The 54,315-nt window shown below is 60.7% G+C and carries 61 protein-coding genes, 2 tRNA genes and 1 pseudogene (2 of these 64 only partly in view); 29 read left to right on the forward strand and 35 right to left on the reverse strand.

Going from position 1 to position 54,315, the window contains the following annotated elements; all coding sequences use genetic code 11:
• On the forward strand, nt 1-561 hold the 3' end of the coding sequence (locus RS9916_RS08375; RefSeq protein ID WP_007098922.1) for an ABC transporter ATP-binding protein. The gene continues 669 nt to the left of window position 1, outside the view; 561 of the gene's 1,230 nt are visible here — the last part of the coding sequence; its start codon lies beyond the left edge, outside the window; its stop codon occupies nt 559-561.
• 19 nt (nt 562-580) lie between these two features.
• On the opposite strand, the gene RS9916_RS08380 is transcribed toward RS9916_RS08375, so the two are convergent.
• The 4 genes from RS9916_RS08380 to RS9916_RS08395 form a co-directional block, all read right to left on the reverse strand.
• Nucleotides 581-2,995 (reverse strand): endonuclease MutS2, encoded by a 2,415-nt coding sequence (locus RS9916_RS08380; protein ID WP_007098923.1) that lies wholly within the window; start codon nt 2,993-2,995, stop codon nt 581-583.
• Nucleotides 2,995-3,396: a VOC family protein gene (locus tag RS9916_RS08385; RefSeq protein ID WP_038024390.1), complete on the reverse strand. Its 402-nt coding sequence runs from the start codon at nt 3,394-3,396 to the stop codon at nt 2,995-2,997. Before RS9916_RS08385 ends, RS9916_RS08380 begins: the two co-directional genes overlap by 1 nt.
• A 108-nt stretch (nt 3,397-3,504) precedes the next feature.
• On the reverse strand, nt 3,505-4,506 hold the full coding sequence (hemB, locus tag RS9916_RS08390; RefSeq protein ID WP_007098925.1) for a porphobilinogen synthase: 1,002 nt from the start codon (nt 4,504-4,506) through the stop codon (nt 3,505-3,507).
• Between the two features lie 40 nt (nt 4,507-4,546).
• Nucleotides 4,547-5,569: a DnaJ C-terminal domain-containing protein gene (locus RS9916_RS08395; protein WP_007098926.1), complete on the reverse strand. Its 1,023-nt coding sequence runs from the start codon at nt 5,567-5,569 to the stop codon at nt 4,547-4,549.
• 129 nt (nt 5,570-5,698) lie between these two features.
• On the opposite strand from RS9916_RS08395, the gene RS9916_RS08400 reads away from it, so the two are divergent.
• The 4 genes from RS9916_RS08400 to RS9916_RS08410 all read left to right on the forward strand — a co-directional run bounded on the left by RS9916_RS08400 (nt 5,699) and on the right by RS9916_RS08410 (nt 9,573).
• Nucleotides 5,699-6,091, forward strand: a complete 393-nt coding sequence (locus RS9916_RS08400) for a hypothetical protein (protein ID WP_198003416.1) — start codon at nt 5,699-5,701, stop codon at nt 6,089-6,091.
• A gap of 92 nt (nt 6,092-6,183) precedes the next feature.
• Nucleotides 6,184-7,863: a SulP family inorganic anion transporter gene (locus RS9916_RS08405; protein WP_007098928.1), complete on the forward strand. Its 1,680-nt coding sequence runs from the start codon at nt 6,184-6,186 to the stop codon at nt 7,861-7,863.
• A 101-nt stretch (nt 7,864-7,964) separates the two neighbouring features.
• Nucleotides 7,965-8,117, forward strand: a complete 153-nt coding sequence (locus tag RS9916_RS14520) for a hypothetical protein (protein WP_007098929.1) — start codon at nt 7,965-7,967, stop codon at nt 8,115-8,117.
• Between the two features lie 67 nt (nt 8,118-8,184).
• Entirely contained in the window at nt 8,185-9,573 is a 1,389-nt protein-coding gene (locus tag RS9916_RS08410; protein WP_038024393.1) for a PhoH family protein, read from the forward strand.
• Here the strand turns inward: RS9916_RS08410 and RS9916_RS15400 are convergent.
• A complete protein-coding gene (locus RS9916_RS15400; RefSeq protein ID WP_038023516.1) occupies nt 9,570-9,845 on the reverse strand; it encodes a hypothetical protein in 276 nt (91 codons plus the stop codon). The two genes, RS9916_RS08410 and RS9916_RS15400, sit on opposite strands and share 4 nt — an antisense overlap.
• 25 nt (nt 9,846-9,870) lie before the next feature.
• Between RS9916_RS15400 and RS9916_RS08420 the strand changes: the two genes are divergently transcribed.
• The 4 genes from RS9916_RS08420 (at nt 9,871) to RS9916_RS08435 (ending at nt 11,220) form a co-directional block, all read left to right on the forward strand.
• Nucleotides 9,871-10,527 (forward strand): LOG family protein, encoded by a 657-nt coding sequence (locus RS9916_RS08420; RefSeq protein ID WP_007098932.1) that lies wholly within the window; start codon nt 9,871-9,873, stop codon nt 10,525-10,527.
• 61 nt (nt 10,528-10,588) lie between these two features.
• Nucleotides 10,589-10,735 carry a hypothetical protein gene (locus tag RS9916_RS14525; protein WP_156777512.1) on the forward strand — a complete coding sequence of 49 codons (147 nt, stop codon included), beginning with the start codon at nt 10,589-10,591 and terminating at the stop codon, nt 10,733-10,735.
• Nucleotides 10,736-10,769: 34 nt separating this feature from the next.
• Nucleotides 10,770-10,988 (forward strand): hypothetical protein, encoded by a 219-nt coding sequence (locus RS9916_RS08430; RefSeq protein ID WP_038024394.1) that lies wholly within the window; start codon nt 10,770-10,772, stop codon nt 10,986-10,988.
• Nucleotides 10,989-11,052: 64 nt separating this feature from the next.
• On the forward strand, nt 11,053-11,220 hold the full coding sequence (locus tag RS9916_RS08435; protein ID WP_232199558.1) for a hypothetical protein: 168 nt from the start codon (nt 11,053-11,055) through the stop codon (nt 11,218-11,220).
• A gap of 195 nt (nt 11,221-11,415) precedes the next feature.
• Here the strand turns inward: RS9916_RS08435 and RS9916_RS08440 are convergent, their stop codons facing one another.
• Entirely contained in the window at nt 11,416-11,619 is a 204-nt protein-coding gene (locus tag RS9916_RS08440; protein WP_038023520.1) for a hypothetical protein, read from the reverse strand.
• Nucleotides 11,620-11,791: 172 nt separating this feature from the next.
• Here RS9916_RS08440 and RS9916_RS08445 point away from each other — a divergent pair, with 172 nt between their 5' ends.
• A complete protein-coding gene (locus RS9916_RS08445) occupies nt 11,792-12,010 on the forward strand; it encodes a hypothetical protein (RefSeq protein ID WP_038023523.1) in 219 nt (72 codons plus the stop codon).
• A gap of 65 nt (nt 12,011-12,075) precedes the next feature.
• Here RS9916_RS08445 and RS9916_RS14530 read toward each other — a convergent pair whose 3' ends face one another.
• From RS9916_RS14530 to RS9916_RS13890, 4 genes are all read right to left on the reverse strand, one after another.
• Nucleotides 12,076-12,231 (reverse strand): hypothetical protein, encoded by a 156-nt coding sequence (locus RS9916_RS14530; protein WP_007098939.1) that lies wholly within the window; start codon nt 12,229-12,231, stop codon nt 12,076-12,078.
• 235 nt (nt 12,232-12,466) lie between these two features.
• On the reverse strand, nt 12,467-12,940 hold the full coding sequence (locus RS9916_RS08450; RefSeq protein ID WP_156777514.1) for a cupin domain-containing protein: 474 nt from the start codon (nt 12,938-12,940) through the stop codon (nt 12,467-12,469).
• Nucleotides 12,941-13,692: 752 nt separating this feature from the next.
• A complete protein-coding gene (locus RS9916_RS08455; protein WP_007098942.1) occupies nt 13,693-14,457 on the reverse strand; it encodes a sulfite exporter TauE/SafE family protein in 765 nt (254 codons plus the stop codon).
• Between the two features lie 217 nt (nt 14,458-14,674).
• The gene (locus RS9916_RS13890; RefSeq protein WP_007098943.1) at nt 14,675-15,772 is read right to left on the reverse strand and encodes a phosphotransferase; all 1,098 of its coding nucleotides are present in this window, start codon (nt 15,770-15,772) and stop codon (nt 14,675-14,677) included.
• Nucleotides 15,773-16,002: 230 nt separating this feature from the next.
• Between RS9916_RS13890 and RS9916_RS08465 the strand changes: the two genes are divergently transcribed.
• From RS9916_RS08465 to RS9916_RS08475, 3 genes are all read left to right on the forward strand, one after another.
• On the forward strand, nt 16,003-16,455 hold the full coding sequence (locus RS9916_RS08465) for a hypothetical protein (RefSeq protein WP_007098944.1): 453 nt from the start codon (nt 16,003-16,005) through the stop codon (nt 16,453-16,455).
• Nucleotides 16,456-16,669: 214 nt separating this feature from the next.
• On the forward strand, nt 16,670-17,791 hold the full coding sequence (locus RS9916_RS08470) for a hypothetical protein (protein WP_007098946.1): 1,122 nt from the start codon (nt 16,670-16,672) through the stop codon (nt 17,789-17,791).
• A gap of 270 nt (nt 17,792-18,061) precedes the next feature.
• Nucleotides 18,062-18,343, forward strand: a complete 282-nt coding sequence (locus tag RS9916_RS08475; RefSeq protein WP_232199559.1) for a PqqD family protein — start codon at nt 18,062-18,064, stop codon at nt 18,341-18,343.
• Here the strand turns inward: RS9916_RS08475 and RS9916_RS13895 are convergent.
• The 5 genes and pseudogenes from RS9916_RS13895 to RS9916_RS15350 all read right to left on the reverse strand — a co-directional run bounded on the left by RS9916_RS13895 (nt 18,340) and on the right by RS9916_RS15350 (nt 21,303).
• Nucleotides 18,340-18,861: a hypothetical protein gene (locus tag RS9916_RS13895; protein ID WP_232199560.1), complete on the reverse strand. Its 522-nt coding sequence runs from the start codon at nt 18,859-18,861 to the stop codon at nt 18,340-18,342. The two genes, RS9916_RS08475 and RS9916_RS13895, sit on opposite strands and share 4 nt — an antisense overlap.
• Nucleotides 18,862-18,877: 16 nt before the next feature.
• Complete coding sequence (locus RS9916_RS08480; RefSeq protein WP_071961565.1) at nt 18,878-19,759, reverse strand: sulfotransferase domain-containing protein; 882 nt, start codon at nt 19,757-19,759, stop codon at nt 18,878-18,880.
• Nucleotides 19,752-20,732: a hypothetical protein gene (locus RS9916_RS08485; RefSeq protein ID WP_232199561.1), complete on the reverse strand. Its 981-nt coding sequence runs from the start codon at nt 20,730-20,732 to the stop codon at nt 19,752-19,754. The genes RS9916_RS08480 and RS9916_RS08485 overlap by 8 nt, the downstream gene beginning before the upstream one ends.
• 56 nt (nt 20,733-20,788) lie before the next feature.
• Nucleotides 20,789-20,896 (reverse strand): annotated as a pseudogene (locus tag RS9916_RS15405) (asparaginase); the annotation flags it as partial.
• A 320-nt stretch (nt 20,897-21,216) separates the two neighbouring features.
• Nucleotides 21,217-21,303 (reverse strand) — tRNA-OTHER (locus RS9916_RS15350).
• 24 nt (nt 21,304-21,327) lie between these two features.
• On the opposite strand from RS9916_RS15350, the gene RS9916_RS08490 reads away from it, so the two are divergent.
• Nucleotides 21,328-22,485 carry a class I SAM-dependent RNA methyltransferase gene (locus tag RS9916_RS08490; RefSeq protein ID WP_038023526.1) on the forward strand — a complete coding sequence of 386 codons (1,158 nt, stop codon included), beginning with the start codon at nt 21,328-21,330 and terminating at the stop codon, nt 22,483-22,485.
• Between the two features lie 3 nt (nt 22,486-22,488).
• Here RS9916_RS08490 and RS9916_RS08495 read toward each other — a convergent pair whose 3' ends face one another.
• On the reverse strand, nt 22,489-22,917 hold the full coding sequence (locus tag RS9916_RS08495; RefSeq protein WP_007098952.1) for a phage holin family protein: 429 nt from the start codon (nt 22,915-22,917) through the stop codon (nt 22,489-22,491).
• Nucleotides 22,917-23,381 (reverse strand): hypothetical protein, encoded by a 465-nt coding sequence (locus RS9916_RS08500; protein WP_007098953.1) that lies wholly within the window; start codon nt 23,379-23,381, stop codon nt 22,917-22,919. The genes RS9916_RS08495 and RS9916_RS08500 overlap by 1 nt, the downstream gene beginning before the upstream one ends.
• A 56-nt stretch (nt 23,382-23,437) precedes the next feature.
• Between RS9916_RS08500 and RS9916_RS08505 the strand changes: the two genes are divergently transcribed.
• The 3 genes from RS9916_RS08505 to RS9916_RS08515 all read left to right on the forward strand — a co-directional run bounded on the left by RS9916_RS08505 (nt 23,438) and on the right by RS9916_RS08515 (nt 28,700).
• Nucleotides 23,438-23,815 (forward strand): hypothetical protein, encoded by a 378-nt coding sequence (locus RS9916_RS08505; protein WP_007098954.1) that lies wholly within the window; start codon nt 23,438-23,440, stop codon nt 23,813-23,815.
• Nucleotides 23,816-23,895: 80 nt separating this feature from the next.
• Nucleotides 23,896-27,504 (forward strand): chromosome segregation protein SMC, encoded by a 3,609-nt coding sequence (smc, locus tag RS9916_RS08510; protein ID WP_007098955.1) that lies wholly within the window; start codon nt 23,896-23,898, stop codon nt 27,502-27,504.
• 107 nt (nt 27,505-27,611) lie between these two features.
• Nucleotides 27,612-28,700, forward strand: a complete 1,089-nt coding sequence (locus RS9916_RS08515) for a PRC-barrel domain-containing protein (RefSeq protein ID WP_007098956.1) — start codon at nt 27,612-27,614, stop codon at nt 28,698-28,700.
• A 23-nt stretch (nt 28,701-28,723) separates the two neighbouring features.
• Here RS9916_RS08515 and msrB read toward each other — a convergent pair whose 3' ends face one another.
• From msrB to RS9916_RS08530, 3 genes are all read right to left on the reverse strand, one after another.
• Nucleotides 28,724-29,152: a peptide-methionine (R)-S-oxide reductase MsrB gene (msrB, locus tag RS9916_RS08520; protein WP_007098957.1), complete on the reverse strand. Its 429-nt coding sequence runs from the start codon at nt 29,150-29,152 to the stop codon at nt 28,724-28,726.
• 25 nt (nt 29,153-29,177) lie between these two features.
• Nucleotides 29,178-30,482 (reverse strand): hypothetical protein, encoded by a 1,305-nt coding sequence (locus RS9916_RS08525; RefSeq protein ID WP_007098958.1) that lies wholly within the window; start codon nt 30,480-30,482, stop codon nt 29,178-29,180.
• A gap of 76 nt (nt 30,483-30,558) precedes the next feature.
• A tRNA-Leu gene (locus RS9916_RS08530) sits at nt 30,559-30,640 on the reverse strand.
• A gap of 170 nt (nt 30,641-30,810) precedes the next feature.
• Here RS9916_RS08530 and accC point away from each other — a divergent pair.
• Nucleotides 30,811-32,154, forward strand: coding sequence for an acetyl-CoA carboxylase biotin carboxylase subunit (gene accC / locus RS9916_RS08535; protein WP_007098959.1), 1,344 nt, complete (start codon nt 30,811-30,813; stop codon nt 32,152-32,154).
• Nucleotides 32,155-32,199: 45 nt separating this feature from the next.
• Here the strand turns inward: accC and RS9916_RS08540 are convergent, their stop codons facing one another.
• The gene (locus RS9916_RS08540) at nt 32,200-32,538 is read right to left on the reverse strand and encodes a YggT family protein (RefSeq protein WP_038024404.1); all 339 of its coding nucleotides are present in this window, start codon (nt 32,536-32,538) and stop codon (nt 32,200-32,202) included.
• Between the two features lie 78 nt (nt 32,539-32,616).
• Here RS9916_RS08540 and psbX point away from each other — a divergent pair, with 78 nt between their 5' ends.
• The 4 genes from psbX to RS9916_RS08560 all read left to right on the forward strand — a co-directional run bounded on the left by psbX (nt 32,617) and on the right by RS9916_RS08560 (nt 34,891).
• Entirely contained in the window at nt 32,617-32,739 is a 123-nt protein-coding gene (psbX, locus tag RS9916_RS08545; protein WP_007098961.1) for a photosystem II reaction center X protein, read from the forward strand.
• An 80-nt stretch (nt 32,740-32,819) separates the two neighbouring features.
• Nucleotides 32,820-33,815, forward strand: coding sequence for a Ycf66 family protein (locus RS9916_RS08550; protein WP_007098962.1), 996 nt, complete (start codon nt 32,820-32,822; stop codon nt 33,813-33,815).
• Between the two features lie 21 nt (nt 33,816-33,836).
• Entirely contained in the window at nt 33,837-34,391 is a 555-nt protein-coding gene (locus RS9916_RS08555; RefSeq protein WP_007098963.1) for an LpqB family beta-propeller domain-containing protein, read from the forward strand.
• The gene (locus RS9916_RS08560; protein WP_007098964.1) at nt 34,388-34,891 is read left to right on the forward strand and encodes a hypothetical protein; all 504 of its coding nucleotides are present in this window, start codon (nt 34,388-34,390) and stop codon (nt 34,889-34,891) included. Before RS9916_RS08555 ends, RS9916_RS08560 begins: the two co-directional genes overlap by 4 nt.
• A gap of 3 nt (nt 34,892-34,894) precedes the next feature.
• Here the strand turns inward: RS9916_RS08560 and RS9916_RS08565 are convergent, their stop codons facing one another.
• The 3 genes from RS9916_RS08565 to RS9916_RS08575 are packed head-to-tail and all read right to left on the reverse strand — an operon-like array spanning nt 34,895 to nt 37,805.
• Complete coding sequence (locus RS9916_RS08565; protein ID WP_007098965.1) at nt 34,895-35,110, reverse strand: chlorophyll a/b-binding protein; 216 nt, start codon at nt 35,108-35,110, stop codon at nt 34,895-34,897.
• Between the two features lie 9 nt (nt 35,111-35,119).
• Nucleotides 35,120-37,411, reverse strand: a complete 2,292-nt coding sequence (locus tag RS9916_RS08570) for an ABC transporter ATP-binding protein/permease (protein WP_083773093.1) — start codon at nt 37,409-37,411, stop codon at nt 35,120-35,122.
• A gap of 52 nt (nt 37,412-37,463) precedes the next feature.
• Nucleotides 37,464-37,805 carry a histidine triad nucleotide-binding protein gene (locus tag RS9916_RS08575; protein WP_007098967.1) on the reverse strand — a complete coding sequence of 114 codons (342 nt, stop codon included), beginning with the start codon at nt 37,803-37,805 and terminating at the stop codon, nt 37,464-37,466.
• A gap of 81 nt (nt 37,806-37,886) precedes the next feature.
• Here RS9916_RS08575 and RS9916_RS08580 point away from each other — a divergent pair, with 81 nt between their 5' ends.
• The gene (locus RS9916_RS08580) at nt 37,887-39,458 is read left to right on the forward strand and encodes a YifB family Mg chelatase-like AAA ATPase (protein WP_007098968.1); all 1,572 of its coding nucleotides are present in this window, start codon (nt 37,887-37,889) and stop codon (nt 39,456-39,458) included.
• A gap of 268 nt (nt 39,459-39,726) precedes the next feature.
• On the opposite strand, the gene rpsU is transcribed toward RS9916_RS08580, so the two are convergent.
• The 4 genes from rpsU to def are packed head-to-tail and all read right to left on the reverse strand — an operon-like array spanning nt 39,727 to nt 41,474.
• The gene (gene rpsU, locus RS9916_RS08590; protein ID WP_006043142.1) at nt 39,727-39,897 is read right to left on the reverse strand and encodes a 30S ribosomal protein S21; all 171 of its coding nucleotides are present in this window, start codon (nt 39,895-39,897) and stop codon (nt 39,727-39,729) included.
• Nucleotides 39,898-39,944: 47 nt separating this feature from the next.
• The gene (locus RS9916_RS08595; protein ID WP_007098969.1) at nt 39,945-40,592 is read right to left on the reverse strand and encodes a DUF3747 domain-containing protein; all 648 of its coding nucleotides are present in this window, start codon (nt 40,590-40,592) and stop codon (nt 39,945-39,947) included.
• 58 nt (nt 40,593-40,650) lie between these two features.
• Nucleotides 40,651-40,848 carry a hypothetical protein gene (locus RS9916_RS08600; protein ID WP_038023532.1) on the reverse strand — a complete coding sequence of 66 codons (198 nt, stop codon included), beginning with the start codon at nt 40,846-40,848 and terminating at the stop codon, nt 40,651-40,653.
• A 20-nt stretch (nt 40,849-40,868) separates the two neighbouring features.
• Nucleotides 40,869-41,474 carry a peptide deformylase gene (gene def / locus RS9916_RS08605; RefSeq protein WP_007098972.1) on the reverse strand — a complete coding sequence of 202 codons (606 nt, stop codon included), beginning with the start codon at nt 41,472-41,474 and terminating at the stop codon, nt 40,869-40,871.
• 89 nt (nt 41,475-41,563) lie between these two features.
• Here def and RS9916_RS08610 point away from each other — a divergent pair, with 89 nt between their 5' ends.
• Complete coding sequence (locus RS9916_RS08610) at nt 41,564-43,513, forward strand: prolyl oligopeptidase family serine peptidase (protein ID WP_232199562.1); 1,950 nt, start codon at nt 41,564-41,566, stop codon at nt 43,511-43,513.
• Here RS9916_RS08610 and RS9916_RS08615 read toward each other — a convergent pair.
• Entirely contained in the window at nt 43,498-44,160 is a 663-nt protein-coding gene (locus RS9916_RS08615; protein ID WP_007098974.1) for a class II aldolase/adducin family protein, read from the reverse strand. The two genes, RS9916_RS08610 and RS9916_RS08615, sit on opposite strands and share 16 nt — an antisense overlap.
• The gene (gene mtnA / locus RS9916_RS08620; protein WP_007098975.1) at nt 44,153-45,253 is read right to left on the reverse strand and encodes an S-methyl-5-thioribose-1-phosphate isomerase; all 1,101 of its coding nucleotides are present in this window, start codon (nt 45,251-45,253) and stop codon (nt 44,153-44,155) included. The genes RS9916_RS08615 and mtnA overlap by 8 nt, the downstream gene beginning before the upstream one ends.
• An 81-nt stretch (nt 45,254-45,334) precedes the next feature.
• On the opposite strand from mtnA, the gene RS9916_RS08625 reads away from it, so the two are divergent.
• On the forward strand, nt 45,335-46,363 hold the full coding sequence (locus tag RS9916_RS08625; protein ID WP_007098976.1) for a metallophosphoesterase: 1,029 nt from the start codon (nt 45,335-45,337) through the stop codon (nt 46,361-46,363).
• A gap of 42 nt (nt 46,364-46,405) precedes the next feature.
• Here the strand turns inward: RS9916_RS08625 and RS9916_RS08630 are convergent, their stop codons facing one another.
• From RS9916_RS08630 to RS9916_RS08650, 5 genes are all read right to left on the reverse strand, one after another.
• On the reverse strand, nt 46,406-47,677 hold the full coding sequence (locus RS9916_RS08630; protein ID WP_038023535.1) for a SufS family cysteine desulfurase: 1,272 nt from the start codon (nt 47,675-47,677) through the stop codon (nt 46,406-46,408).
• Nucleotides 47,674-48,903, reverse strand: coding sequence for a Fe-S cluster assembly protein SufD (gene sufD / locus RS9916_RS08635; RefSeq protein ID WP_050752316.1), 1,230 nt, complete (start codon nt 48,901-48,903; stop codon nt 47,674-47,676). Before sufD ends, RS9916_RS08630 begins: the two co-directional genes overlap by 4 nt.
• 35 nt (nt 48,904-48,938) lie before the next feature.
• Nucleotides 48,939-49,733, reverse strand: coding sequence for a Fe-S cluster assembly ATPase SufC (gene sufC / locus RS9916_RS08640; protein WP_007098979.1), 795 nt, complete (start codon nt 49,731-49,733; stop codon nt 48,939-48,941).
• A 64-nt stretch (nt 49,734-49,797) separates the two neighbouring features.
• Nucleotides 49,798-51,237: a Fe-S cluster assembly protein SufB gene (gene sufB / locus RS9916_RS08645; RefSeq protein ID WP_007098981.1), complete on the reverse strand. Its 1,440-nt coding sequence runs from the start codon at nt 51,235-51,237 to the stop codon at nt 49,798-49,800.
• Nucleotides 51,238-51,242: 5 nt separating this feature from the next.
• Nucleotides 51,243-51,602, reverse strand: a complete 360-nt coding sequence (locus RS9916_RS08650; protein ID WP_156777516.1) for a ferredoxin-thioredoxin reductase catalytic domain-containing protein — start codon at nt 51,600-51,602, stop codon at nt 51,243-51,245.
• A gap of 250 nt (nt 51,603-51,852) precedes the next feature.
• Between RS9916_RS08650 and RS9916_RS08655 the strand changes: the two genes are divergently transcribed.
• The 4 genes in view from RS9916_RS08655 to RS9916_RS08670 are tightly spaced (at most 55 nt apart) and all read left to right on the forward strand, a layout consistent with a single transcriptional unit that may run on beyond the window.
• Complete coding sequence (locus RS9916_RS08655) at nt 51,853-52,947, forward strand: class I fructose-bisphosphate aldolase (protein WP_038024411.1); 1,095 nt, start codon at nt 51,853-51,855, stop codon at nt 52,945-52,947.
• A gap of 53 nt (nt 52,948-53,000) precedes the next feature.
• Entirely contained in the window at nt 53,001-53,642 is a 642-nt protein-coding gene (gene sufR, locus RS9916_RS08660; protein ID WP_007098984.1) for an iron-sulfur cluster biosynthesis transcriptional regulator SufR, read from the forward strand.
• Complete coding sequence (locus RS9916_RS08665; protein WP_007098985.1) at nt 53,635-53,994, forward strand: hypothetical protein; 360 nt, start codon at nt 53,635-53,637, stop codon at nt 53,992-53,994. The genes sufR and RS9916_RS08665 overlap by 8 nt, the downstream gene beginning before the upstream one ends.
• Before the next feature lie 55 nt (nt 53,995-54,049).
• A protein-coding gene (locus RS9916_RS08670) for a phycobiliprotein lyase (protein WP_038023538.1) crosses the window boundary here: on the forward strand, nt 54,050-54,315 show its beginning. It continues 343 nt past the right edge of the window; the window shows 266 of its 609 coding nt (coding positions 1-266); it begins with the start codon at nt 54,050-54,052; its stop codon lies off the right edge, out of view.

Consider the following 54,315-nt stretch of genomic DNA (forward strand, 5'->3'; position numbering starts at 1 on the left):
ACCCATGACCAGGTGGAAGCGATGACGATGGGTCATCGCATTGCCGTTCTCAATCAGGGGCGCCTGCAGCAACTGGGCACACCGATGGAGCTCTACCGCTGGCCCTCCAACCTGTTTGTGGCCCAGTTCATCGGCAGCCCGCCCATGAATGTGTTGCCGGTGACCGTGGGCGCGGGCGCCACCTTGAAGCTCGGGGAGCACAAACTCAGCACCGAGGGACCCATCGCCACGGCCCTGCCGGCGCTCGAAGGGCGAGTGCTCACAGCAGGGATCCGTCCGGAACATCTGCAAATCGCCCCAGCCACCAACCGCAACCTGCCGGCCGAGGTTTGCCACAGCGAAGTTTTGGGCAACGAACAATTGGTGACCTGCCGACTGCTCGACGGCGATCACCTCGTGCAGGTGCGCGCCGATCCCAACCTCCAGCTCTCTGCCGGCAGTGCTCTGCACCTGGCCGCTGATCCCCATGCGTGGCGGCTGTTCGACGGCGATGGAGAGGCAATTGCCCTGCCCGAACCACCCCCCAGCAGCGGACCGGAGCCAACGCTGCCGGCGTTTTAAACGGTGCAGCGCCGAGGCGCTAGCGGGGGTAAATCACGCTGCATCCGGGGCCTCCATCGCCCTGGTCTGCATCGCTGACCCGCTCGACGTAAGGCACGGTCTCCAGCCACTGACGCAGACCACGCTTGAGCTTGCCGGTGCCGATTCCGTGAATCACCCACAGCGGCCCGGTGGCAGTCCGTAGACGTTCTTCCACCGCCGACTCCGCTTCGTGCACGCGCATCCCGCGCACATCCACGGTGTTGCTCGAGGTCCGGACATCAGCCCCCCGACCACCGACACCACGGGCCTTGACCTGCACCGTGGCCTGTGGAGGTGTGGGTTTACGGCCATCGAGGCTTTCCACAGCCGAGAGTTCAACGGTGCTGCGCATCACACCGCAGCGCACCGTGAGCTGCAAACCGTCGTCGGAGATCGACAACACTTCCGCCGCCTTGCCCAGGGCCAGAAGACGGATGCGATCCCCCACCTGAGGACGCCAATCCGGATGCCGCCGCCGTTCCGGAGCCGGACGGTGATCCGCCTCAAGACGCCGCAAGCGTTGCCCAGCCTTCCGAGCCGTTTCTCCGTCAGCCTTTTGATCGCGCAGACGGCGGATCAGGCGACGCACCTCTTTCTGACCATCCCGAATCGAGGTCTCAAGGCGTTGCCGTCCCTGCTCCTGCTGAAGGGACGACTGCTGACGCTGCCGTTCCCAACGCCCGAGCAACTCCTCATGCAGCAGTTCCGTGCGGGCCAACAAAGCTGCTGCGTCCTCTGCCGCCGCTTGCTGCCGCTGACGCTGCTCTTCTAAGCCGCGGATCACGGCATTCACATCCCCATCGGCCTGCGGACTGAGCAGCCCGCGCGCCTGCTCAATCACCTGGGGATCGAGACCGAGGCGGGTGGCGATTGCCAAAGCGTTACTGCGCCCCGGGATCCCCCACAACAACTGATAGGTGGGCGAGAGCGTTTCGCTGTCGAAGGCGACCGAAGCATTCTCAAACCGACTGTCGCTGTATTTGAGCGCTTTGAGCTCGCCGAAGTGGGTCGTGGCAATCGTGAGCCGGGCCCGATCCGCCAGCGAACGCAAGAGTGCCGTGGCGAGCGCTGTTCCCTCGCTGGGATCCGTACCGGCACCCACCTCATCGAGCAACACCAGAGCTGGGGTCGCCCCCTGGTCGAGCGCAGCCAGGATGCGGCCAATCCGCTTCACATGGCCGCTGAAGGTGGAGAGGCTCTGCTGCAGCGACTGTTCATCGCCGATATCGGCAAGAACAAGGGCACACCAGGGAAGCGACGGCGTGCCCTGGCAAGGAAGCCAGAGACCTGCGCGGGCCATCAGGGCCGCCAGACCAATGCTCTTGAGCGTGACGGTCTTGCCACCCGTGTTCGGACCGGTGATCGCCACCACCCGCAGATCGCCGGCCACGGTGATGCTGATCGGCACCACGTCGGCGCCGTACTCGCGCTTCTGCTGCCAAACCAGCAGGGGGTGCCGCAGCTGCTCCAAAGCAAATGGCGCGTCTGGATCAGCCTCCAAACGGGGCGGAACGCCACCAAGCCACTGGCCATAACGGGCCCTCGCCAAGGTGAGATCCAACAGCAGCAGCACCTCACCAAGCTTGGTCAGAGGGTCGTGCTGTTCACCCACTGCGGTACTGAGCTCGGCCAGAACCCGCTGCTCCTCCTCTCGGATCCGGCCTTCCTGAGCGGCCAGACGATTCCCCAGCTCAATCACCGCCTGGGGCTCGACGAACACGGTGTTCCCTGAGGCGGAGCTGTCGTGGACCATGCCTTTGCAATGGCCGACTGCGCCAGCCTTCACCGCCAGCACCGGCCGGCCATGGCGTTCGGCAATCACAGTGTCCTGCAGCTGGGCCGACCAGCGCCTCATGACATCCTGCAAACGATCGCGCCGTTGCTGGCGCAGGCTTTGCCATTGCAAACGCAGGCCCGCCAAGGCCGCGCTGGCGCGGTCAGCCACCCTGCCGCCCTCCTCAAGGGAGAACTTGAGACGCTGCTCCAACTCCGGGAAAGTGGCCACGGCGTTGAACAGCTCAGTGCACAGCGGTCGCAGATCCGGGTCAACGATCTGACGGCGCAGCCGGCGTGCAGCAGCCAAGGTGTCGGCCACCTCCAACAGCTCCTCTCCATCGGCAACGCCCCCCTTGCTGCAGCGTTTCAACACCGCATCCAGGTCGTGAACCCCCTGGAAACTGAGCCCACCCTCGGTAACCCCATCGAGGCCCGCCAGCTCAATCGAGCGGGCTAACCACTGGCGGCTGGCTTCGAGGTCATCAGGGAGCGCCGTGGCCTTCGCCGCCCGCCGTCCCGGCTGGGTGCTGGCAAAGCTGGCGAGATGAGCACAAAGCCGAGGCCACTCCAGAAGCTCCAGCGTTTCAAGGAGCACAGGAGCAGGCGAGAGGGCTGCAAAGCGGCTGAGGGTCGGCATCAAGCGTTGGATGCCACAGGCTCCTGCTGATTGGAGGGAATACCTCCAGGAGGCTCATAAAGCATTTCCAGCCAGTTGCCTTCTGGATCGCGCAGATAAAACGACGCCGTGCCATCGCGGTGGTCATGCACCGCACCGACATGCACCCCCTGATCCTTCAATTGCTGATGCACCACATCCACGTGGGCACGATCGCGGAAGTGGAAGGCGAAGTGGGGGCCAGCCGCCTTGTAGTTCGGCCCCAAAAGGGCAAGGCCGTCCCGGCCTTCTCCGGCTTCCAGATAACACCAGTCATCGGCTTCCCACACCATGCGCATCCCCAGACCGGTGTAGAAGGCCACGGCCCGAGCCATGTCCTGCACGCGGATGGCGACATGACCAAGACGCTGAACGGAAACCATGGGGCGCAGACCGGGGAGAACGGCGTCAGACAGCTGTGCCATGAACCTACTGGCGAGGCTTCATCACTGGGGGCATGATCACGCCCCCAGTCGCTCGTCGAGGGCCGATCAGCCCTGCTTCAACCACTCCGCCGCATCACAGGCGTGGTACGTGAGGATCAGATCTGCGCCGGAACGCTTGAAGCTGAGCAGGGTCTCCAGCACCACAGCCCGCTCATCAATCCAGCCCCGCTCTGCGGCTGCCTTGACCATCGAATACTCACCGCTGACGTTGTAAGCAGCAATCGGCAGTTCCGACTCCTCACGCAGGCGGAGAATGATGTCGAGATAGGCCAGGCCTGGCTTGACCATCATGATGTCGGCCCCCTCCTGCTCATCGAGCTGGGCCTCGGTGATCGCTTCCCGGGCATTAGCCGGGTCCATCTGATAGGTGTCCTTATTGGTGGGGATGGGCTTGCTCCCGGCCGGACGGGGTGCGGAATCAAGGGCCTCCCGAAAGGGGCCGTAATAGGCCGAGGAATATTTGGCGGTGTAGCTGATGATGCCCACGTGCTCGTAGCCGGCATCGTCCAGGGCTTCACGAATCGCCCCCACACGGCCGTCCATCATGTCGCTGGGGCCAATCAGATCAGCGCCGGCTTCGGCCTGCATCACGGCCTGGCGGCACAGCAGCTCAATGGTTTCGTCGTTGAGCACCACACCCTCCGAGCTGACGATGCCGTCATGGCCATCACAGGAGTAGGGATCCAGAGCGACATCGGTCATGATCGCCATCTCGGGCAGCTCCGTCTTGAGCTGGCGGATGGCACGGGGAATCAAACCGTTCTCGTTGAAGCACTCCACACCGTCTTCGGTTTTGAGCCCTTCCGACACCTTCGGGAACAGCACCACGCAGCGGATGCCCAGATCCCAGGCCCGCTTCACCTCAGCCGTCAGTTTGTCGAGACTCCAGCGATACGCGCCTGGCATCGCACCGATGGGCTCCACGTCAGCGCCCTCGTGTACGAACAGGGGGTAGATGAAGTCGGAAGGCTGAAGGATGTTTTCACGCACCATGGCCCGCAGTGCAGGTGTCCGGCGCAGGCGGCGAGGGCGGTAGGTGAGCTCCATCAAGGGGCACTGGCGTGAGCCAGCGATCGTAAGCGGTGCGTCAGAGACGGGCCGACTGAAGCCAGCTGCGACGGGGATCGCTGGATCGGTTGTGTTGCAACTGGGTCAACAGGTCTTTCTCACGCTCACTCCACGACTCAGGCCACTGAAGGCTGAGGGTGAGAAGAAGGTCACCACGGCCATTGCGCCCCGGCCAGCCCTTGCCCTTCAAACGCAGGCTGCGCCCTGGCGGAGTACCGGCGGGGATGGAGACATCGGCTTCTCCATCGGGAGTCATCACGGTGACGGTGCCCCCCAGGGCTAACTCGTCCACCGACACCGGTAAATCGGCACGCAGTTGATCACCATCCAGGCGCCAAACCTCATGGGGCTGAACCTCAAGGTTGAGATACAAATCGCCACGACGTCCGGTGCCTGGCTGAAGGTTGCCCTTGCCCTTGAGGCGCAAACGGGACCCGTTCTTCACCCCAGCAGGAATTCGCACTTGCACCCGTTCGTCGTTCACCGACAGGGTGCGTTCCCCGCCGCGGAAGGCCTCCGGGAACGACACTTTGACGGTCGCTTCAGCATCAAGGTTGGCCGGTTGACGCGGGGCGGCACCAGCACGACCCGGGCCTCCGAAACCACCACCGGGAAAGGGACCGCCAGCAAAGCCACCGCCTGGGAACCCAGAGGCACCGGCAAAACCACCCGGAAAGCCACCGCCAAATCCGGCGGAACCACCACCCGGTCCCCCGAAACGTCCGAGCAGGTCGTTGATGAAATCGTCGAAATTGCCGTAGCGCCCGAAATCAACATCGACTCCAGCCCCCGGCCCAGCGCCGCCGGCCTGATTCCAGTACTGACCGAACTGCTCGTAGCGGCGCCGCTTTTCGGGGTCGGAGAGCACCTCGTAGGCCTCACTCACCTCCTTGAACTTGGCCTCAGCTGCGGCGTTCCCCGGATTCACGTCGGGGTGATATTTCCGCGCCAGTTTGCGAAATGCGCGCTTGATGGTGTCGGCATCGGCCCCGCGCTCCACTCCGAGCACCTTGAAGTAGTCGCGGTAACCCGTGCCGGCCATGGCGATTCACTGGCCCGCAGGCCTTGCATGATTTCAGTGTCCCAGGTTCTTCTTGGACTTGGAATCGCAACAATGGAGGGAAGCCCGAACGTCGGCGATAAGGTCGGTGCGACAGCGCAAAGGTCTTGGATGCGTCATTGGTCGATTGCCACCTTGGCCGCAGCTCTGGCCCTCGGAGGCCATGGCGCCATGGCGGGTAACAGCGGCACCGCGCCAGCCGCCGCACCCGCTTCCACCCCGGCCCAGGAGGCACTCGCGGATCAACTGAGCCAAGCCGGCGTCAAGTACTACGGCTCCTGGCGGTGCCCGGCTTGCCACTACCAGGGACGCCTGTTCGGCCAGAGCGCGATGGAACGCCTGCCCTACGTCGAGTGCGCCAAACCCAACGCCTTGCCCCAACAAGCCCAGGCCTGCAGAGCCGCTGAGATTGAGGCCTTTCCCACCTGGATTCACCCGTCCGGTGAACGGCGCATCGGCGTGCAATCGCTGAACGAATTGCAGCGCTGGATTCAGCAGCCCTGAGCCTCCACGAACCAAGTCGCGTTAGCAGGGGATGACGCTGGGCAGCCAAGTGGTTGCTCAACCGAAAGAATGGGTGGTCTGCTCAGCACTCGATGGGCACCAGGGAACGACCACAGCTGATCCACGGTTGGGACCTGCGCCATTGGCGTGGAGACCTGCTCGGTGGTCTCACAGCAGCGGTGGTCGCACTACCCCTGGCACTGGCCTTTGGTAACGCAGCCCTCGGTCCAGGGGGAGCGATCTACGGGCTTTACGGCGCCATCGTCACCGGCTTTCTCGCCGCACTGCTGGGAGGAACGCCAGCGCAGGTGAGCGGACCGACCGGGCCGATGAGCGTGACGGTGGCGGGTGTGGTGAGCAGCCTGATGGCGGTGGGCGTCGCCAGCCGCCTGAGTGGCGGCGAGCTGCTACCCCTGGTGATGGCCGCCGTGGTGCTGGGGGGACTGTTTCAGATCCTGTTTGGCCTGCTGAAGCTGGGCCGCTACATCACCCTGGTGCCCTACTCCGTGGTTTCGGGGTTCATGTCGGGCATCGGCATCATCATCCTGCTGATCCAAGCCGGGCCCCTCTTGGGAATCCCCGCGTCGGGGGGCGTGATCAACTCCCTGGCCATGGTGTTTCAGCAGTTCCGCCCCAACCCAGGCGCACTGGCTGTTGGGCTGATGACTCTTGCGGTGGTGTTCCTCACCCCCAAGCGCATCAGCCAAGTGCTGCCAGCACCGCTGTTGGCGCTACTGCTGATCACCCCGTTATCGGTGCTGCTGTTCAACGACCAACGGCTGGAAGCGCTGGGCTGGGAGGCGCTGCCGCGCATCGGCAGCATTCCTGAGGGTGGGTTGCAATTGATCCAGCCCAATTGGGGACAGCATCTGCCGCTGTTGCTGCGTGCCGGGGTCGTTCTGGCCCTCCTGGGGTCCATTGACTCTCTGCTCACCTCCCTGGTCGCAGACAACATCAGTCAGAGCCGCCACGACTCCAACCGAGAGCTGATGGGCCAGGGCGCGGCCAACGCGGTCGCCGGTCTGATGGGAGGACTGCCGGGCGCTGGGGCCACGATGCGCACGGTGATCAACATCAAATCGGGCGGGCGCACACCCCTCGCTGGCATGACCCATTCGCTGGTTCTGCTGCTGCTGTTGCTCGGAGCCGCCCCTCTGGCGGAAAGCATCCCCACCGCCCTGCTGGCAGGGATCTTGATCAAGGTGGGGCTCGACATCATCGACTGGGGCTTTCTGCACCGCGCCCACCGCCTTTCGCTCAAAACCGCCCTAGTGATGTGGGGTGTGTTGCTGCTCACGGTGTTTTGGGACCTGATTGGTGCGGTGCTGATTGGCATGTTCGTGGCCAACTTGCTCACGATCGAATCACTCACCACCCACCAGCTGGCCGGCATGGGACGGCCGGAACGCGACGCCTTCACTGCGCACGAACAACAGCTGCTCGATCAATGCGGCGACGACGTGATGCTGTTCAGCCTGCAGGGCCCCCTCAGCTTCGGTGCCGCGACGGGCATCAGCGAACGGATGACGCTGGTGCGCCAATACCGGGTGCTGATTCTCGATATCAGCCAGGTGCCCCACCTTGGGGTGACCGCCACGCTGGCGATCGAGCGAATCATGCAAGACGCCCGCAGCAAGCAGCGCCAGGTGCTGGTGGCAGGAGCACAGGGGAAGGTGCGCAGCCGCCTCGAGCAATTCGGCATTGGTGGCTTATGTGGCAGTCGCCAGGACGCGATTACCAAGGCCTACAACTGGCTCCACCAGACGGATTAAGGGCTGAGCCCCTCCCCCAGACAATTCTCAGTCGTCCCTCCAATCCCCCCCAGGAGAGCAACGGCAAAGGTCGCGATCGTGATTGCAGCAACCCAATCGCAATGACCAAGCTGCGCGAAGGTCTCGTGGCCATGGTGGTGGGAGCCGCCCTGTCCTTCCCGGTGCTGCTGGTGACCGAACTTCTGCCGGAGCCGTTGACCCCGGGCAGAACCCAGGCCGTTGCATGTGAATGGCGAAAGAACTGCCGCGTCTGAATCACAGCGTCCTCGTCAACGACGCAGACCAGGGCTAGCGTTCAGTCAGCTGGTGAAGGAGCCGGCCATGGTGAGCAAAGTCGTCGTTCTCGACACGAACGTTCTGCTGCACGACCCCGACGCACCCACCCGTTTTGGGGATCTGCGCGTGGTGCTGCCGATGCAGGTGGTCGAGGAGATTGACCGCTTCAAGCGAGACTCCTCCGAAAAGGGCCGCAATGCGCGTCGCATCTCCAGGCTGCTGGATGCCCACCGCGACAAAGGCAGCCTGGCTGATGGTGTTCCCATTGACGGCACTCAGGGAGGCACTCTTCAGGTGGCCTTCTGCAGAGCCGAGACGCTCAAACAGCTTCCGGCCGAACTTCAGGGCGGTGGCGGCGACAACAACATCCTGGCGGTGGCGCTGGAGCAAATGCGCTGCAGTGGCCTCCAGGATGCACCGGAAGTGCTGCTAGTCACCAAAGACCTCAACCTCCGCATCAAGGCGGACGCCGTTGGCCTCCAGGCTGAGGACTACGTCAACGACAAGGTCGCCATCGACGACCTATACCCCGGGCTGCGGGAGGTGACCACCAGCGCCGCCACGATGGACCTGCTGCGCAGTGACGACCACCTGCCTGTTGGAGCCCTCAAGGAGCTCGAGCAGCATCCGTTGCATCCCAATGAAGGGGTGATGCTGGTGGATGAACAGAACAGCCACCACACCCTGCTGCTGCGCCAGAAGGGCGACAGCGGCAACTTGCACCCCTTGCACTGGCTCGAGCGTGCCCGCCTCGGACGCATCAAGGCGCGCAATCGCGAACAGAGCTTCTCGCTCGATCTTCTGCTCGCCCCCGACATCGCCCTGGTGACCCTGGTGGGGAAAGCTGGCACCGGCAAAACACTGCTGGCTCTGGCCGCAGGTCTACATCAAGTGGCTGACACCCAGCAATACGCCCGCCTGCTGGTGACCCGACCACCGATCTCCCTGGGTCGAGATCTGGGCTACCTGCCCGGAACGCTGGAGGAAAAGCTCGGCCCGTGGATGAAGCCAATCATTGACAACATCGACTTCCTGATCGGTACCTCACCGGGGCAGGAGGCCGGTGGAAAAGGCAAGCAACATCAGCGGGAACCACGCAATTCATGGGCCGACCTGCAGGGCATGGGGCTTCTGGAGGTGGAGGCGATCAACACCATCCGAGGGCGCTCGATCCCCAATCAGTTCATGGTGGTGGATGAAGCCCAGAACCTAACTCCACTGGAGGTGAAGACGATCGTGACCCGGGTGGGTGAGGGCACAAAAATCGTGTTCACCGGGGATCCGTATCAAATCGACAATCCCTACGTGGATGCCGAAAGCAACGGTCTCACCTGGCTGGTGGAGAAGCTCAAAGGGCAAGCCCTCGTCGGTCACATGACGCTGGTGCGTGGCGAACGCAGTGCCCTGGCCGAACTCGCCGCCAACCTGCTTTAAGCCTTCGGAGGCTGACCATGAGCAACTCCCAGCCCTTCCAAAACGACCCACTCCCCAGTGCAACAAGCGAGGCCTGCGCCGCAGAGCGACAAAGCGACGATGTAGCCCTTGTCGCCAACAATCTGAACACCGTCCTGCAGTCGAACACCTACCGACTGGCGCACGAGGATCAGGAACTGCTGAACAGCAATGAAATGCGCGGGGTGCGCATGCTGCTGGAAATCAGCAAACCGGAGATGGTGCTGGAGGCTGAACAGATTCTCCTCCACCATCCTGGTATTTGGCGGCGCCTGCCTTGTGGAGCGGGTAGCCGCCCAACGCCAGCTCAGCCAGGCCCAGCAAAGGCTGGCCGAACAACCCGACAACCAAGCTCTACAACGGAAAGTCAAACGCGGTCAGCGTCTGGTGGAGCTTTCTCCCTTTTATGAGGCCGCCAGGGAGTTTGCCCATCTGGTCTCCTGCGCACAGCGAAGCGAACAGGGCTGCAACCTTGTGATTGCCACCGGGGGCGGTCCAGGAATCATGGAAGCCGCCAATCGTGGTGCCTTCGATGCAGGCTTCAAATCGATCGGCTTCAACATCAGCTTGCCCCACGAACAAAGGCCCAATCCATTCGTGACACCGGAACTGTGCTTTCGGTTCAACTATTTCGCTCTGCGCAAATTCCATTTCGTGATGCGCGCCGTGGGGAGCGTGTTCTTTCCTGGCGGCTTCGGCACCCTGGACGAACTCTTTGAGGTCCTCACCCTGCGGCAGACAGGCATCAAAGGCCCCATACCGGTGGTGTTGTTCGGAAGGGACTACTGGCAGGAGGTGATCAACTTCAATGCCCTTGCGGATTCAGGCCTGATCGGTGACGACCACCTCGACCTGATCCAGTTCGCCGACACCCCAAGTGAAGCCTGGGAACTCATTCGCAGCTCCGAGCGCTATGCCCAATGCCGGCCAAGGTGATCTGAAGCACTGCCGCATCGGGCAAAACCCGGTGGAATCACACCTCTATTGCTCTGATCGGATGCCGACCCTTCTTTGGCAACGCCGGATCGACGTGGCGATCTGCCTCCTGCTGCAAACGTCTCTGATCACTAGCTTGCAAGTGCTGCAAAGCATCGGAGACGAGTCCGCAGAGACGACGGCAATCCAGATGCCCCGCAACTTCTGATCCACTTAGCCTGCCCTTAGCGATGGAGCCGGCGATGAATCCCAAGCAGGTGGGCGCGTTGCGGCGTGCAGGCATTTATTTCGTGGTGGGCTACGCGGGCTTGGCGGTCATCAACAACAGCGGTCTGGCACCAGACAACATTTGGATCGCCTATCTGCCTCTGTTCATCGGGGTCTACTTCTTTGCGCGCTGGGCCGACGCCAAGATCGCCAGCCTGGGATCAGCGAAAGATCAGTCTAACAGCAACCCCTGAACAGACCTGCTACCAAGCAGATAGACGCTGATCAGCAATGGATGGATGGACAGCGACAGTTGAGTTGCTGCGCTGGCCGGTTGCCGTCATCATCAGCAGCCTTGTGCTGAGTCGCGGACTCGTTGCCATCGCAAAAATGGGGCTTCGCGTGGAAATCACCACCCGACGCCCCATTCTGATCAGCACTGGCCTGCAACCACTGCAAGCGGCTGTCGAGAAAGTACGGATCTAAGTCGTCAAACCAAAGCGTTCAAAGAAAATCGAACTCATCGTCGGATTCCTTCGACAACGCCTGCATCACCAAGGTGGAGAAGGGAATAGCGATTGCCGCGAGCACAAGCAGTTCCATTGGGCCCCAATCGTTTCAGTTGGGCTATCACACCAGACCTGAACAGAAACGACTGTCGTGAACGCGACGGAATTTGGCTCAGCTTGTCGCCGACGCCTGATGGGCTTCGACCTGGGTGCGCCGCTCGTCATGCAGCAACTCCAATTGCTGATGCACCTCACGCAGCTGTTGAAGGATTGCGTCCGTTCCGTTCAGGCGGCTGAGATTCAGCAGCATCGTTTCGATGGCCTCCTTGCTGTTGATCAGCACGCGGCACTCTGTGGTTCCAGGTTCGTACGACATCACGCTCTTCGTCGACCTCAATATCAAAGGGCTGCTGGCGAAGACGAGCATGGTTCGTCTGCTAATCGGCACTTGTTGCAACATGGCGAGCCAAGGGCGAGCGATGTCGCCTCACCGACGGCCGGATCGTTCAGCTGTGGCTAGTTGTGAACTGAATCCCTCGGCACAAGTGATGGCGCCCCACTGGCAAGTGTTCTGGTCGGATCCCAACGGGGCCGCAGGCGTCGTGCCTGTCACCGCGAGCAGTGCTGAGGAGGCCTACACCCATGTGCTGAACACGCACCCCAAAGCCAAGGTCAGCGCCATCGACTCCGAAGAGTTAGATCCCAAGTGGATGCCAAGCCTGATGGGCGATTGGCTGAAAGACTGGGAAGACGACTTCACTCCATAAGAGCAATCAAAAACCCCGCTCATGGCGGGGCTTTTGCCTCTTCTCTTCAATCAGAAGGTGACTCGTCATTCAACGAGATCAATCACATCAATCATCAATTTACGAATAGGGTTCGGGACAGAGTCGAAAGGGTTGGGGAAGTAGGTGGTGCCACAGCCGCCTTGCACGGCCTCCAGATCGTCTTCTTTGATGGTTTGAGCGTCGAAAGTTTGAGTGGTCATGACTTGAAGTGAGCGAGTAAATGATGTGTGGGGAGTTGCCCCCTCGACTCCTTCAAGGTCACAGCCCCTCTGGTGAACCCCCATGGATGGTTGTGGTGTGGAACAGGCCAGGTTCCGGTGAAGTGCTGGTGAACAGCTCAGAGGCCAGTTACAGCCTTGTTTACAGATCCCTCACTTCTGCGAGCAGGCAACAAAAAAGCCCCCGCCGAAGCAGGGGCCCGGCACACAGTCATTTTCAACCGTCGCGGCGATCCTCTTCTCCATAGCGCAGTGCTACTGCCAGGTAGTCCTCAGCAGGGGAACCATCGGGAACATCGGCAAGGCCTTTGAACATGGCAAAAGCGCGATGTCCTCCTGTGACAACGACTGTTTCACCAGGCTGGTCAAATCGGAACCAGTGACGTTCTCCAGCAGGGACGTGAACCAAGGCTCCTTGGGTAAAGGCCTGCTCATCCCGACCAACTCCAAAAACGACTTCACCACGCAAGACGAAATAGGTTTCATCCCAAGGATGTGAATGCGGTGGTGGTCCATGACCCTCCTGACCAGAGATGACCCCGAACTCATAGTCAGCAGATTGGTCAGTTGAAACCAATGGAGTGATGTCAACTCCGGCTAAGTGCAAAGCCTCAGATCGCTCTTCAGGACGGATCAGGCGAGCTGCCCGCTTAGTGAGCTTTAAATGAGCCATGGTTCCTCCCGCGAACAACTACGTCCTAGCTCTGGTAATCGTCAGGTTTCAGTAGGGCATGCACTAGTGAGGAGTACGGGTCTGCGAACCACAAACTTTCGGTCGAGTGTTGAGTAGGGATAGTGCGACATCAAAAAGCCCCCACCGAAGCAGGGGCCGTGGATTGATCCGTGCTTGGTGCTGACTGCTTCAGCGGTCCAGCAACGCCTCGATTTGCGCTTCAAAAACTCGGGTTTGATAGGTAGTGCGCGATAGGTCAGGATGCGGGGCTTGTCGTCGAATCGCTTTTTGCCGTCGTGGTTAACGGCGCGGTATTGGAGTTCGTCTGCAATGAGAGGTGAGCGCAGGCGCGCCTTTGTATCGGTGGAGCAGTTCTTGATCTCGCTTCGGCCTGATGGCATCAAAATCCCTTACCATTCTTAAAAATGCTAAGTGGAAGTTCAGTGGTTAGGCCAGCAGCAAATCACCAGCGAATGGCATCCATCAGAGCTTCTCTCTTGGCTTAATAGTCGACGAACTGCGAGGGCGAAAGCCGCATCGACTGCAATACACCCCAGGGAATTTTGCCCCTGAAGTAACCGTGACGCGACAGGGTGATTTATTGCAGAAACAGTTCTTCCTTGAAGCTGACTCACCTTTGCCAGCTGTACCGCTCCCCTAAAGCGAGTGGGGATGGACAAGCCAATAAGCCCCAGCCCAGGCCAAAACAAGAGCCTTGAAATACCATTCCAGAAGATTGATGAGGAAGGCAGCGACTTGCATGCGATGAGTCACAGGAATAGCCGCACGCTCTCAATCAGCACGACGACGATCAAGCAGCGGTAAACCCATTGATTGGCGTACTGGCTCATTACTACCTTTGCACCGATTAATGATCCGAAGATGCTGCCAATCACCATCGGAATGCCTATTTGCCATTCCACCTTTCCGCTTCGCGCAAAGATCAAGAAAGTAGAAATGCTGAACAAAAAAACCAAGCCTGTTTTTACTGGCACTGCCTGCCTCAGGCTTACGCCTCCAACCAGCACCAAGCTTAAGAGAAGAAATATGGCAGCATCAACGATAATCAGCCCTGCCCAAAAGCCGCAAAAAGCAGTTAATAGCCAGAGAGACAGACGTATTTGAATATAGGCTTTATCGCCATTATCTGGTCGGCGTTTCAACAACTGCTGCGGACGTATTAGAAGAAACACAAGCGCCATCAATATGGAAATACGAATCAGAAGAAGACTGATCGAAGTATTCATTACTGTGGCAATCTCTGCTCCCAGCAGACTGAATGGCAGAAAGACGATCGAAAGCCGCAAGACTGATTGCCAGGGGATGAGCTTGGCTCTCTCGAATGACCACAGCGCTGTGGTGCTACCGAGCAGAATCGGCAGCCTCGAGGTGGCATTGGCGATGTCCGCGGGTATGCCAATGGCAAGCAAGGCAGGAAACATCACTGCAGAGCCTCCAGAGGCAACGGCATTGAAGAACCCGCATACCGCTCCCAACGCCAGGCCCAAGCCAATTAATGGGATGTCAAGGCTCATATTGGATTAGATCCTCCTTGAAGCACTTATCGCATGAGCCGACTATGGCCCAGCGGCTCTGTTTAATGCTCAACTCACGCAATACAAGGCTCCAAGAACCAGGAGAGAGAGAGAGAGAGAGAGAGAGAGAGAGAGAGGGGGGGGGGGGCCTTGATGAAGCTCAATAAGCTCAATGCTGCCCTCGTGTTGGAGGGCAATAGATTTCCTTGAGTCTTGGCTAAAAATCCCAACTCTCTAAAAGCTCACCTACATTGAGATCCAAAGCAGCCTGTACATATCTGAAAATCATCAACTCAGCAAGCTGAACCTCGCGAACATTTCGGAAGTTGGGGCCGCCAAGTTCTTCAAATGCCTTGATGGGAACGGCAAGACACAGGAGGAGTGCAGCGCGAACATCCAGATAAGCCTCATCGTATGAGTAACTTTTTACGCCGTTCTCCACAAGAGCTGTGTGCCATGTCCTTACAAGTGAATGAATCCGACCATGGCGCTCTGCTGTGGGCTCGCTTCCTGCAATTAAAAAGGCGATGTCAATAGCACCCATGCTTTGTGTGGCAGTCTGCCAATCCAAAATAATGACATCATCACGACTTTTTGGATTGCTATCCATCAACAGATTGTCCGCCCTGAGATCTCCATGGATAAGGGTTCTTGGACGTGATGAAAGACGCCCAAACAAATCGCCATGACAAGCAACAAACGAATCAATCAATTCGCAGCCTTCACTTCCAATCCTCAAGCAATAAGATTGTTTTAGGGTGCGCCAAGAACGTTCAATCTCTGTTCGAAACCAGAAATCATCAATTGGAAGCCACTTGGCACGATTCAATTCTTCTGACTGCCAGCACAAGGCATGTATGGCTGCAATATTCTCAATTGTCTTGGCAACCTGTAGATTTGAAAGCCCTGCCACTTGATCCCCAGGTGGAATTGAACTCAGATCTTCCAGCAATAGCCAACCTCGGCCCGCCTGAGAATAACCTCCGTAAAACTTTGGCAGTCGCGAGCATACCTTTTGACGAAACTCTTGGTAGAAACCAAGCTCTCGGTCAAAAGCTTTTAATTCCTCCGCGACTCCTAAGAAGTTGGGAATAACTGTATGGGCTTTTAGGATAAAGCTATCTGGAAGCCCATCAGCATTGCCTTGGTATTCAGGCGAGAGTCTGACCACCCTCGACAAGAATCCGATTGAATTTCCTAGAGGAGTCTTGGTTACTGCAATAACCTTCCCAGACTGGAGATGCCCTTCATGCTGCAAAACATAAGTCAACCACTCTGCATCTACACATAAAGGATCGTCAATAAGCTCTCGCATCGATCAAGTCTCTCTGGCTCTTGCCTAGCTCTAGGGCTCCTCCTACATTTGGTACAGGTGGTCACACGGAAGGGTAATCAGCTGTAACCCAGTTTAAAAATCTCGTTTCAATCTGCTGGTATTAAAAAGCCCCCACCACAGCAGGGGTAGTGGATTGTTTTGTCGGGACGTCGCCAACTTTATTTGACGTTCTGGCGGTTTCGAATAATTAATCAAGTCACAACTAAGCAATGAATGCCTTCGAGCTGCTGCTGCTCCATCGAGACTTTGGTCCCAGTCGCCAGTTCAGTCAGACAGCGGATGTCGTGGGCTGCTCTGAATCGACCCTGCGCCGGCGGGCAGAACAGTGGAACTGGGTCGAGCGTCTGGCTGACTACGACTCGGGGATGCTCCAGCAAGCATCAGAGGCACGAACGAAGAAAGATCTTCAGCGCTACAAACACCAGCTTGAGACGTTCAGACAAGAGCAGCTCGCACGAGCTCGCACCGTTGGAGATCGAGCCGAAGATCTACTAGCAATGGTCGAGCGCAGCGTGAGGCATCACCTGGAAGCCGGCACCGTCCTCCAAGGGCGTGAGCTTCCTTCAGTGATGGCCGCGGCCTGCAAAGCCTTGGAGGGTGCCATGAACATCGAGGCGACCGCTCTTGGAGTGGCTCAGCTCTTGGAGGAGTTTCGGGGCTGATTCAGAAATGGCGTCATGCCCCAACTGATGCAGAGAGGGGAACACTCAGGTAGTCACGCCTGACCAATGACCCGCGACACACGCATGCATCTTTCACGGTTGTGGGCTGCAACCTCAGGCAGAAGCAAGTGGGTTGGGCGCTTGAAGATGCGTACCAGCCCTGCCTGACAACCCACAACATCGACAGCATCATCTGCGGACTGAAGGTTGTTTGATGCAGCGTTCCATCAGCTTGTCCCTCTCCCTGGGTAGTGCCGCTGCACTGTCATTCTCTAACGGTGCCCTGCTGCCTGCCATTGCTCAAGAGTCAGGTGACGCAGAAGACCTGGGGGTGATGAGCATCAGCCTCCAAGATGCCATCAAACCAACGGTTGGTTTCCAGGGCGCACTGCAAGGGGCAGGAACACCGAACCAGGCAGGCATTGGCGGCTTCCTGCCGCTGTCGGTTGGCGAGAACAGCGTCTTGTTTGTTGACGCCCTCGCCAACGTCAACTTCGCTGACTACAACAACGACTCCAGCATCATCAACACCACGGTGGCTGGTACCACTATCTCCACCTCATCGCGCTTGGGATACCGCTGGCTCAATGGTGACCGCAGTTGGATGTACGGGGTGAATGCGGGCTATGACACCAGGCCGATGGCAACGGCTTATGCCGATACAGGCGTCTCGGTCGATAGCAGCAGCACCGTCTTCTTCCAGCAGGTTGCAGCAGGTTTAGAAGCGGTATCGGATAGCTGGAACTTCAATGCCTATGGCTTGTTTCCTGTTGGTACGACCGAGTACAAGATCAATAGCCGTTACCTCGGCGGTGCCTTGAGCACCTACGGCTTAGATGTTGGGTATGCAATCACTCCAGAGTGGGACGCCTCAATTGGTTACTACTACCAGCATGGTGATGACCTCACAGCAGATGATGGCAATGGTGTTTTGGCAGCCCTGGCTTATGAAATCACCGATGGCTTAACGCTTGGCGTCAACGTTTCCTATGACGAAGCCTTTGAAACCCGCGTTTCTGGAAACATTGAATATCGCTTTGGCAGCGGTAATGCAACAGAGGTTGAAAAGAAAACCTGGCAAACACCCGTCATTCAAGCTCTCACTGAATCAGTCAAACATCGTGACGTGAGAGTTCATGATGCCAAAAAGATTGCCAACCAGTCCTGCAACACTGCCAGTGCAAACAAACGGACAAACGGTTCCAAGTATCATTGTAGTGTAGTACAAGTCTTTAGTTACACTAGCGTAAAAAAATGGATCAAAGGACAGTCCTGCAACCCACCCAAATACAAAGGAGATACCACTAGGACCTGCCAACACCAAAATGCAGAGTAACCACTACATTCGGCAATACTTCACTGGTTGCTGAACAAACCTCTCACACGCAGCCTTAACGGAGGCCTTTAATACTGCCTGATTCGTTATCCGATACCTAGCACGACCATTACCTTCAAGATGTTTGCATTCAAGAAGGGGCGGCTATTGCCTCGAAGTGTGATGCAAAAGGAGAAGCCGGCTCGCTAATAGCGAGGTTGACGTGCCATGGCCTAAGCATTTATCTATGCCATGATTGACTTGATACCCTTAGCGCGTTTTTACAACCTGATGGCAAGCAGCAACAAACGTTTTAAGCAGCATTCCCAAGCTGTTTGCACCGAACTCGATGGCGATGTAGCTTTATTTCAAAGCGACACCTGCGACTATCTAGTTCTCAACGAAACAGGCTCAGCCATTTGGAATGCACTAAAATCTCAACCTACGTTGGTTGAACTCTGCAAGCATTTACAGGGCGAGTATGAAGTCACCCCAGACGAATGCAAGACCTCTGTTGAAGCATGGCTGGAAGCCGCCTTGGAGAAGAAAGTGATTGCCGTAGTTGATGATTAAAATGAGAAGTGTGTTTTGAGCTTTCTAGCCCAAATTTCACCGCCAAGTTGATTTCCTCCAAGCATTTGGAACCCAAGGCGTGCAAAATAACGTCGCATGGATGCTTTTTGCAAGCCAGGATTAATGTTTTCAGCCAGCAATGCATTTGCTCGATGATCACGTTTCTCCGCTGCACGATCAAACCCTTGCAGGAATACCCTAAAGAGTCGATTCGTTAAGCCAAAACGTCTGGATTCTGGAATTATGTACATACGCTGAAAGTAGGCATGGCTTCCGAGCCCTATTGAATTATCTAGCTCTTGCAATACGACAAACACGACACCATCAATCAATCCTGATTGATCACGCGAAATTGCAGCTGGCTGACGCGATATGGTCTTTTTAGGTGGACCCATGCTCTTCCGATTTTTGGCAAATTCGGAGCGAAATGATTTCAACTCGTCTTGATAGCTCTTGTTATTCTGATCCCAGAAAGCTTTCAATTCGCTCCTCAGCTGGTTATTTACCTGTCCAAACACGAATTCAATGCACGGTTCAGTCAAGTTCTGGGCCCTCATAGAGGAAGCGCGTCATCGCTCCAGACAATCCTTTAGCGAGTCGTTTTCGCTGCTCGATCGTCAGTCGCTCTGCGCCCTCTCCCGTTCGCCCTGAGCGAAAAAAACGCTCGCAACCAGCTGGCTTTTCAGCAAAGCCATCCACATCCTCCTCGAGCTTTTTAAGTCGATCGATGGAAGTGTTGTCTAAAGCCTTCTGTATGAGCTTCGGCTCATTAGGAAGACCTAAGAATTTGACTAATTTTGTAAACGTCTCCAAGCCCTGTGCCAACATGTCTTCATAGCGCATGATCAAGATTGGCAGTTGAGTTTGATCAGCCCAGGAGCGCACATGCTGGTCCCAACGGCCCATATGTTGCCGCACCTGGTGGCCACCAAAGCGATTGCCTGGAACAAGAGCTGCATTGGGATCTAGTAGATGATCAACACAACGCTCTAACGGCCATGAAAAGAAATGGCTAAGTGATACGGCCACATCTTCTGGGTGGCGCAGGATATAAACAACACCGGAGCAACCGTCAGTACTCACCACCGGGCGACCACGGGAATCAGGCGAATGGAATGCATCATGCACTTTGTGAAAACGCTCGCCTTCTGCAAAAAGCCATGCACTGGCACCAGCACGGCCGCGCAAGGGGTCAAGCTCACTAAAACTGAGATCACAACTGTTAATTCCTAATTGGTCGTCCAACCAAAGCCTGGATGAGGCAATTGCTCCCGTTTCAATATCTTGGTTGAGGTTGAGTTCTTCCTCGGGATCATCTCCGGCCAATCGCAATAATTCAGTGATAAATACCCGGCACCAGGTGTTTCCTGATTTGGGGTAAGAAGCGAGATACCAGTAACTATAGTGGTCAGTCATTGCTGGCAGCCTCTTCTATATTCTCTTTGCGCTGCTGCATCGATGCAGGTTGCAAAAAGTCTACCTCTTTGAGGCTTTTAGCCATTGCTTTGATTCCATCTGGAACCACTAAGCTATGCACCGGCACCATGCGAGCTAGTGCAGCTGCCTGCATAAAGAGCTGTGTTTCTGCATCCATGCCTCGATATATCCTGGCGTGAAAAGCGTTGTTGCGTAGGCGCATTAAAGCCAATGTTTGTGAGAACTTCCGCGAAGCGAAAATCGATGCTTTTACCTTCTCCACACCCTCTTCAGTATCATTCTCTTTAACCATTTCTTCTTCGGCTCGATTCAAGATATAGATCAACCGCAATGGTGTTGGCTGTGGCATGCAAGTTAGATCTTTAGCCAGCAATGCATAGCGTTTTAGGCCCTTCCGTACAGGTGGTAGTTGCGCCCAATTCAAGTTCAAAGCAATAGCAGCGTCATGCCAGAGCTTGAGTTGATGCATCCCTGGCTGAACCATCCCATCAGGGCTCACGGCAACGAGCTCACTACTGAGTAAGCGCCAACCTTCTTGAATCAAACACCAGGCCAGGGTGGACTTACCGGCAGCTGGATGGCCTAACAAGAGAATCGCCTCTCCTTCACGCTCCAGCGCTGTTCCATGCAAAACCAATGCACCACGCTGGATCGCTAAAGCTCCAAGCCCACTTGTGACAGCAAACGTGCGGATGTCGCGGTCGCTGACGCTGTCGTCCCAGCGCTGCCATTCCAAACGCTCACCACCAGTGGCACGAAACCAGCCAATCCCTTCAAGTTCCAGACGCCATTCCTGCGGCGCCAACTGCAACGTTGGCGTGCTGTGGGGGCTGGCCTCAAGAGTTGGCCAGTCCCGGTGATCAGCTTCCACCACCTGCACCAGCGCCTCACGCTCCACAGCCGGAGCTGCTTGGATCAACTCCGGCAAGACCAACGTGGACTCCAGATGCATGCCCAGGGCTTGATAGATCCCAGGCGAGGCTGCTGGCATCAGTGGGCGAGCTGGCGTTAAAACATCAATGCTGCCAACCCCACAGCATCCCAGCCTGCAATTGATGCCAACAACAACAACACCCTGGCTTTCTGGGGATTGAGGCTGCCTGCGGGCAGCAGACCAGTCCCAGGCTTACCGAATGCCCCTCACCATCCACAAGTCACTTGCGTGCAAATTTGCGTGCAATCAACTTCAAGCCGCTGCGCCAGGGCCCGAAAAGCAAGTCTCTGACAACTAAAAAGGGCCCTTCCAGGCCCCATGAGTCATTTGGGTGATAAGGCTGACCTCACCCCATCTCCCCTAAGGGTCAGGCAGCAACAGGGGCTGCTTGACGGGAGAAACGAACGATGTTGTTCGCTGTTACGGGTTTGCTCTTACCGAGCAGGCTTCAGTCACCCTCCTTATGCCCCGTCGAAACCATTGCAGCCCCAGGAAGGGGGAATGGAGCTGAGCGGAATCGAACCGCTGTCCGAAACACCGGTGTGGATCACCTAGTCCGGCCGAAACCGGACCTTGCCATTCTGACAGCAGTGGTGATCGGGAGCACAAGGCATTGGGGAGGGAGAACCGTCAGCCAAGAGGCATTCACCATGGGGTTGCCGTCTTGCCCCAGGGCCTGGAAGAAGCCGGTGCTCAGGAACTGATTGCCCTTGGGGCCAAAGCCGTGAGGCCCTTGCGGCGCGCCGCGGCCTTCGAAGCCGACATGGCCTGCCTTTACCGCCTGCACCTGCAGTGCCGCCTGCCCTTTCGCTTGCTGCGGGAGCTGGCCAGCTTTCCCTGTGATGGTCGCGACTCGCTCTATTACGGCGTCCAAGACGCCGTCGACTGGGAACGCTGGCTCCATCCCTCCATGACCTTCCGGGTCGATGCCACCGGCAGCGCCCAGGGGCTAAACCACAGCCACTACAGCGCGCTGCAGGTCAAAAACGCGATCGTTGATCGCCAGCGGGATCTCTGGGGCGAGCGCTCCTCCGTCGATCTCGAAGAGCCTGACCTGCACCTGCATCTCCACCTCGGACGGGGAGGTGCAGTCCTCAGCCTGGATGGCTGCGGCGGCAGCCTGCACCGCCGCGGCTACCGGGCCGCCATGGGACTTGCCCCCCTCAAGGAAAACCTGGCCGCCGGGCTGATCCAGCTCACCGGCTGGGATGGAAGCACTCCACTGGTGGACCCCCTCTGCGGATCCGGCACCCTCTTGATTGAGGCCGCCAGCCGGGCCCGCCAGCTCGGCCCCGGCCTAGAAAGAGCATTCAGCCTCGAGGGCTGGGCCGACTTTGATGCTGCGCTCTGGGCCGAGGAAGAACAGCGGGCCCGCAATCGAGAACAACGCCAACAGACCCTGCCGCCGATCATCGGCAACGAACAGGATCCCGCCATCGCCGAGCAGGCGCGCAGCAACGTGGAAGCCGCAGGTTTGAGTGACTGCATCACCATCCAATGCGGCGACTTCCGTGAACTCGATGTCCCACCAGGGCCCGGCACCCTGGTGTGCAACCCCCCCTATGGGGTGCGGGTCGGTGATCACGACGGGCTTGATGCCCTCTACAGCGACTTAGGCGCCATGGTCAAAACCAAGGCCTCCGGATGGGATGCCTGGATCCTGAGCGGGAATGCCAGCGTCACCGGCGCCCTGCGCATGAAGGCCTCCCGACGGATCCCGATCAGCAATGGCGGCATCGACTGCCGCTGGCTCCATTACCAGGTGCGCTGAACATCAGCGCCCCAACACGGCTTTCGTGGTGCGGCTGATGCCATCGAGGGTCTGAGGCAGATAGGGGCCTTTGGCGAGCTGACCACCCACCCGCAGGCTGATGCCGGCCAACACCACGTTGCCAATGGCCAGGGCCAGCAGAGCCCGCATCAGGCTCAGGTCCCAGGCCTCCTGCAGCCACAGCACCAGCACCACCTCCACGGCGATCAGGGCCAGCAGCATCAAGGTGCCGCCCATGGCCAGAAACACGCCGCCGCTGATCAAGCGCCGCTTCTCCCGGTCGACCTCCTGCAGAGCGATCCGCACGTGCAGGTCCATCACCGAAGCCGCTAGAGCGGTGACGCGGCCAGCAGCCCCCAGCCCACGGGGCCGTTGAGGCTCAGCGCGCCCTGGCTCAGGCCGGTCGTTGCCCTGTTGATTCAGATCAGCCATCAGGAACGTCTCCCACTGGAAAGCAACGAACCGATCACCACACCCACTCCCGCGGCGATCGCCAACGCCAGCAACGGGCGCTGACGCACAGGCTGTTCAATCCGAGGCCGCAAGGTCTCATTGAGGTCATCCAACAGCTGCTCCAGCTGTCGTTCCAACGGCTCCAACGAGTCCCCGAATCCTTTGCTGCCGTCTCCCAAGGAATGGAGCAGCTCTTCCAGCTGCGACTGCACCAGGTGCGCCGCCCGGCCGGACTGCAGCGAGATCACCCGCACCGCTTCATCCAGGCTGCCTCGGGTGGCTTCCAGGGTCTGAGCCGTCACCTCCGGCCAACGCCTTTGGAGTTCCGGCAGCAGCGTGTCAAAACGATCCCGGAACTGGTCAGCCGCCGTCCACGACCGCGATGCCGAATCCTCAGGTCCTGGGTTGGTGTGGTCATCCGCAGGGGATGGCGCCGACTCCATGCACGTCCTTATCTCCTGCCGCAGGTTAGGGATGGTGCTCGGAAGGCGAAACCCCGATGCTGCGCTACGTCGTGCTGGAACACACCGGTGCCCCGGATGATCCGCGGGGTTGCCACCTCGATCTGCTGCTGGAAGACGGCAAGCACTGCCGCACCTGGAGGCTCGATCACTGGCCCCAGCTCGATGGCGATGCCCTGACAGCGACCCCTCTGCCACCCCATCGCTTGGTGTGGCTGGAGCGCCAATCCGCAGCGGTCTCCGGTGGGCGCGGTTGGGCGCGGCGGTTGGCAGGTGGCCACTACGCAGGCGAGCTCCCCACAGACCTGAACACCCCCCTCGAAGTTGCCCTAAGCGGCCTGGGGGTCCGCGGCCTTCCCGAACCGGTGCTGTTGCGCATCAAGGACGGGCACTGCCGCCTCTGCAGCTGCCCCTGAGCAGCAGGTTCTGGCCTACGCCCCCTTGAGCTTTTCGGAGGCTCCGCTAGTTTCGAACCGCTGACAGCCCCCTGATCCTGTTGGTTCATATCAATCAGGTTGGGTTTAAGCACTTCAAGTCCTTTGGGGGGGCGGTGACCATCCCCCTGGAAACCGGTTTCACCGTGGTGACCGGTCCGAACGGCTCAGGCAAGAGCAACATTCTTGATGGCGTGCTGTTCTGCCTGGGCCTGGCCAGCAGCCGGGGGATGCGCGCCGACCGGCTCCCCGACCTGGTGAACAGCGGCATCCTCAAAGCAGGGAAAGCTGCAGAAACGCACGTGAGCGTGCGCTTCGATCTCAGCGACTGGCAACCGGATGCCGCAGAGGAGGGGATTGAAGCGCCGGAAGAAGGCCCCTGGATCAAGGCTGATCAAACCGAGTGGACGGTCACGCGAAAACTGCGGGTGATGCCGGGTGGCTCCTACGCCAGCAGCTACACCGCCGACGGTGAACCCTGCAATCTGCAGCAGCTGCAGACCCAGCTGCGCCGGCTGCGCATCGATCCGGAAGGCAGCAACGTCGTGATGCAGGGGGACGTCACCCGCATCGTTTCGATGAGCAACCGCGATCGCCGCGGGCTGATCGATGAACTCGCAGGCGTGGCCCTGTTCGACACCAGGATCGAGCAGACGCGGCGCAAGCTCGATGACGTGCAGGAGCGTCAGGAACGCTGCCGGATCGTGGAGCAGGAGCTCCACATCGCGCGCCAACGACTGGAGAAAGACTGCGCCAAAGCGCGCACCTATCAAGAACTGCGGGCCCAGGTGCAACAAGGCCGTCAGCAGGAGCTGGTGCTGGCCTATGAGGCTGCTCAGGTTGCCCTGCACGAGCTGCAGGAGCGGCACCGCAACCTGGGGGAGCAGGAGGTGCGCGACAGCGAAGCGCTCACCGCTTCCGAACAAGCCCTCAACGAAGCCGCGGCCCAGCTGCAGGAGCTCCAGGACAAGGTCAAGGATCTCGGCGAAGACAAACTGCTGGCGGTGCAAGCCGAACTGGCCGGTCTCGACAGTCAGGGCAGGGAGCTGGAGCGACAAGCCGCCCAGCACAAACAGGACGGTGAAAAACTCCAGGGCCAGCGCCACGACCTCACCAATCGCCGTCGGGCTCTTCAGGATTCAACCCAGGAGCTGCAGCAGGCACCCAACACAGATGCGTTAGCCGCTGCCGAACAGGCTTGCCGTGAAGCCGAGGCCGCCGTCGAAGTGTCGCGCCGCCGACTCGGCGATGTGGCTGGGCGCTCCGGCACCTGGATGGAAGAGCAGCGCCAACGCAGCCAGCGCAGGCTGGAGCTGCAAAGCCAGATCACACCACTTCAGGAAGAACAACAGCAGCGCAAAGCCAAGTTGCAGCAAGACCAGGAACGCTTGCTGGAACTGCAGCAAGAGCTGGAACAAGACGGGTCCGAGGACCAGCGCGTTCAAGACGACCTGACCAAACTCGAAGCCGAGTGGCAGTCTCTGCTGCAAGCCCTACAGAGCGGCAAAGAGGAGTTGCAGCAATTGGTGGAGTCAGTGGCGGTGCAGCAGCGCACCCGCTCGCGCCTGGAGCAGGAGCAAACCCGGCTCGAACGCGACATCGCCAAGCTGGAAAGCCGCCGGGAAGCGCTGCAGGAAAGCCGTGGCACGGGCGCCCTGCGCCTGCTGCTGGAGGCGGGGCTGGATGGCATCCATGGCCCCGTGGCTCAGCTGGGTGAAGTGGAGGAACGCCACCGCCTTGCCCTTGAAGTGGCTGCTGGCGCGCGCCTGGGGCAGGTGGTGGTGGATGACGACCGCATTGCCGCAAAAGCGATTGAACTGCTGAAGAGCCGCCGCGCCGGTCGGCTCACCTTCCTCCCTTTGAACAAGATCCGGGCACCCGGAGGTGGAGGGGGTGGCGCCGCCATGGCCCGGGGACGGCGACCGGAGGCCAGCAGCGGTGGAGGCCTGATCGGCCGCGCTGTGGATCTGGTGCGCTTCGAGCCGATTTACGGCGATGTGTTCGCCTATGTGTTCGGCGACACCCAGGTGTTCAGCGATCTGCAGACGGCACGCCAACAACTGGGACGTGCCCGGGCCGTGACCCTGGAAGGCGAGCTGCTCGAGAAAAGCGGCGCCATGACGGGCGGCAGCTTTTCGCAGCGCAGCAGTGGCCTCAGTTTCGGCACCAGTAGCGACAACGATGAAGCCGAGCCCCTCCGCCGCAGGCTGCTGGATCTAGGCGAAACCCTGGTGGCCTGTCGCCGCGAGGAGCAGCGCCTGCTGGAACAACTCGAAGCCACGCGGCCGCGCCTGCGGCAGCTCGAGCAACGCCAGGCCGCCCTTGAAGCGGAACGCTCAGCAGCCCGCCGGGCCCATGGCCCACTGATGGAGCGCTGCAAACAACGCAATCAACGCCTCGAAGCGCTGCGCACCGCGGAAACAAGCGGGCGCGAGCGCCTGGAAGCGCTGCAAACCGCCCTGGCACCGCTGGAAACAGAGTTCCAGCAGCTCACGGGTCAGGAGCGGGATGCCCAGGCCGAGGGGGATGTGGAGGCCTGGCAACAATTGCAGAGCGACCTGGAAGCCGCCGATGCCGCTTTGCTGAGCGCTCGCAGCCGCAAGGATCTGCTGGTGCAGGAACAACGGCAGCGTGAACTGAGCCTTGAGCGTCTTGGGGATCAACAGCAGGCGCTTGATGCCGAAGAAGCCCGGCTCAAAGAAGCGGTCGAGACTCTCACCCAAACCCATGGCGGCTGGAAGGAGCAGCAACAGCAACTGAGCGAGCGGCGCACCAGCCTCGAGGCCCAGCAAAAGGAGCTGCAAACCGCATTCGGCGAACAGCGCCGTGCCCGTGATGAAGCCGAAGCAGCAGTAGCGGAGAAGCGTCAGCGCCTGCAGCAGGCCCGCTGGGAACTGGAGCGGCTGCGCGAGGAGCGCAACACCCTCTCGGAGCAGATCCGCAGTGGTGCGGTGCGGTTGCAGGAACTGAGCCAGACCTTGCCGGACCCCCGTCCCGACATCCCCGACGACGTGCGCGAAGCCGGGCTAGAAGCGCTGCAGGCCTCCTTGCAAGAGCTTCAAAAACGCATGGAAGCTCTGGAACCGGTGAACATGCTGGCGCTGGAAGAACTGGCAGACCTGGAGCAACGCCTGAGCGAACTGATCGAACGCTTGGAAGTGCTCAGCCAGGAACGCGAAGAGCTGCTGCTGCGGATCGAAACCGTGGCCACGCTGCGCCAGGAAGCCTTCATGGAGGCCTTCCAGGCTGTGGATGGTCATTTCCGCGAGATCTTCGCCAGCCTCTCCGATGGCGACGGCCATCTTCAACTCGACAACGCCGAAGATCCCCTGGAAGGGGGGCTCACGCTGGTGGCCCATCCCAAGGGCAAATCAGTGCGACGACTGGCCTCCATGTCAGGGGGTGAAAAGTCGCTGACAGCCCTGAGTTTTCTGTTTGCGCTGCAGCGATTCCGCCCATCACCGTTCTATGCACTGGATGAGGTCGACAGCTTCCTCGACGGCGTGAATGTGGAACGGCTGGCCGCCCTGATCGCCCGCCAGGCCGAAGATGCCCAGTTCATCGTGGTCAGTCACCGCCGCCCAATGATCGGCGCATCCCAGCGCACCATTGGCGTCACCCAGGCCCGAGGAGCCCACACACAGGTGGTCGGACTCCCCGATGCCGCCTAAACAGCACCCCTTACACCATCTAGGGCCATGAACAGAGGGGTCGTTGAACAGTCATCGCGAGGTCTTTACGCCAAAATGGTCCGAATCGCCACGGCTGAGGCCTGACGTTGACGTCGACCCCGAACTCAAACGACCCCCTGGCAACGGTGCCCAGCGACAGGCTGTGGCTCCGCTCCGAGCTGATGGGCACCCAGGTGATCACGCGCGACACGGGGCGCCGCCTCGGCGTGGTGGGTGAAGTGATTGTTGATATCGATGGGCGCGAAGTGGTGGCCCTCGGCCTCCGCGACAACCCCCTCACCCGCTTCCTACCGGGCTTGCCCCGCTGGATGCCGCTCGACCGCATCCGTCAGGTGGGTGACGTGATCCTGGTGGATTCGATCGATTCCCTCAGCGAGACCTTTTCCCCGGAGCGTTACAGCCGGGTGATCAACTGCCAGGTGATCACCGAATCAGGCAGCGTTCTCGGCCGGGTGCTGGGCTTCTCCTTCGACATCGAAACCGGCGAACTGACCACCCTGGTGATGGGTGCCGTTGGGGTTCCCCTGCTCGGTGAGGGTGTGCTCAGCACCTGGGAAATCCCTGTCGACGAAATCGTCAGCAGCGGTGCCGACCGGATCATTGTTTACGAAGGCGCCGAAGACAAGCTCAAGCAGCTCAACAGTGGCGTGCTGGAGAAACTCGGTGTGGGTGGCCCCAGCTGGGAAGAGCAGGAGCGCGAGCGCTACAGAGTCAACGTGGTGCCCGTGGAGAACCAGCTCAGTTCAGGGCAACCGGCCGAAGAGCAGCAAAAACAGCTGCAAGCCTCTTCAGCCGAGGCCTTCGCACCGGAAGAAGAGCTGGAATACGTGGAAGTGGAGGAGCGTCGCAGCGAACAGCAAACCCGCCGCCGCTACATGGATGATCTGCCGGAGCGGGACTATCGCGACTTCGACGATCGCCGCGACCCCTACGCCGATCAGCGCCCTCCGGCCTACGGCGAGCAGGAGCGCTACGACCGCCCTCGCTACGACGAGGACCGCTACGCGCCCGAACCTGAGGCCGAGCCCCTACCTGAACGGTTCGAGGCCCGCCCCAGGCCAGCGGCCCGTCGGCCAGTTGAGCCCCCTGGAGATCCCCTTGACGTGGAACCCCTGGGATCCGAACAACCGTCAGTCGGTCGCTCCACGGGGAGCGACCTCGATGATCCCTGGTGATTCAGCCGTAAGCAGGCTGCCGATCAGCCGTTCTGCTTGAAGTTCAACGATGCGCTGTTGACGCAGTAGCGCTGACCGGTGGGGGCTGGGCCATCACTGAACACGTGGCCAAGATGGGCGTCGCAGCGGGCGCAATTGATCTCGGTGCGCACCATGCCGTGGCTCACATCCGTCTTGGTGGTGATCGCATCAGCGCTGGCCCCATCCCAGAAACTGGGCCAACCGGTGCCGGAATCGAATTTGGTCGCCGAACTGAAGAGCGGTGCACCACAACAGACGCAGTGGTACATGCCGGTGGCCTTGTTATCCCAGTAAGCACCGGTGAAGGCGCGCTCGGTTCCCCCTTGGCGCGCCACCTGGAATTGTTCAGGCGTCAGCTGCGCCTTCCACTCATCGTCGCTGCGCTCAACCCGTGCAGTGGCATCAGAGGAAGATCCGGAAGGGGCGGTCATAGCAGCGCGAAAAACGGCGCTCAAATTAGTCGGCGAGTGCCTTCGGCAGTAGGGACCGCACCTCATTGGCTAGGGCCGCGACGGCGCCAGGCTGCCCGCGAAGACTGCGCAAATCATCCCGTTGCCCCTGCAGCCGGCTTGGGGAGGCCAACCAATCGTCTGCTTCGGCGGCGATGGCCTCAGGCTGGATCGCCCCCACACGCTCGGGCACCACGGCCCGGCCCGCGGAAATATTGGGCCAAGCCAAGAAACCATGGTTACGCAGCCGCCAGGCGCTGAGCAGGGCACCGATGCACCAGCGCAAACCTGGCAGCCTGGCCAGCAATCCCAGCCAACCGTCCCAGGCCTGCATCACCCCCAGGTGCTGGGTGGGCACGATCACGATCATCGGCACCCCGAGAGCACCAAGTTCCGCGGTGTTGGCACCCACGGTGGTAAGCGCCAACGCGCACTGACTCAAAGGACCATGGGCGGGCGGATCCTCCTGAAGGTGAATCTCCGTGCCTGCAGTGGTGATCAATCGCCTCCACGGACATCGCTCCGTTGGCGGTTCCAGGCGGGCAATGCCAGAGGTGTAAGCAGCAGCAATGGGATTCGTCGAGCCCGCAAAACGCTCGAGCGCGGCCGCCGAGGTGGTGGGCGCGACGGGCAGCAGGAATCGGCAGCCGGGGCGACGGGCCGCCAGACGATCAGCCGTGTCCAGCAAAAACGGCACGCCAACCGCCAACTTGGCAGCCTTCGAACCAGGCAACAACGCCACCCACTCGCCATCAGGCAAAGGCGCCTGGGCACGGGCATGGCTGGAGAGATCGGCCATCAGATCCCCGACCACCGTGCAGCGGGAGCGGAAGCGTTGTGGCAACTGCTCCAGCACCGCAGGGCCCATGGCCGCGAGGCGATCATTCCAGCGAGGCCAGCGCGCAACCCATTCCGCATAGGTGATGTGGCGATAACCGAGCCGTGCCGACAACAGCACGCTCCAGAACTGATCCCCCCCGAGGAACACCACCACGCCCTGGGGAGCCCAAGGACCTTCCAGCCGAGGATTCAGCAGCATGCGCCAGAACCGCCGAGCAGGCGTAATCCGATCAAATTGACCCCAGCGCGACGCGGCATCCGCCTCCTGCCCTGTGGCATTTGGGCAGGGCACCAGCACGAGGCGAAGACTGATCAGCGACTGCTGGGCCCTGGGACGGAGCTGCAAGGAGCGATGCAGCTGTTCAGCCAGCGGACGCACCCAGGTGGCCAACTCCCCCGGGCCATTGGAAACGAAAACGATCGACAGGCGAGCCGGTGCCCTGGAGGGTCCTGGTCCACGCGGCTCAGACATTGGCCTGATCGGAGAGACACCTCGTGGAGGCCATTCCGTCACTCGCGATGGCCAGCATTCGGTTGAGAAGAAAAAGTGCGGATGGCGAGACTTGAACTCGCAAGGCCGAAGCCACACGCCCCTCAAACGTGCGTGTCTACCAATTCCACCACATCCGCGTGGCTGACTTGACCGCTCGGGTCTCGTCGAGGATGGATCATACCGGGCCGTGGTCCACCCCTCGGCAATCAGTGATCAGGGCCACGCCAGGCGCACGCCCTCAACGCAACGTTTTGGCTTTTCAAAGCAGAGGCGCTGATACGATCCGCCCTTGCATGGATACTGCGGGATGACCATCGGCAAGGTGCTGATCGCCAACCGCGGCGAAATTGCTCTCCGGATCATTCGGAGCTGCAGAGAGCTTGGGATCGCCACGGTGGCGGTGTACAGCACGGTTGATCGCAACGCTCTGCACGTGCAATTGGCAGACGAAGCGGTTTGTGTCGGCGAAGCCGCCAGCAGCAAGAGCTATCTCAATATCCCCAACATCCTTGCGGCCGCCACATCCCGTGGGGCTGATGCCATCCACCCGGGTTATGGCTTCCTGGCAGAGAACGATCGTTTCGCGGAAATGTGCCGCGACCATGGCATCACCTTTGTGGGCCCCTCCCCCCACGCGATCCGTTCGATGGGAGACAAAGCCACCGCCAAAAGCACGATGCAACGGGTGGGCGTGCCCACCGTTCCCGGCAGCGAGGGCCTGCTCTCCACCCCCGACGATGCAGCTGCCCTGGCCGAAGAGATGGGCTATCCGGTGATGATCAAAGCCACCGCCGGTGGCGGTGGCCGTGGCATGCGCCTGGTGCCCGGTCCCGATCAGCTGCACACCCTGTTCAAAGCAGCCCAGGGGGAAGCTGAAGCGGCCTTTGGCAACCCTGGGCTCTATATGGAGAAATTCATCGACCGGCCCCGGCACGTGGAGGTGCAGGTGCTGGCCGATCGCCACGGCAACGTGGTGCACCTCGGTGAGCGCGATTGCTCAATCCAACGGCGTCACCAAAAACTGCTGGAGGAAGCTCCGAGCCCGGCCTTGGATCCGGAACTGCGCCGCCGCATGGGGGAAGCCGCCGTTGCCGCCGCACGCAGCATCCAATACGAGGGGGCAGGCACCGTGGAATTCCTGCTCGACCGCAGCGGGGGCTTCTATTTCATGGAAATGAACACCCGCATTCAGGTGGAGCACCCTGTCACCGAGATGGTCACAGGGATTGACCTGATCGCAGAACAGCTGCGCATCGCCGGCGGTGAGCCGATCAGCGTCAGCCAAGACCAAATCCAGCTGCGGGGCCATGCAATCGAGTGCCGCATCAACGCGGAAGACGCCGCCCACAATTTCCGGCCGGCCCCCGGCAAGATCACCGGCTGGTTACCGCCAGGAGGCCCTGGGATCCGCGTCGACAGCCACGTGTACACCGGCTACGACATCCCGCCCTTCTACGACTCCCTGATCGGCAAGCTGATCATCTGGGCACCGGATCGCCCGAGTGCCCTGAAGCGCATGCGCCGCGCACTGAATGAGTGCGCCGTGACCGGCATTCCCACCACCGTGGAATTCCACCTGCGCCTTCTCGACCGCCCGGAGTTCCAACAGGGCGACGTGCACACCAAATTCGTCGAACAAGACATGCTCTAAGCCAGGTCATTGTCCTGGCTGAATCGTCTCATCTCGAAGAAAGGGTCAGGCCACTGCTCCACTGGTTGCGCTGCGCATCAGCAGCTGCGAAAGCAATCCCTGCTGACCCACCAATAATTCGCGCACCAAGCTGATCACCCCAACCCAGATCACCGGCGTCACGTCGACGCCACCGATTGGGGCGATGACGCGGCGGCTCAACGCCAGAACCGGCTCGGTGGGCAGCGCCACCACGGGCCAGAGGCCGGCTTTGAGGTCGACCTGGGGGTACCAGGTCAGCACGATGCGCAGGAGGAAACAGAGAGTCCAGGCAGCCAGCAGCAAGCCGAGAACCAGGTGCACACCGGGCAGGAGCGCAATGAGGGTTGGCGTCACAAAGCTCAAAGCATCCAAGCCCGCATCGTAGAAAGACGCCGACACTCCGTAGGATCCTCGAATCCAGGCCATCGATTCCGCGTCGACATGACCCCCTCCCTCTCCAATTTTCTGAGCAGCCTCGTGTGGGGCACCTTGATCGTGGTCATCCCTGCCAGCATCGGCCTGTTCTTCCTCAGCCAGACCGACCAGGTCGACCGCAAGCTCTGATGCCACTGGCGCACTCCGTAAACTGACGGTCAAGAGCTGTTCGTTAACAGCCTTCAGCCGTAGCCAGGGGGCACGCAACTGTGGTTAATGCCAGTCTTAATTGGGCCAGCATCGTTGGCATCGTGCTGGCCGTAGGTGGCGCGCTCCTCTACTTCATGCGCAGCTTCAAGCCTGCGCTGGCACGGGACTACGACGTGTTCTTTGCCGCCATCGGCCTTCTGTGTGGCGGCATCTTGTTTTTTCAGGGCTGGCGCCTGGATCCGATCCTGCAGTTCGGACAGTTTCTGCTCGCCAGCACCACAGTTTTCTTTGCCTACGAAAGCGTCCGCTTGCGCGGCGTCTCCACGGAACAGGCGCGCCGCTCGGCCTATTTCGATGATGAACCGGCCCCCGTACGAGACCCGGCAGGGGGCCTGAATGGCGGCTGGGATTCGTCCTACGACCGGTTTGACAACCCTGAGCCTCAGCCCCTTCGCCGCCGCTTCCAAGGCAGCGCCGACGAGGGTTACGGCGAACAGGATGGCAACGAACAGGACTTCTATCGCCCCCGTCGGCCTTCGCGCGCTGCCATCCCTGAGCAAGCCGCAAGCCGCCGTCGCAATCGTGATAAAGCAGGCGACAACTGGGACGAACGCAGCAGCGAACGGGAACGCAGGATGGCCCGTTTCGGCCAGCGGGATGACGCAGCAGACAAACGTCCGTCCTTCGGCGAGCGCCGGGATCAGCGGCAGGATCAACGCCGTGGCAGTCGCCCCAGTGCCACCCGCATGAGTCCCGCCGATCAAGACGCTCGCACCGAGCGTTCACCGGCTTCGGCAACCAGTCGTCCCTCCGGTATCCCCCAGGGATCACCGCTCCGTCAGGGACCCGAAGACGCAGCCTTTAGCCCCTCGGATCGCGCACGCCGTCCAGGCCCTTCTGGATCAGGCCCATCGCGTGCACCCTCGGCTCAGACAGCCTCACGCCCAGAACAACGGCCGCAATCCAACCGCAGCGAAGCAGGGCCGACCAGTGCCAGTCGTCCAGCTCCACGCAGCTCCCGTCCGCGCGACAACAGCTCCCGCTTCGACGACTGATCCGAACAGGGCTGAACAGCCATGGGCGATCGGCCTGTGATCTCCAACAGCATCCGCCGACTGAGTGTGACGACCGCCCTCAGCCTGTTGCTGCTCGGCTGTGGCCCGGAGACCCGCCGCGCTCCCGGCGCTGCTGCGGACCGCCAGCAGACCGATCCTGCGATCAGCGGCAATGGCCAAGTGCTGGCTGTGATTGAAGACCGGCGCGGACGCCCCACGGTTCAACTGCGTGATCTGCGCAGCGATCAACCGCTTCCCTTGCGTCACCTCAACGGACAACAGCCCCATAGCTCTCCATCACTGAGCTGGAACGGCCGCTATTTGGCGGTGATCACCCAGCGGGGCAATCGACGCCTGGCCGTGATCGAAGACCGACTCACCGGTCGAGCCCACCCAGTGCGCCCCCCTGGAAACCACGACCCTGTTCGCATCCAGATCGCGCCCGACGGCCAACGACTCGCGATGCAGGTGGCGCAACGCGGACGTTGGCGCGTGGAGGTTCTTGATCTCAGCGGCATGCTCGAACCCGATCGCCCTGGCGGATTACGGGTGACAACGCCGGAGGAGACACCATGAGGTCCCTGCCCCCCGGCCCTCGCGTGGTCGCAGGCTTGATCACGGCCACAGCCTTCACCCTGGCGGGCTGCAGCAGTGATGAAATCAGGCCGATGAACGCGCTCAATGGCTCTCTGGAGCGGAGCAGTGATGCCCGCCGGGACCCTTCCATGGCGCAGGGGTGGCTCGCCACCCTGGCCAGCAAGAACGGACGGGAACGCATCGAGCTGATCGATCTGCGCAACGGCATGCCGGTTCCCACGCCAGGGCTCAACAGAGCCGATGCCCAACCCGTAAGCATCAGCTTGAGTGGTGATGGTGAGCGCCTCGCCGTGGTGCAGCAACGGGACGGGCGCACCGAACTGATGCTCTACCGGCGCAGCGTTGGCAGCCTCCAACGCCTCGAGATTGTTCCGGCAGGTGTCCCCCGCCAGGTGAGCCTGGATGGCAGCGGCCGGATGTTGGCGGTGCAGGTGAGTCGGAGCGGCCGCTGGGGCGTGGACCTCATCCGCCTGCCTTAGCCCTCAGGGAACAAGGCCCGCCCAATGCAGAAAGGTGTCGTGGCACAGCGCTTCCACCAACAGCACCGCCGCAAAGCCAACCATGGCGAAACGACCATTCACCCGCTCGGCATAGCCACTCCAACCAAAGGCAGGCACATCGGACGTGGTGGCACTGGTGGCCGGAACGGAACCGGCCCCGGACTCCTGAGAGGTCGCGTCAGTGCTGCTGGTGGTCATGCCGCAGGTTCAAGAATGACCAAAGTCATAGCTGGCGGCGGGGAGCAACTGCCAGCCCCCCTGACCGTTGAGCTCGAGCACCAGATCATGGAATGACTTGAGGGTGGGACGGTGCCCCACGCTGACCACAGCCATCTCCCGTTCCACCAGCAGCTCATAGAGGTGGCGCTCGGTGGCCACATCAAGAGCACTGGTGGCTTCATCAAGAACCACCACCTTGGGGGCGTTGAGAAGCAGGCGCGCAAAGGCCAGACGCTGCTGCTCACCAAGCGAGAGCAGGCGGGGCCAGTCCTGCTTCACATCAAACGACGGATAGCGATCCAGCAACGCTTCCAACTGCACTTCCTTCAGGACCGCCCTGAGGTGGTCGTCGCTGAAACGATCACAGTCAAGGGGGTAACAAAGCTGCTCCCGCAACGACCCCAGGGTCATGTAAGGGCGCTGGGGAATGAACAACAATTCCCCAGAAGGAGGGGTGGAAACCTGACCGGTGGGGGAAGCCCAGAGGCCACTGATCACTCGCAGCAGCGATGTCTTGCCGCAGCCGGAGGGACCCACAACCAACATCTTCTGGCTTCCTGTAATGCTGAAGTTGAGATCTTTGGCGAGAAGTCGCTCGGAGAAGGGGGTTTTCACCGCTGCACCCTTCAGCACAATTGAATTGGCCGGCGTGACCTCAGAGAAGAAATCCTTGTACTCCACAGGATCAATTTTAGAAATATTCGACTGAAATCCCTCCAAGCGACCCACCGACGCAGAAAAGCGAGCGAGATCTTCGATCTTATAAACGATGAAAAACAGCGAATTTTCAACAAGGTTGTACGCAACATTGGCCTGGGAAAAACCGCCATAGTCCATCTTCCCAGAGAGGATCGGAGCGATCAGAATCAAATAAGGAATGAAATTACTGCCGTAGATACCAACCCTTTGCAGCATCTTCAACAGGGCTTCCCAGATGATCAGAAGATCAAAATTGCGAATAACCGTTCGCAGCCTGCGACCAACCTCGCGAGACTCCTCAGGCTCACCCGAATAAAAAGCAATCGACTCCGAATTATTCCTGACATGGACGAGTCCATAGCGGAAATCCGCTTCATAGCGGAGCTGATCGGTGTTAATCGCAGCAAGCCGTCGTCCCGCGAAGACCATCACCGCCGAAATGGTTCCCGCATACAAGAAGAGGGCAAAAGCAAGCTCACCACTGATACTCCAAAGAATTGCGATGTTCAACGAGAACATCAACAGCGAATCAAAAATATCGAGGGTGAACTTCAGAGCTTCTTTCGTAAAGTCCTTCGTGTCATCCGCCATCCGCTGATCAGGGTTATCAACATCACCCCCTGATCCTTCGTTGGGATTGAGAACGTAATAAGCCCTGTCTTTGAAGTAGTCGGAGACCAAACTTTTAGTCAGCCAGTCGCGCCAGATCAAGCTGAGCTTCGCCGTAAGGTAGTACTGAAGCGTGCGAATTGGCAGCGCCGCCATGAAGCAGATGCCATACACCCAAAGATTGCGATAGCTCAGCTCAGGATTGCGCTCAATCAGCGCATTCGTGAGATCGCGAGCAATGAAGGTAATACCAGCATTGATACCATTGACCGACAACAGCATCAGGATGATCACACCCAGCAGAAGCCAGGGCAACCAACGGCGCTGACGCAAACGTGAGCGAAAGCCGATAAAACAGCCGAGGCCTGATATGAACAACAGAAGGATTAATTGCCCCCAACAGAGCCAACTCAGGCCCAATTGATTCATCCACGGACTGAGTGTTCCGATCGGAACGGTCCAGAACTGCTTCAGAGGGCCATTCACACCAGCAAACTGACTAGAGGCCAGAGCGGGAGCCAGCACACCCACCAAGGCCAACACCCCCGAGACAGCGAACTGAACGGTGAGCAACCAGCTGACAATCAGCGCTGGAAAACAAAGCCAGGCCTTGGTCTCAAAGCCACGCCGTAAGCGGTCCTGACAGATCAGGGACACCACCAGAGCAACGGGGTAAATCGCTAACGACAGCTGTCCCCACGACAGGATCGTGATGATCGGCAAGGACCAGATCGCTGCGATTGACCCCTGCACACCCCCGAGATACTGAGCTGTGACTTGCGGCCAGATGGCCCCAAGGAGGGCCATCAAACCGGACAGCAGGCCAAGCACGGTGCCTGCGACACAGAAGAGGAGCGACAACAACAGCAGCGCAAACTGCCAGCCGTTGCTGTCGGTGTAAGGCAAGAAGTAGGGCTGGGAAAGGCGGCGCAGCCTCGTCAGCTGGGACCGAAATGACTGCAGGGACGCCATGAACTCACCTTCCTGATGACCATTGTGGCGACTGGTCGCAGCTGGCGTCTGATCATCCCGGCGGCCAGTCGAGGGCCCGACCGCCAATCACATGCACATGCAGGTGAAACACGGTCTGCCCTGCCTCAGCGCCGCTGTTGATCACGGTGCGCCAAGCCTCCAAACCTTCCTGCTTCGCCACCTTCGCAGCCACCACCAACAGGTGACCCAGCAATGCTTCATCGGCTGGCTCCGCTTCCCGCAAGCTCTCGATCGGCTTGCGTGGAATCACCAACACATGCACAGGAGCCTGGGGTGCCACATCCCGAAACGCCAGACAGTGGTCATCGCTGTAAACCTCATCACAGGGGATTTCCCCCCGCAGGATGCGACCAAAGATCGTGTCACCCGCCATGGAGAAAGCCTGCTCGCGGCAGGGGTTGAAACAGGAGTTGAGACAGGCAGGGCATCGAGGGAATGCACCGACTGATTCGCAATGCTGGCACGTTGCCAAAGCGCCTCACTGCTCGGATTGGAGGCCTGCCCTGTCACCGTTGAAGTGGATCTCGCCCCAGGGCTACCAGGCCTGCAGCTGGTGGGATTGCCTGATGCAGCGATCCAGGAATCGCGGGAACGGGTTCGCGCAGCGTTGCGCAACAGCGGCTTTCGCGGTCCTCTGGTGCGCGTGGTGGTGAACCTTGCGCCAGCCGATCTGCGCAAGGAAGGCCCCGCCTTTGATCTCCCCATTGCCCTGGCGCTACTGGCGGCCAGTGGCCAACTCGATGCCCCACTGCTGAAAGGGCTGTGGTGCGCGGGGGAACTGGGACTCGACGGCAGCCTGCGGCCCTGCCGGGGAATCCTTGCAGTGGCCTGCCTGGCAGCGTCACACAGCGCCAAAGCGCTCGTTGTCCCCGAAGCGAACGCGGAAGAAGCCGCTCTGGTGCCGGACCTCTCCGTGCTTGCAGCGGACTCTCTGCAAGAGCTAGTGGCCAGTCTGCGTGACGCGCCGAAAGGTTTGAACCGGTGCTCCAAACGCCCACCGAAACACCCGAGGCAGACACACCAAGGCGAAGCCCCGTCCACCAACCCCGAACCAGCGACCGCCGAGATCAGCGCGATCCGCGGCCAACCCCTTGCCCAAACAGCGCTGGCCCTGGCCGCAGCGGGCGGACACCATCTGCTGATGGTCGGTCCACCCGGATGCGGCAAGACCTTGCTGGCCCGTCACCTTCCCGACCTGCTGCCGCCGCTGTCTCAGCAGGAAGCCCTCGACATCAGTCGGGTGCACTCGATTGCCGGAGTGCTGACGGCCGGCAATGGCCTGGTGCGCCAGCGCCCCTTCCGGGCACCCCATCACAGCTGTTCCATCGCAGCCTTGCTGGGGGGTGGAGCTCTCCCCCGACCGGGCGAACTGAGCCTTGCCCATGGCGGAGTGCTCTTTCTCGATGAACTGGCGGAGTTCCCCCGGCGAGTGCTGGATCAACTGCGCCAACCCCTGGAGGAAGGCGAGCTGTGGCTGAGTCGCTCCCGCCTGAAATGCAAATTCCCCTGCCGCATCACCCTGGTGGCTGCCGCCAATCCCTGCCCCTGCGGCTGGTTTGGCGATCCCGATCACCCCTGCCGATGCTCCGCACTGCAACGCCAGCGCTACTGGTCACGCCTGTCAGGCCCTCTGCTGGATCGCCTCGATCTTCAGCTCCGCCTGGAGCGACTGAGCAGCAGCACGATGCGCTCCAGCCTCGAGACGCTGAACCACGACAGCGAAAGCACCATCACGGCAGACCAAATCGACAACGCCCGCAAGCGGATGGCCAAACGCAACCCTGACGGCTGCCTCAATGCAGCGTTAAGCGGCCCCCAACTCGGACTCCATGCCGGCTTGAACCCCCAACTCCTGGATCGATGGGAGCAAGCTGTGAATCAGCGCAAACTGAGTGCTCGCAGCGGCATCCGCGTGCTTCGCGTGGCACGGAGCCTGGCCGACCTGGCCGACCAGCCACGCATCGGCAACGATCATCTCGCCCAGGCCCTCTGCTTCCGCAGCTTTGACCTGGGCATCACGGATTAGAACGGATCAACCGCAGTCGATCACACGGTCAACGCGAATGACCCGGCGTGTCGTGGAACGGTTGCACGCCAATCGGTGGTGGCAGGTGCATTTTCTCTTCGCGTGGATTGCCGAAGGCATGAGACATCGTCTCTCCAAACCACTGACGGATATCCCTGAGCTTCTGACCCATAGCAAACTCCCGATGTGTCTCATCCAGTCTGGATTGAGACAGAGCGGGAGCCAACAGGTGGAACTACCGGTTTTTCAAACCGGAATGAGCGCTTGATCAGCGACGACGACGACGCTGCTGAGCCTTGCGCTTGTACTTCTCGATGGGGGTCTCGTGATGACGCAAACGCTTGAGGTCGGCAAAGATTCCTGCCTTAGACACCTGACGCTTGAAGCGACGCAGCGCTGATTCGATGCCTTCGTTTTCTCCGACCGTGACCTGAGTCATGCAACAAGCGTGGTTTCCAGCCCGTCAATGTAGCAACCAGCCTTCACTCAAGGCTCTAAAGCAGCGGGGGAGGCTGCCTCGGGCTTGGTGTCATCCGCTGAAGGGTCAGTGTCGGACTGTGCTGGCTCGGCGGGCTCAGGCTCGCTGCCGGGCCACACTTCCCGGAACACATAGAGATGACCAAGAGCACGATCGCCGTAGTGGCGGCGCATCAACTTCCAACCCGGCTCCAGTTCCAGCTTGAGGAAACCAGCCCCGGCACCTCCTGCCCGCGCCACCACGTGGGTGCTGGCAGACGTTCTGGACGGAACGGCAATCAGCTCCACGTCCTGATTGGTCTTCACCACCGCAAGGCGATAGCGCGTTCCGAAATCGTCACCCCCGATGCGGAGGGAATAGCCATTACCGTCGATGTAGCGGTTGCAGATCCCCGTGAAGTCAAAGGTGGCCAGCAGGGGGTCCACCACCGCTGGAGCACTGCCGGAGACCGCAAAGCAAGGGCGCTTGCTCGTGCGTTGCTCATAGATATTCAGCTGCGATGACTCGCCTTGCCCGATCGGGGCAGCCACCAGGACGAAATTGGTCTCTTCAACGGGAACAGCCGTGAACAGCGACCCTTGGGCTGACGCCGATGGCCCCACCAGCGTGGCCCCGGCCACAGCGAAGGCCAGGGTGATCGGAAGGGAGCGCACCATCGAGACGGAAGTGGGTTGGGCGGATCGTAAAAGTGACGACGCTCCCAGTCATGGGGGCTCAGGCCGGTTTATTGAGTCGAATCGCGACAAGAAGTGACCCAACCGTGGCTGGAGCCGTGAGCCCCAGGATCCAGCGGGTGGGTGTCACACCCAGGTCTGGATCGCCGTAAGCCAGCTCAAACACGGAGCCTGTTGCAGCAATACCAAGCACGCAAGCGAGGGCCAGAAACAATCCGGCCAGGGGTTTCATCGGCATGGGGAGAGGGCTCTGAAGCGTCAGACGAGGGAACGAACGTCAGCGGCCTGAAAGCCGTGGTCCTTGAGTTCCTTGTTCAAGCCACCGGAGTCGGTGACGCGATCAACAAACAGCACCCCTTTGAGGTGATCCATTTCGTGCTGGATGCAGCGGGCCATCAATCCATCGGCCTTCATCGTTTTCGGACGGCCCATCTCGTCGCGGTAGCTCAGCTGAATGGCCGTGGGCCGCACCACATCGAGATAAACCCCTGGGATGCTCAGACACCCTTCTTCGTAGGTGTCGACGGTGGCACTGGCGGTGGTGATCTCGGGATTGATCAGAACCAGCGGCGGAGAGGAGGGCGTTTCAAGATCAAGATCGATCACCAGCAGCTGCTTGTGCACACCGACCTGAGGAGCCGCCAGCCCGATGCCCTTCGCGGTGTACATGCTGCGCAACATGTCACGGGCTAACTCCCGCACCGACTCATCCACCTTGCTGATGCGCCTCGCTTCCTGCCGCAACACCTCATCCCCCAATTTGTGGATGTCCAGAGGCGACACATCGAGGGCCTCTTTAGCGACCGCAACGGATGAGCTGCTCCGTTCAGCGGACCGTGCCAATTGAGCGAAGCTGCGGGCCAAGATCCTCTTCTCACAATGACGTCGTGAACGCCACTCTAGGCAGAGCCTGCGGCCGCCAGGCCTGACCCTCGCCACTGTGCTGCTCCTCTGTGTCTGCTGCTGTGTCCAACTCCCCTGCTTCCCACTCGTCCCTGCCGCTGCCAGCCGATGTGGCCCTCGGCCGAAGTCCGGTGCTGCGGGATCCACAACTGGTGGGGCAATGGGTGCTTTGGCTGGAACAGCGCCCTCAGGAGCGGGGACGGACCACCGCACTGATCCGTCCCTGGCAGGTCACAGAGCGCAACCCCCAGGAACTCACTCCTGCGCCCTGCAACCTGCGCAGTCGCGTGCACGACTACGGCGGCGGCGTTTTGGCCTGCCATGCCGATGGAGACCAGCTGCTGCTGGTGTGGATCGACGATGGCGATGGCTGCCTATGGGCTCAGAACTGGACAGGTCTGGAGCAGTGCGGTGAGAACGCGGCGGCGCTGGAGGCGGTTGCGCCCCCTCGCCGGCTGACTATCCCAGGGGCGGTCCTGGGGGATGGCCTGATCGATCCACAGCGTCAACGCTGGCTGGGGGTGATGGAGGCGGAAGGCCGCGACTGGCTGGTGAGCGTGAACCTCCAGCAGGACGATCAAAGCCCCACGGTGCTGCATGCCCCCCGGGATTTCGGCGGTTACATGGCCCTCAGCCCCGACGGCCAACACTTGGCCTGGGTGGAATGGGAACAACCCTGGATGCCGTGGGATGCCAGCAGCCTCTGGGTGGCCTCACTGGATGACGCGGGGATGCCTGAACGGCCAACCCTGGTGGCGGGCTGCGACCCATCCAGCCCGCAACGGCTGTCGGTGTTCCAGCCCCAATGGCTGCCCGATGGACGCCTGATGGTCGCTGAGGACCGCAGTGGCTGGTGGAATTTGATGGTGAGCCCGATCAAAGCCACCCCCAGCGCAACCGCGTGGCAACGGCCCTGGCCCATGCAGGCGGAAACGGCCATGCCCCAATGGATTTACGGCATGAGCACCACAGCCTGGAGTGGAGAGCAGATCGTGGCCGCCATCTGCGATCAAGGCCAGTGGCAACTGAAATGCCTGACCGACGACGGCAGCGTTCATGCCGTGGAGCAACCCTTCAACGACCTGGCCGGCCTCCGAGCTGCCGATGGACGCGCCGTTGCGATCGCCAGCAACGCCAGCACCGGGATGGGCCTGCTGGAGCTCGATCTATCAACTGGCCACTGGACCCACTCTCCCGCCACTGAAGCCGTGCTGGCCAAGGAGCAGATCAGCCATGCGGAAGCCCTGTGGTTTGCAGGCAGCGGCGGGCAGCGCACCCACGCCTGGTACTACCCACCCCTCGGCGGAGGCCAAGGCCCCGCCCCCCTGTTGGTGAAGGGCCACAGCGGACCGACCGCGATGGCGCGCACGGGCCTGAATCTCGGGATTCAGTTCTGGACCTCGCGCGGATGGGGAGTCGTCGACGTGAACTACGGCGGCTCCACCGGGTTCGGGCGGGCCTATCGCGATCGCCTGCAGTCCGGTTGGGGCGTGGTGGATGTGGAGGATTGCGCCGCCGCGGCCAAAGCCCTGATCGCCAGTGACCGGGCCCATCCCGATCAGATCGCCATGGAGGGAGGCAGCGCCGGCGGTTTCACCACCCTGGCGTGCCTCTGCTTCACCGATGTCTTCCGGGCCGGCGCCTGCCGCTATGCCGTCAGCGACCTCACCGCCATGGCCTGCGACACCCACCGCTTCGAAGCCCGCTATCTCGATGGGTTGGTGGGCGACTGGCCCCAGGAACGCGCGACCTACGAACAGCGCTCACCGCTGCACCATGCCGACCAGATTCGCTGCCCGGTGATCTTCTTCCAGGGCCTCAAGGATCAGGTGGTGCCGCCGGAACAAACCGAGCGCATGGCCGCAGCACTACGGGAGAACGACCTACCTGTGGAGGTGCTCAACTTCCCCGAGGAGGGCCATGGCTTCCGCGACAGCGCCGTGCAGGTTGCCGTGCTCGAAGCCACCGAAGCCTTCTTCCGCCGTCACTTGGGACTCTGATCGGGCTGGCCGTAGTGGAGACCGCGGAATTGGGCATGCACCGCCTGCATCTGCCCATCGGACAGGAGCGGTGGTTCTCCCAGCTGCAAGGCCTGGAGATACATCCGAGCCAGCGTCTCCACCTCCACGGCGATCCCCAGGGCCTGATCCAGGTTGTCGCCGGCAGTCACAAGGCCATGCCGTGCCAACAGGCAGGCCTTGCGATCCACCAGTGCCTCCACCGTGAAGCGCGAGAGTTCCTCGGTGCCGAAGGTGGCATAGGGGGCACAGCGGATGTCATCGCCCCCGGCCACCGCCGTCATGTAGTGGAACGGGGGAATGCCCTTGTCGTGGCAGGCCAGGGCCGTGCCGTGGATGGGATGGCAATGCAGCACCGCCTGCAGCTCAGGGCGAGCAGCCAGCACATCAGCGTGCAGACGCCATTCCGACGAGGGGCGCCGGGCACCCTCCTGCAGGCGCCTTCCCTGCCAATCGATGGCCACCAGGTCAGTGGGTTCCATCAGCTCATAGGCCAGCGAACTGGGGGTGATGAGCAATCCCCCGGGGATCCGTGCCGAGAGGTTGCCAGACGTGCCCTGATTGAGCCCCGACCCGTTCATACGCCGGGCCACAGCCACCAGTTGTTCGCGCAGATCCAGCTCAGTCATCGGCGTAAAGCCCCTTGAGGCCCGCTTCACTAGCCTCCGCCACACCCCGTTCTGTGATCAGGGCCGTGACTAGTCGGGCAGGGGTGACATCGAAGGCAGGGTTGAAGCCTGGGCTGCCATCGGGGGTGAGCTGCACGCTGGTAATCATGCCGGCGGAGTCGCGGCCCTGAATCTGCGTCACTTCCTGCGCGGATCGCGCTTCGATAGGGATTTCAGCCACGCCGTCACCGAGGGTCCAGTCGATCGTGGATGCCGGCAAAGCCACATAAAACGGCACCTGGTTGTCATGGGCCGCCAGCGCCTTGAGGTAAGTGCCGATCTTGTTGCACACATCCCCACGGCGGGTGGTGCGATCGGTGCCAACGATCACCGCATCCACCTGGCCGTGCTGCATCAGATGGCCACCGGCGTTATCGACAATCACCGTGTGGGGAACCCCCTCCCGGCCCAACTCATAGGCCGTGAGTGACGCTCCCTGATTGCGCGGACGGGTCTCATCCACCCACACATGAATGTTGAGACCGGCGCGATGCGCCTTGTAAATCGGCGCCAACGCGGTTCCCCAATCCACCGTGGCCAGCCAACCGGCATTGCAATGGGTCAACACATTGAACGGTTCATCCCGGCGGTCCACAGGGCGGGCCGCAGCCAACTGCTGAAAAATGGCCAGGCCGTGATCACCGATGGCGGCACACATGGCCACGTCTTCATCGGCAATTCGTGCCGCCTCTCGCTTCGCCGCCTCCGGCCGCTGCTCCGGAGGCAAGGGCAGCAGACGATCACGCACCCGCTCAAGGGCCCAACGCAGATTCACCGCCGTCGGGCGGGTGGCATTGAGCTGCTCAAAAGCAGTCTGGAGTGCCGCATCAGACGGGTCCTCCTGCAGCGCCAACATCAGGCCATAGGCCCCAGTGACGCCGATTAACGGAGCCCCGCGCACCACCATCGTGCTGATGGCCTCCGCCGCTTCGTCGCAATTGCACAGCGTGCGGGTGGTGAAACGGTGGGGAAGCAGGGTTTGATCAATCACCCCCACCGAGCGTCCATCGCTCTCCAGCCAGATGGTGCGCCAGGCCTTGCCATCGATGTTCATCGGCTGCGGATCAGCGGTGAATGCACCATGCTGCCCCCCAATGGGACAGTCCTCAATGCGCGGTTGTTGTGAGGCACTGCTGTGGTGAAGCGTTGTGATCGCCGCCAACTGCTGGGCATGGTCGCTGGTGCCCTGGGCAGCGCCGCCCTGACGGGGCGCGCCACTGCGCGTGCAGCCAAAGCTGCTCCGCCCCTCCCGGCTCCGTCCAGCGACGGGCTGCGCCTCGGCCTGATCAGCGACCTCAACAGCAGCTACGGCTCCACCACTTACATCCCAACGGTGCATCAGGGCCTCAGCCACCTGCTGGCCCTGCACCCGGATTTGGTGGTCTGCGCCGGCGACATGGTCGCCGGCCAGAAACGGGGGCTGAATGCCACACAACTGGACCGCATGTGGGATGGATTTGCCCGCGACGTGCTCCAGCCCGTGCGCGGCCAGGGTGTGCCGTTTCTACCGGCGATCGGGAACCATGACGGCTCCCCGGGGTTCACCGCCGACCGCCTCGCTGCAGCCCGGTTCTGGCAGGCCAGACGGCAGGGACTAGGCCTGCAGTTTGTCGACAGCGGCGGATTTCCCTTTCACTACAGCGTTGCCCAGAACAATGTGTTCTGGCTGGTGTGGGATGCCAGCTCGAGCCGTGTTCCGGCGGACCAACTCAGATGGGCCCGGCAGCAGCTGGCCAGTCCACAAGCCCGGAACGCCCGGCTGCGTCTGGTGGTCGGCCATCTGCCCCTATTCGGACTCAGCCAGGGGCGAGACCGCCCTGGCGAAGTGCTGCATGAGGCAGCTGCCATTCAGACCTTGCTGGAGCAGGGCCAGGCGCAGGCCTACATCAGTGGCCACCAACACGCCTGGTTCCCGGCCCGCAGCGGCAATCTCGACCTGATTCAACTGGGTGCGCTGGGGAGTGGCCCCCGCCGTCTGCTCAACAGCTCCCGACCAGCACGCCAGAGCTTCACCACCCTCGATCTCAACTGGTCGGCGGGCACGATGCGTGAAACCAGTTATTCAGCCAAATCGGGAAGGCCTCTGGCCTGGCAGAGCTTGCCGGCGCAGCTAACGGGGCATCGGGGAGTGATCCAACGCAATCAGCCCCAGCGCAGTCTTTAAACACTCTCTAGAGCGACAGCCCTGGAGAGCGACAGCCCTGGGTCAGCTGTGCTCCCGCAAGAAGTTGATGGTCGACGTGAGCTCGTCGACGAAGCGGTCGATCTCGTCAAACGTGGACGTGAAGCTGAGGCTGGCGCGGGCCGAACCAGGGACACCGTAAAAGCGGTGCAGAGGCTGACAGCAATGGTGGCCACTGCGGATGCAGACCCCACTGAGATCGAGCATGGCGGCGATGTCGTTGGCATGAAGGCCATCGACAAGGAAGGTGGCCAAAGCACCACGCTCCGGTTGCTGCTCCGGCGTCGGCCCCAGGATGCGCAGCCCATCAATGGCCTGCAACCGTGAAAACAGGTGGGCCGTGAGCTGCGCTTCCCAGGCCTGAATCGCCTCGAGGCCAAGCGTTTGGAGATAGGTGATCGCCGCACCCATGCCAATTGCTTCGCCAATCGCAGGCGTGCCGGCCTCAAATTTGTGCGGCAGTTCTGCCCAGGTGCTGTGGTCCAGGAAGACGTCCTGGATCATTTCGCCACCGCCCAAGAAGGGGGGCATCGACTCCAGAAGCGCCTCACGCGCCCAGAGGAACCCCATGCCGGTGGGACCACAGAGCTTGTGCGATGAACCCACAAGAAAATCAATCCCAAGCTGGCCAACATCCAGTGATTTGTGGGCCAGGCTCTGGCATGCATCCAGCAGCACTCGAGCGCCGTGCTGGGCCGCCAAGGCCACCACGTCATCCACCGGATTGCAGCAACCGAGTGTGTTGCTGATGTGCACCAGGCCCACAAGCCGGGTACGGGCATTGAGTTTGGCGCGCAGATCCTCCAGATCGAGGGTGCCCTGCTCGGTCACACCCACGTGCCTCAACACACAGCCGGTGCGCTGGGCCAGTTGCTGCCAAGGCACCAGATTGCTGTGGTGCTCCATCACCGTGAGCAGCACCTCATCACCAGGCTTCAGTTCGGCATCTCCCCAGGTGCGAGCCACCAGATTGATGGCCTCACTGGCGTTGCGAGTGAACACGATCTCGCGGGGACTGGCCGCAGCCACGAACTGCGCCGTGATCAGCCGGGCTCCTTCAAAGGCTTCAGTGGCCCGAGCGCTGAGCTGATGGGCACCACGATGCACATTGGCGTTGTCGCAGCTGTAGTAATCACGCAATGCATCCAGCACAGCCAGGGGCTTCTGACTGGTCGCCGCGTGATCGAGGTAAATCAGCGGCTGGCCAGACGCAGACTCCTGCGCCAAAACTGGAAAATCTGCACGTGTTCGCTCCGCTAGCGTTACAGATGCGTTACGACCAAGTGCCGCCGTCATGAGTTGAGGCCCTCTAGAAGCTGATCCGTGATCGGCCAACGCTGGGCCAGAGGCGGAAGCAGATCAACCACGTCCTGGCAGTAGCCACGCAACAACAAGGCCGCAGCAGTGGCAGCGGAAATTCCACGACTGCGCAGATAGAAGAGCTCATCTTCCTGAAGCTGCGTCACGGTGGCGCCATGGGCACAGCGCACATCGTCTGCAACGATCTCCAGCTCTGGCTTGGCGTCGACGCGAGCGCGATCAGAGAGCAGCAGATTGCGGCTGAGCTGAGCAGCATCGGTGCGTTGGGCAGCCCGGGGCACCTGAACGGCGCCGTTGAAAATGCTGTGGGAGCGACCAGCCGCCACCGATTTTTGCAGTTGATCGAGCTGTCCGTCTTCCCCCTCAAACCGCATCGCGGTGTGAGTCGCGAACTGCTGATCAGCGTCGGTCAACACCAACCCCTTCAGCACCGTTGAGGCGTGGCCATCCACTTGCACCACGCGGGGCTCAAGCCGGCCAAGCTGCCAACCCTTGGCGACAGAGGTGAATTCATAGGTGCTGCGTGGCTCCTGCTCCACCGCCAGATGCCCAAGCAAGGAGGCATCGCCACCGCCAAGGGCAACCAGACCGTGGCGCACACGGGCTTCCTGACCAAGATGCAGTTCCAAAACGTGGCTATGGGCGGATCCGGCTGGCCCCTGGATCACCTCCAGCACCTCCAGCTCTGCTTTCTCTTCAACCAACAGCAGCATGCGAGTTGAAGCCAGGCTTGCCGCAGACGCCGTCACCAGCACTTCCAAAGCAGGGACCGATCCACGGATCCGCAGAGCCAGCACCTGAGTCGCCAGCGCGTGGTTGAACTCCACGGGCCAGGCCTCAGCACAGCCGCAGCGCTCGAGGGTGTGGCCGAGAGCCTGCTCCAGCTCAGCACCTCTGAGCACACTGACGCCCGCGGGGAGGCTGACGGTTGCGAGCGGATCGCTGTGGCCATCGAGCACAATCCTCCAGCCATCGGCTGGGCTCTCTGGCAGATCAGCGAAGCCTGACTCCTGGGGAGATGAAGGCTGAGAGGGCAGCGCAAGGGCGAACAACCCCTCCAGACGCGCCAGATCGGTCAGCCGCCAATCCTCCTGACGACGACTCGGCAAACCGAGACTTGCCAAGGCATTGCGGCCACGCTCTTGAACGGGTTGCAACACACCAGTGGAGGCGGGGAGACGGGTTACCCAATCAGCAACCATTTGTGCAGTCGTGGCCTTGGAGGTGGCGACCATGATCAGGACACTCCCTGGGCGCTGGCGGCAAGCTCCTGGTCCACCCAGTCGTAACCGGTTTTTTCCAACTCCAGGGCCAACTCCCGACCACCAGTGCGGAGAATCCGACCCGCTGCCATCACGTGCACGTAGTCAGGAGTGATCTCATCCAGCAGGCGCTGGTAATGGGTGATCAGCAGAGTGGCGTTGTCAGTGCTGGCGAGCTGGTTCACCCCACCGGCCACGATCCGCAGGGCATCGATATCAAGACCGGAGTCGGTTTCATCGAGGATCGAAACGACAGGCTCCAGCAACGCCATCTGAAGGATTTCATTGCGCTTCTTCTCACCACCGGAGAACCCTTCGTTAACGCTGCGCTCAAGGAAAGCAGGATCCATCTGCACCACATTCAGGCGCTCACGCACGTGGTCTTCGAAATCAAACGTGTCGAGCTCGTCGAGGCCCTGCTGCTGACGACGCGCATTGCTCGAGACCCGCAGGAACTCAAGATTGCTGACGCCAGGGATTTCCACCGGATACTGGAATCCGAGGAACACGCCGAGGCGTGAGCGCTCTTCCGGTTCAAGCTCCAGAAGGTCAGTACCGCGATAACGCACGCTGCCGCCAGTCACGCGATAGGCCGGGTGACCCGCGAGCACTTTGGAGAGGGTGCTTTTGCCACTGCCATTGCGACCCATGACGGCGTGAATTTCGCCGGCACGCACCTCAAGATTCACCCCCTTGAGGATGGGCTGGTCTTCAACGGACGCATGCAGGTCGTTGATCTCGAGGAGCAGCTCGGCGTCAGGGCGGATCACAGGAAGAAGTGGAGGTTTTACAGAAAGGACTGTGTTGCGGTCAGATCATCCATGGTGCGGTGGGCTATCCCACCGAACCCTCGAGCTTGAGCGCCAGCAACTTGTCGGCCTCAGCTGCAAATTCCATTGGCAGCTGATTGAACACATCACGACAGAAACCGCTCACCATCATCGAAACGGCCTCCTCAAATCCGATGCCGCGACTCTGGAGGTAGAAGAGCTGATCTTCCGAGATCCGGCAGGTGCTGGCTTCATGCTCGATCGCAGCCTGAGGTTGTTGGGAGCGGATGTAGGGATAGGTGTTGGCGGCGGCCTCATCGCCAATCAGCATCGAATCGCACTGGCTGTAGTTGCGAGCGCCTTTGGCAGCCGGACCGATTTGGACCAGACCGCGGTAACTGTTGCTGGAGTGACCGGCGCTGATCCCCTTGCTCACGATGGTTGAGCGTGTGCGCGGACCCACGTGGATCATCTTGGTGCCGGTATCGGCTTGCTGACGGTTGTTCGTGAGCGCGACGGAGTAGAACTCACCAACAGAATCTGCCCCCTGCAGCACACAACTGGGATATTTCCAGGTGATGGCAGAACCTGTTTCGACCTGGGTCCAGCTGATGCGGCTGCGAGCACCGCGGCACTGACCCCGCTTGGTCACAAAGTTGTAAATACCGCCCACACCATTTTCATCACCGGCATACCAGTTCTGAACAGTCGAATACTTGATGGAAGCGTCATCCAAAGCGACCAGTTCCACCACAGCAGCGTGCAACTGGTTGGTGTCAAACATGGGGGCAGTACAGCCCTCCAAATAACTCACTGACGCACCTTCCTCGGCAACAATCAAAGTGCGCTCAAACTGACCTGTGTCACCGGAATTGATGCGGAAATAAGTCGAGAGCTCCATTGGGCACTCCACCCCCTTAGGGATGAAGACAAAGGAGCCGTCACTGAAGACTGCCGAATTCAGCGCTGCAAAATAATTGTCATTACTGGGAACAACACTTCCCAAATAACGCTCGATCAGCTCGGGATAATCCTTGATTGCCTCGCTGATCGAGCAGAACACCACGCCGTGTTCAGCGAGCTTCTCGCGGTACGTCGTGGCAATCGAGACGCTGTCAAACACCGCGTCAACAGCCACGTTGCTAAGACGCTTCTGCTCACTCAGTGGAATACCGAGCTTGTCAAATGTCTCCAGGAGCTTGGGATCCACCTCATCGAGGCTGGCCTTCTTTTCCTGCTGTTTGGGAGCGGCGTAATAAACGATGTCTTGGTAGTCAATCGCTGTGTAGCCCAGCTGAGCCCAGTCAGGCTCCTCGAGGGTGAGCCAATGCCGGTAGGCACGCAGACGGAAATCGAGTAAGAACTGCGGCTCCTCCTTTTTGGAGGAGATCAGCCGAACAACATCCTCACTGAGGCCCTTAGCGATCTTCTCAGTTTCAATGTCAGTGACAAAGCCGTACTTGTACGGCTGACTGACAAGATCACGTGTGGAGACACTGGTCATAGTGATCAGCCTGCAGTGGCGTGAATCTCCTCGGTGCTGATGGTTTGAGCATCACCACGGAAAGCGTTGTCTTCCGTCAGGAACAGCATGCAATGACATTCCTTGCGCTCGCGCATGGGCACACAGGGGCAGTTCCAGAAGGCCTGTGACACCTCAGCTTCCTTGTCTTCGTAATGGCGGCAGGGGCACAGGGCACCACCCAGTTCATCCTTGTGACGCGCCAGACCCTTGAGCACAACAGCGGTGACGCCGGGATCGCTGCAGAAATAAGTACCGGTGCGCTGGGCGTAGGTCTCCGCAAACTTACGGATCACCTCAAGGCTTTCAGCTGTGGGCTCAGCGTTTCCAGCGAGCATGTCAGTCATGAGCAGCGGTGGAGGGAGCGGTCAGCAGCGAGAAGCTACGAACGCGCAGACTTTGGGAGATACGAAACCCCAAAGTTTCGTTTTTCGAGCCTAAGGCACCGTCTCGGCCACTGCCGATCGGCCCCAAGACCAAGGCCTTCATTGTGCGCCCCCTCGGCCTCTGGCGGAGGAGTGCTGACGAAGCAGAACAGCCTTTCTAGCTTGCGAAAAGACCGCCGAAACGCGCGCAATGGTCGTCACCAATCAACCCATGGCCGGCTGGCTCGGCCCCCATGAGATCGCCAATCGCCCGATTGCCGAGTGGCTCGGAGAGGAAGCGGAACTCCTGCTCCACACCCCGCCGCGTATCGAGCAGCAACGGCTGCAACTCCCCAGCCCAGCAGTGGTGGATCGCTTCAGTGGCTCCGATCGCAACCCCCAGGTGCTGCGAAGCCTTCAGCAGCTTTACGGCAGCGGTCGACTCGGAGGAAGCGGTTACCTCTCGATCCTTCCCGTCGACCAGGGGATCGAACACTCGGCGGCCCATTCCTTCGCGCCGAACCCTGACTATTTCGACAGCGAAGCGATCGTGGAACTTGCAGTGGAGGCAGGCTGCAGCGCCGTCGCCTCCACCCTTGGCGTGCTGGGGTCAGTGGCGCGGCGATGGGCGCACCGAATTCCATTCCTGGTGAAGCTCAACCACAACCAACTGCTCACCGCCCCCAATCAGCACGAACAGATCCTGTTCGCTTCAGTGGATCAGGCCTGGAACATGGGAGCCGTGGCGGTGGGGGCGACGATCTACTTCGGCAGTGAAGACTGCAACCGTGAGCTTCAGCAGATCGCGGCTCTCTTCGCCCATGCCCACGAGCGGGGGCTAGCCACGGTGCTGTGGTGCTATCTGCGCAATCCCATCTTCAAGCAGTCCGAAGCCGACTACCACCTGGCCGCCGACCTTACGGGCCAGGCCAATCACCTGGGCGTCACGATTGGAGCCGACATCATCAAACAGAAACTGCCAGAGACCAACGGCGGCTACAAAGCCGTGGCGAACGCGCTGGGCGAGCCCTTCGGCATGACCGATGAACGCATCTACAGCGAGCTCTGCAGCGACAACCCCGTGGACCTGTGTCGCTACCAGGTGCTCAATTGCTACGCGGGACGCATCGGCCTGATCAACAGCGGGGGAGCCTCGGGCAGCGACGACATGCATCAGGCCATCCGCACTGCTGTGATCAACAAGCGTGCTGGTGGCAGCGGTCTGATCATGGGCCGCAAAGCCTTCCAAAAACAGCGCCATGAGGGCATCGCCCTCATCCAAGCGGTGCAAGACGTCTACCTAAGCCCGGAGGTGACGATCGCTTGAGCACAACAGTCCCCCGGATCCCGTGGCATCGTGAAGGAACGAGCCGCGACCCGATGGGCGCACACACTCAGGCCCCTACCCGAGAGACCACACTCACCCTGCTGCTTCGGCGGGGTGAGACCAGTGCGGCTGAACTCGCTTCATTGCTGGGGATCTCAGTTCAGGCGATGCGCCGTCATCTGCGCAGTCTCGAAGAGGAAGGCTTGGTGGAGTCATCGCCCATGCCAGCGGGCCCCGGGAGGCCATCCAATCGATGGCGGCTTACCGATCAAGGGCATCAGCATTTCCCTGACGGCAGCGAAGACTTTGCCCTGGGTCTGCTCCAGTCGATGACGGCCACCCTTCCGCCAGAGGCCATGACCTCTTTGCTGGCTCAACAGGCTCTTGAAAAGGCAGAGGCCTATCGCCGCCACATCGGCACCGCACCTCTTGAGCAACGGGTGTCTGTTCTGGCCGAACTGCGGCGGCGGGAGGGCTATGTGACAGACCTGCAGCCCGATCCCGATGGGAAAAGCTGGTGTCTCAGTGAATTTCACTGCTCCGTTCAACGCATCGCGGCGGAGTATCCGGTCGTCTGCGATCAGGAGCTCGAGCTGATGCGTCAGACCTTTCCCGATTGCCAGGTGGATCGCGTGCACTGGCGCCTCAAGGAAGGCCATTCCTGTGGGTTCAGGATCACCCCCGACCATGACTGAGCCCCTCACCCGGGAGATGGTGGAGAAGATCGACGCGACCCTGCTGCCAACCCTGGATCGTCATCACCTTCGCCTGCTGGCCCACTGCTTAAGCAGCTTTCAACAAATGACGGCCCCTGGTGCATCGCGCACCATTCCTTCAAGAGACCAGCAAGAACAGTGGTGCTTGAAGCACCCCCTGCTGCGTGACGATCCCCAGTTTGGGATCCTGTTACTGAATCAATTCGAGGCCGCCGCACGACAGCTGGAGACCCTGGCTCAGTCTTTGGATGTGGCGCCGCTCGACCTGACCCTTGATCACCTGATCGATCAAGCGGTTGCCCATGCGCGTGCACGGCTCGACGCTCCGTAACCCTGTTCGGCCTGCGATCATCCATTCACCCCCTGCGTTCGAACGGAAGCTGCGCATGAGCCTCGTGATCCCCGATGCCCTCAGCTTTTTTCAACGCAGCTGCGGCCGCTGGCGCTCGCAGCGCAGCGTGCATCACCTCCTCCACCGCCGCGCCGAAGCGGGTGGCTCACTGATTGTTGTCGACGACATCGAACGCACCGACCAACGCCTTCAAGAGTTAGCCACCTCCCATGGCCAATCCCCGGAGGCCGTGGTCGGTGGCAGCTTCGTGAGATGGAGCGCATCGATGGCCTGGGATCAAAGCGAGGAGGGCCATGACGG

Origin of the sequence: Synechococcus sp. RS9916 (assembly GCF_000153825.1) — a bacterium.
Classification (GTDB): Bacteria; Cyanobacteriota; Cyanobacteriia; order PCC-6307; family Cyanobiaceae; genus Synechococcus_C.

What these genes read in the sequence shown, in the direction of transcription:
- RS9916_RS08380 (WP_007098923.1), bottom strand. Translation starts at nt 2,995, where the DNA reads ATGCCGACCCTCAGCCGCTTTGCAGCCCTCTCGCCTGCTCCTGTGCTC.
- RS9916_RS08385 (WP_038024390.1), bottom strand. Translation starts at nt 3,396, where the DNA reads ATGGTTTCCGTTCAGCGTCTTGGTCATGTCGCCATCCGCGTGCAGGAC.
- hemB (WP_007098925.1), bottom strand. Translation starts at nt 4,506, where the DNA reads ATGGAGCTCACCTACCGCCCTCGCCGCCTGCGCCGGACACCTGCACTG.
- RS9916_RS08395 (WP_007098926.1), bottom strand. Translation starts at nt 5,569, where the DNA reads ATGGCCGGCACGGGTTACCGCGACTACTTCAAGGTGCTCGGAGTGGAG.
- RS9916_RS08400 (WP_198003416.1), top strand. Translation starts at nt 5,699, where the DNA reads ATGCGTCATTGGTCGATTGCCACCTTGGCCGCAGCTCTGGCCCTCGGA.
- RS9916_RS08405 (WP_007098928.1), top strand. Translation starts at nt 6,184, where the DNA reads ATGGGCACCAGGGAACGACCACAGCTGATCCACGGTTGGGACCTGCGC.
- RS9916_RS14520 (WP_007098929.1), top strand. Translation starts at nt 7,965, where the DNA reads ATGACCAAGCTGCGCGAAGGTCTCGTGGCCATGGTGGTGGGAGCCGCC.
- RS9916_RS08410 (WP_038024393.1), top strand. Translation starts at nt 8,185, where the DNA reads ATGGTGAGCAAAGTCGTCGTTCTCGACACGAACGTTCTGCTGCACGAC.
- RS9916_RS15400 (WP_038023516.1), bottom strand. Translation starts at nt 9,845, where the DNA reads ATGGTGGAGGAGAATCTGTTCAGCCTCCAGCACCATCTCCGGTTTGCT.
- RS9916_RS14525 (WP_156777512.1), top strand. Translation starts at nt 10,589, where the DNA reads ATGCCGACCCTTCTTTGGCAACGCCGGATCGACGTGGCGATCTGCCTC.
- RS9916_RS08430 (WP_038024394.1), top strand. Translation starts at nt 10,770, where the DNA reads ATGAATCCCAAGCAGGTGGGCGCGTTGCGGCGTGCAGGCATTTATTTC.
- RS9916_RS08440 (WP_038023520.1), bottom strand. Translation starts at nt 11,619, where the DNA reads ATGTCGTACGAACCTGGAACCACAGAGTGCCGCGTGCTGATCAACAGC.
- RS9916_RS08445 (WP_038023523.1), top strand. Translation starts at nt 11,792, where the DNA reads ATGGCGCCCCACTGGCAAGTGTTCTGGTCGGATCCCAACGGGGCCGCA.
- RS9916_RS14530 (WP_007098939.1), bottom strand. Translation starts at nt 12,231, where the DNA reads ATGACCACTCAAACTTTCGACGCTCAAACCATCAAAGAAGACGATCTG.
- RS9916_RS08455 (WP_007098942.1), bottom strand. Translation starts at nt 14,457, where the DNA reads ATGAGCCTTGACATCCCATTAATTGGCTTGGGCCTGGCGTTGGGAGCG.
- RS9916_RS13890 (WP_007098943.1), bottom strand. Translation starts at nt 15,772, where the DNA reads ATGCGAGAGCTTATTGACGATCCTTTATGTGTAGATGCAGAGTGGTTG.
- RS9916_RS08465 (WP_007098944.1), top strand. Translation starts at nt 16,003, where the DNA reads ATGAATGCCTTCGAGCTGCTGCTGCTCCATCGAGACTTTGGTCCCAGT.
- RS9916_RS08470 (WP_007098946.1), top strand. Translation starts at nt 16,670, where the DNA reads ATGCAGCGTTCCATCAGCTTGTCCCTCTCCCTGGGTAGTGCCGCTGCA.
- RS9916_RS08475 (WP_232199559.1), top strand. Translation starts at nt 18,062, where the DNA reads ATGGCAAGCAGCAACAAACGTTTTAAGCAGCATTCCCAAGCTGTTTGC.
- RS9916_RS08480 (WP_071961565.1), bottom strand. Translation starts at nt 19,759, where the DNA reads ATGACTGACCACTATAGTTACTGGTATCTCGCTTCTTACCCCAAATCA.
- RS9916_RS08485 (WP_232199561.1), bottom strand. Translation starts at nt 20,732, where the DNA reads ATGCATCTGGAGTCCACGTTGGTCTTGCCGGAGTTGATCCAAGCAGCT.
- RS9916_RS08495 (WP_007098952.1), bottom strand. Translation starts at nt 22,917, where the DNA reads ATGGCTGATCTGAATCAACAGGGCAACGACCGGCCTGAGCCAGGGCGC.
- RS9916_RS08500 (WP_007098953.1), bottom strand. Translation starts at nt 23,381, where the DNA reads ATGGAGTCGGCGCCATCCCCTGCGGATGACCACACCAACCCAGGACCT.
- RS9916_RS08505 (WP_007098954.1), top strand. Translation starts at nt 23,438, where the DNA reads ATGCTGCGCTACGTCGTGCTGGAACACACCGGTGCCCCGGATGATCCG.
- msrB (WP_007098957.1), bottom strand. Translation starts at nt 29,152, where the DNA reads ATGACCGCCCCTTCCGGATCTTCCTCTGATGCCACTGCACGGGTTGAG.
- RS9916_RS08525 (WP_007098958.1), bottom strand. Translation starts at nt 30,482, where the DNA reads ATGTCTGAGCCGCGTGGACCAGGACCCTCCAGGGCACCGGCTCGCCTG.
- accC (WP_007098959.1), top strand. Translation starts at nt 30,811, where the DNA reads ATGACCATCGGCAAGGTGCTGATCGCCAACCGCGGCGAAATTGCTCTC.
- psbX (WP_007098961.1), top strand. Translation starts at nt 32,617, where the DNA reads ATGACCCCCTCCCTCTCCAATTTTCTGAGCAGCCTCGTGTGGGGCACC.
- RS9916_RS08555 (WP_007098963.1), top strand. Translation starts at nt 33,837, where the DNA reads ATGGGCGATCGGCCTGTGATCTCCAACAGCATCCGCCGACTGAGTGTG.
- RS9916_RS08560 (WP_007098964.1), top strand. Translation starts at nt 34,388, where the DNA reads ATGAGGTCCCTGCCCCCCGGCCCTCGCGTGGTCGCAGGCTTGATCACG.
- RS9916_RS08565 (WP_007098965.1), bottom strand. Translation starts at nt 35,110, where the DNA reads ATGACCACCAGCAGCACTGACGCGACCTCTCAGGAGTCCGGGGCCGGT.
- RS9916_RS08570 (WP_083773093.1), bottom strand. Translation starts at nt 37,411, where the DNA reads ATGGCGTCCCTGCAGTCATTTCGGTCCCAGCTGACGAGGCTGCGCCGC.
- RS9916_RS08575 (WP_007098967.1), bottom strand. Translation starts at nt 37,805, where the DNA reads ATGGCGGGTGACACGATCTTTGGTCGCATCCTGCGGGGGGAAATCCCC.
- RS9916_RS08580 (WP_007098968.1), top strand. Translation starts at nt 37,887, where the DNA reads ATGCTGGCACGTTGCCAAAGCGCCTCACTGCTCGGATTGGAGGCCTGC.
- rpsU (WP_006043142.1), bottom strand. Translation starts at nt 39,897, where the DNA reads ATGACTCAGGTCACGGTCGGAGAAAACGAAGGCATCGAATCAGCGCTG.
- RS9916_RS08595 (WP_007098969.1), bottom strand. Translation starts at nt 40,592, where the DNA reads ATGGTGCGCTCCCTTCCGATCACCCTGGCCTTCGCTGTGGCCGGGGCC.
- RS9916_RS08600 (WP_038023532.1), bottom strand. Translation starts at nt 40,848, where the DNA reads ATGCCGATGAAACCCCTGGCCGGATTGTTTCTGGCCCTCGCTTGCGTG.
- RS9916_RS08615 (WP_007098974.1), bottom strand. Translation starts at nt 44,160, where the DNA reads ATGACTGAGCTGGATCTGCGCGAACAACTGGTGGCTGTGGCCCGGCGT.
- mtnA (WP_007098975.1), bottom strand. Translation starts at nt 45,253, where the DNA reads ATGAACATCGATGGCAAGGCCTGGCGCACCATCTGGCTGGAGAGCGAT.
- RS9916_RS08630 (WP_038023535.1), bottom strand. Translation starts at nt 47,677, where the DNA reads ATGACGGCGGCACTTGGTCGTAACGCATCTGTAACGCTAGCGGAGCGA.
- sufD (WP_050752316.1), bottom strand. Translation starts at nt 48,903, where the DNA reads ATGGTTGCTGATTGGGTAACCCGTCTCCCCGCCTCCACTGGTGTGTTG.
- sufB (WP_007098981.1), bottom strand. Translation starts at nt 51,237, where the DNA reads ATGACCAGTGTCTCCACACGTGATCTTGTCAGTCAGCCGTACAAGTAC.
- RS9916_RS08650 (WP_156777516.1), bottom strand. Translation starts at nt 51,602, where the DNA reads ATGACTGACATGCTCGCTGGAAACGCTGAGCCCACAGCTGAAAGCCTT.
- RS9916_RS08655 (WP_038024411.1), top strand. Translation starts at nt 51,853, where the DNA reads ATGGCCGGCTGGCTCGGCCCCCATGAGATCGCCAATCGCCCGATTGCC.
- sufR (WP_007098984.1), top strand. Translation starts at nt 53,001, where the DNA reads ATGGGCGCACACACTCAGGCCCCTACCCGAGAGACCACACTCACCCTG.
- RS9916_RS08665 (WP_007098985.1), top strand. Translation starts at nt 53,635, where the DNA reads ATGACTGAGCCCCTCACCCGGGAGATGGTGGAGAAGATCGACGCGACC.